The organism is Nocardia sp. CNY236, from assembly GCF_000482385.1.
GTDB lineage: Bacteria > Actinomycetota > Actinomycetes > Mycobacteriales > Mycobacteriaceae > Nocardia.
In genome coordinates this window covers 115,113-166,549 of record NZ_AXVD01000016.1, presented here as the reverse complement: position 1 = coordinate 166,549, position 51,437 = coordinate 115,113, and the positions used below count along the sequence as shown (strand labels likewise).

Below are 51,437 nucleotides of genomic sequence, written 5' to 3'. Positions count from 1 at the left end.
CCTTCGAAGACTTTGGTCGGTCTTTTGAAGGATCACGCGGTGACCGTCCTCTATCCGGCTACGACACGCTCAGACTTCGCTGGCGTCTGGTCGTACACCACTTTGCTGGACGCAACCCGGCGCCGCGCCATCGGCTTGTGCCCGACACCGCGCTCTACTCGCAGACTGAGCAGCCTGAGGCCCGCAAGCTGAAGTTGTTCGGAGATAACATCTTTCGCGTCGAACGGCCTATCATGATGATCATGATAGGTGGAAGTTCGCGTGAGAATGCCGGTTCGCAAGATCGCATGAGTCCACCGAACAACACCAAGGAGGATTGGCGCTGGATCCGATCGCGTGCAGTTGATGCGGTCAATGGCCTCATCGAATACGAGGAACCAACGCTCAACCTGGAGGATTTCGCGAACAAGCCGCTTCAGCTACCGTCTTCCGAGCTACTGAAGGTCGATCGGCCTCATCCGCTACCACCGTTCCAATGGTCCGGCCAGACCTTCTTCCTCGAGGAAGTGAAGGCAGCGCGCACCGGCACGCCGCGTCGGTGTCGCGTACACCTGAGGTTCACACCTACACAGCGGCAAGTCGTAGTCAAGGTCACGCAGAAGGCTCGCCAGGCCCTGCGAGGAGCGACGCGCGTGCGCGTCAAGTACTGCGACACCAGCCTGCTGGATCACCTGCGTGGACGGCTGTGCGAGATGAGACGCGGCCCCCGGCTTCCCGACCTGTGGTCAGCGCAGACGCTTTCACCCGCCCCCGATGTCGATGGCCTGAACACGGATCAAGCACAAGCGTTTCACGCCATGACAACCGAAGGCGGATGGCTCATCTGGGGACCTCGTAGTACGGGGAAAACCACCGTCATCGTCAAGGCGATCGAGGCGTCCATGGCTGCCGGTAGATCTGTGCTCATTGCCGCGCACACCCACAGCGCCGTAGACAAAGTCGTGAAGCAAATGGCCGACGTCGTCTCGGGTCCGGGCCAGATCGTACGGGTGGGCAGACCAGAAAAGATCGACCAGACTGTGCGCGAGCATGATTGGCTGCTACTCGACAAGGCTGCCGCTGTGCTCACCGACCGGGCAGCAGCCTTACAGGAGATCCTCGAGGAACAGGCGGCCAATAGCTCGGACCCCGCTCGCGGCGAGCTCGACTCGATCGTCGACCGCCTCAGAGACTGGGATATTCCATTGATCGAACAGGCCTACAAGGCACAGGGCGACGCGGATGAAGCCGTGAGGCTCGCCGCAGATTGGGAACCAACGGTCGAGAACATCGCCCGGCTACACCGGGAGATCGGCCAGTTGTCAGAGCAGTCCGACGCGGAGAAGACAGTCGCCAATACGCTGCCCAAACGGCAGCTTGACGTCGCCTCGGCAGCGAAGCAATACCATGAGCTCACCCAGCGCATCGCTACCATCGAATCAACTCTCGCCGAGCAGGACAATAACGGAGACGAAGAGATGGCCGCGATCGATGAGAACAGGGCCGAACTCGAGAGACTAAGAGGCAGTCTCGACTCAGTCAATGCCCATGCCGCGGAGAACAAACGACGTTTCGCCCTGGCTCGAAATGCATTTCGGCGACGCCAGGAGTGCAGGGAAACGATCGCTGAACTTCGACAAACTCTCCAAGAAGACGAACTATGGCTCGAGAAATTTCCCGAAAATATGGAGCTGTACAGGACCGCCGCCGAGGCTGTTCCGAACTACGAGGACGTCATCCGCAGCGCGAAGGCCGTCGGTGCGCTCGATCTGATCGATGAGATGAAGCGCCTCGAGAAGCGGGTCCACGAACTCGATGCCGAGTTAAAACAACTCCGCAACGAGCAGGGGCAGATCGAAGACGAGTGCATCGAAGCCAGGAAACACCTACTCAAATCTGCTCCCGTCATCGCCTCCACGTTGGCTACGCTGACGACCTCCAATGATCTGGCAAACCGGCGCTTCGACACCGTCATCGTCAATGACGCTGCGTCGACCTACGTCAGCCAGCTGGTTTACGCGGGTTCGAAGGCCGATCGCGGTTTCGCATTCGTTGGAGACTTCATGCAGAACTCCCCGATCACCGATATCGGCGATGGGGTCACCGAGGAAGAACAACAGCTGCGCCGCTGGCAACGTGACGATGTCTTCGCGCTGCTGGGAATCCGCGATCGCGCCAAGGCAGAAGCACATTCTCGCTGCGTTGTTCTTCGAACCCAGTACGGCTATCCGAAAATCATCGCCGACATCGTCAACGAATTCTGCTACGCCGGCCTACTCGAAACCTTGTGGAGCGGAAAAATCGACAGCCCGGTCATTACCTTCGTTGACACCTCGAAACACCCTGAACAGGGCCTTCACCGCGACGGCACATCCTGGTGGCATCCACTGGGGCTGAAGATAATGGACGGCCTGTGCCAAAACCGCGACCGGACCCAATCGATGGGGCTCGTTTGCCCCTACTCGGCGCACGCCGACCGGGCGAGCTCGCTATCGAAACTCAAGGGCTTCGATGTGCCCTGCGGCACATCGCACCGCCTTCAAGGCCGCCAGTTCGACACCGTGATCTTCGATCTGATGCAGGACAATGGACGGGAGCACTGGGCTGCCCAAGCCGCTCTGAACGGCGAGCGACGCCAAGTAGCCGCCGCCAAGCTACTCAACGCCGCGCTAACCCTCACGCGGGGTCGCCTATTCATCATCGGAGACTGGGAATTCTTGGGCCGGAGACAAACTCCCGGAATGCGCGCGATCAGAAACGCGCGCTATCGCCGAGAGTTTGAGGTTGTTGCAGCCGAAACGCTGATCGGTTGATCCAGCTCGCAACTCGCTCCATTGCACTAGCCTCGATCTTTCGCCGGGCCCGCATCCTGGCGTGATCGGGTTCGGATTGGGTTTTCGCTGCTGATCAGCGGGGTGTGGGCAACCGAGGGTAGCCCGGTCAGCGGGTTGGCTGCCGGGTTCCACGGGCCCGGGATGGTTGTCCTTTCGTCTGGTAGGGGTGGTTGTTGCTGGTCAGCCGGGTTGCAGGCGGTTGATCGCGGTGGTGAGCAGGCCTGCGTGTGGGGCGTGGTGCGGCAGGCGTAGCCAGGTGCGGCGGGCGTGGCGGATGATCCGGGCAGGGAGTGAGAATAGTTGCAGGCGTAGCGTTTTCGGTGACCATCTGCGGGCGTCGTGGTCATGTAGGGCGATGGTTTGCAGCCATGCGGTCAGGTCCAGGGCCAGTGCCACGAGGGCGAGCCAGATCCGGTTGGCGTCGTAGGCTTTGAAAGGCAGGTTACCGGCGCCTGTGTCCTTCGCCGATCGGATTCGGTCCTCGCAGCGGGCGCGGCGGCGGTGCCGTAGCTGCAGATCCGGCAGTTGGCCGCGGCGGGTGTTGGTGACGAACGCGGTCAACCGCAGGCCGTCGACGTCGGTGAACCGTAGCTGCGCTCCGGGGTGCGGGCGCTCTTTCCGCACGATGAGCCGCATCCCGTCCGGCCAGCCCGACAACTCGGCCAGATCGGTGATCTCGGCGACCCACGCGCCCTCGCGCACCTGGCCCTCGGCGTCGTAGGCGGGGGTCCACACCTTCTTCGGGACCAGGTTCACGGCATCGACGAGCGCGTCGGTGAGGGTGAAACCCAGCGAGTACCCCACCCTCCGGTTCGTGCAATAGGTGAGGAATTCGTGGGTGCCGCCGCCGGCGTCGGTGCGTACCAGCACCTTTCGGCCGACCCGGTACCCAGGCCGGAACGGCAACTGCTCGAGCGCGGCGGCGAGGACTTCCTTGTGGTCGGCAGCGGTATTGGCTGCGGCGTTGCCGGGCCGCAACAGCATCGCCGCCGGCTCGCCGGTGCCGCCGGAGCCGTGGTCGATGAACGCCAGCAGCGGGTGGAACCCGAATCCCTTCTTCCAGGTCGGGGCCGCGTGTTCGTTGTCCGAATGCGCATCGACCAGACTCGCGTCCACGTCGATGATCAGCGGATTCTCCGCATCGATGCCGTGATCGGGAGCGTGCTCACCGGCAGCGGCCCACGCCGCCGACCGCGCTACCGCGCGAGCAGAAGCGATCACCGCCAATGCCTTCGGCGCGTCAGCGGCCAACGCCGCAATCGTCCGCGATACCGTCGGATCCGAGGCCACCGACCCGAACACCGCCGGCTCGCACCGCAGCAGGGCAAGATCGGCTGCACAGTCCCCGCCGAGCGCGATCGCCACCGACAGATCCAGCACGATCTTGCCAGGATCATGAGTGGCCAGAGCCTTACGCCACAGCGACAACCCCGCCGACAACTCCCGATCCAACCCCACCATGACCGCGGTCCGCAGCAACGCCACCGCCCCCGCCTGCGACACCACACCCGAACCATCCCCGCCAACTTTCAGCGACGGATACCACGACATAGACTTGTCGGATAGCCCCGGCGCATTACTGCGCCGAGGCCCCCTCAGAACCGGACGTGCCCGCTTTCCGGGCATCTCGGCTCAAGCAAGCTCTCGAGGCGTTCGAGGTTGCAGAAATCTCGTGCTGCTGTTGGTTTTTCGTCGCAGGCACGAGGCGTGAGCGAGGCGGGGTTGCACTCCATCCGGTGTTTCGGCTCCCTGGTAGGCGATGTGTCGTGCTTTGATCGCCGTTCTCGTGGTGCGCAGCCATTGCTCCCACTGCGTCGGGGACTGCGGTGGCCGATCGGCAAGTAACAACAACTGGCCGCAGAGCTGGCAGCAGCCTTTCTGCTGTCGTAGCAGCCGCAGTGTCGCCCGGTCCAGTGGGGCCGGGCTGGTTCTGCGGCGCCGATCGGCCCAGTAGTCGGTCAGGGCGGGGTCGTCCGGAGACGATGTGCCCTTGACCAGCCGGTGCCGGATGATCTTCGTCCAGCAGAACCTGACGAGGTAGGCGCCGGTTTCCCGGTCGCCGAACACCCATCGGTCCTGCCGGGCGGTGTTGAAACGGCCGAAGTACCGGTCGACGACCCAATGCTTCGACTTCGTCGAGTGCCTGGCCAGTGCCCACCGATAGGTGAGCTGCCAGAGGTGGTGATCCAGGGACACGAACACGTCTTTGGAGACCACCGTCCGGTAGTAGGCTGCCCAGCCGCGAACGATCGGGTTGAGCGTTCGCAGCACCGCCAGAGGCGGAGCGCCGCGCGAAGCGCGGACTTCCCGGCGCAGCCGTTCCCGGATCCGCTTCACGGCTGCTTTGCTCGGTTTGATCAGTAGCTTGCCGCAGCGGTAGCGGCGCACGTTGAATCCGAGGAAATCGAATCCGGTCTCCGCGCGGACAATTCGTGTCTTGTCCTCGTTGAAGACCAGCCCCCTCGGCGCGAGCCACACGGCGAGCCGCTGTTTGACCTGTTCAGCCGCTTCGCGGCTGTGACACAAGGCCACCAGGTCGTCAGCGTATCTGACCAGAACCGGGCTATCGGGCGTGGTTTCTCCGGCATGCCGGCCGGAGAGGTGATAACGCACGCCCGCAGCCGTTTCCATCCCATGCAGGGCAACGTTCAACAAGACGGGGCTGATCAGCCCGCCCTGCGGCGTTCCCTGCTCGGTCGGGGTGAACCGTCCGCGTTCGACCACCCCGGCCTTCAGCCACTGCGCGACCATGCCCCGAGCGGGGAAGGTGCCCAGTTCAGCGAGAAGGTGGTCGTGATCGATGCGGTCGAACGCCGCCGCCAGGTCCGCGTCCAGGATCCACACCCGTTTCGGGTCGCGCCCATTGAGTGTGTTGTAGATTACCCCGATCGCATCATGACAGCCCCGGCCGGGGCGGAAACCATACGATCTCGCCTCGAACCGGGCCTCCCACTCGGGTTCCAGCGCGTTCACCGCCCGCGCCTGATGGCAGCGGTCGACGATCACCGGAATACCCAGCGGGCGGCGCTTTCGCCCCGAGCCGTTCTTCGGGATGAACAACCGCCGGACCGGACGGGCCTGCCATATCCTGTCGCGCTGCTGGATGAAACGCACCAGTTCGGCTTTACCCGCAGCGGTGAGCACGACCTGCCCATCCACCCCGGCCGTCCTGCGTCCGGCATTGATCTCCGTCACCCGCCGCACGCTGATCAGCGTGTTCGACAGGCTCCGGAGCATCAGCTTCTGCAGGTTCCTGACCGCAGCCAGGTCCCCATTCCTCGACGCCGTGAAGATGCGCTGACGCAGCCGACCTACGTTCTTGCCCGCGCGGTCGAAATCGGCACTGTCCCAATCCCGACCCACGAACAGACCGCCCTCCGGTCCGTTCACCCCGACCTCCGTCGCAGCGTCCAACTTGCCCATCGGTGCTGCCGTTGCTGTCATCGTCTCTCTCCACAAGCTCACCCGGCTCGCGTCGGCGTCCTTTCGGACCCGGGCACCAGGCCCGGTATCCGGCGGGTTGGCCGGGACCGCAGCGGAGAGGCCGCCGCTCGTGGTCCCGATTTCCCCTGGCCTTTCGCCCCACCGGCCTTCGCTTCTCGAGCCGTCCTGTCCCGCCGGAGATTTCAGCCTTCCTCACAGTCGGCCCACCGCCACCCCATCGGGGTGGCGGACTCCGTCGGGGTTTCCACGTTCCGCGCATGCAAGATGCGGCCGGGGAGGGCGCCCTCTGTGTCCCGGGGACGGCGGTGTCCTCCCGGACGGCGTGAATCATCCATCCGGCGCCTGCCGCCTTTCAGCGGCTCGCCCTTCACCTGGCTCGAACATCCCACCGGCCCAGGCCCTTTTTCACGAGACGTCATCGAGGGTTCACTGTCGTTCACCCGTCCGGCCTTCCCCTCGCTTGTTGCCGCCGGGTGGAACGGCAGCACTTGGGCTTCTCCCCGGAGCTTCGCACCCCGCCGTTACCAGCGACGCACGTCCGGGTGGGGACAGATCCTCGGACACTGACCCGGGACTACCCTGTCATCGGCACCAACACCGACCCCTCTCATAAGAGCATCCACTCAACACACGCGACCTCGTGTCGCACCTTCACCGAAAAGGTGCTCCTACAACCTCGAAATCCAACCTTCAGCAAGTCGGATTATCGCAGGTAGGAGCACCTTTTCGTTAACTCTGGCATGCAGTACCGGAATTAGCATGAACGGGCGAGGCTAGTGCCTCGTCCAAGTGGGTTGCTTCGGTAACCGGGTGTCGGGTTGATCGTGGGCATGTGGTCGGTGATGCTGCCAGTGGAGATGGTGTCGGTGGCTCGGAGACCGGAAGTGTTTGTGTGGGCGGTGTCCCCGGAGGAGGGGCGCCGGTTGCAGAAGATCACCAAGACGAGCAGGCAGCCGATCAGGGTGCGACGAGCCGTCGTGGTGATGGCTTCGGCGCAGCGGCAGCCGGTGCCCGCGATCGCACGGTTGATGCAGGTCAGCGAGGCGTATGTACGGCAGGTGATCCACGAGTTCAACGAGCGGGGGTTCGACGCGCTGGACCCGAAATGGAGTGCGGGCAGGCCGAGGAAGGTCGATCGGGCGACGGGTGAACGCATCGCCTGCATCGCCCGGTGTTGTCCGCGTGACCTGGGCTGGCCGTTCTCTGTGTGGAGCCTGTCGAAACTGCGAGAAGTGTTGCTCATCAACGGAATCGCTGAGATCAGCCGCGAAACTCTGCGCAAGATCCTCAAAGCTGAAGGCGTGTCGTGGCAGACCACGAAGACCTGGAAAGCCGGTAGCGACCCCGAGTTCACCGCGAAGATGAACCGCGTCCTGGACCTCTACGACCATCCACCCACCGATGGACGGGTGGTATGCGTGGACGAGTTCGGGCCGCTGAACGTGCAACCCCGCGCTGGTCGTGGCTGGTTCCCGCGACGAACCCCGAAACGGCTGCGGGCGACCTACCGGCGCACCCAGGGCGTGCGGCACCTACTCGGCGCTCTGGATCTGGCGACCGGCAAACTCCACTACCGGATCCGAGATCGTCAACGGTGGCAGGAGTTCCTGTCGCTGCTGAAGTCGCTGCGGGCGCGCTGGCGGGGACAGAAGCTCTACGCCATCGTCCCCGCACAAACGCGCCGAGGTCCGCGTATGGGCCGCGGACAACAACGTGGAACTGGTCTTGCTACCCACCTATTCATCGTGGTTGAACTGGATCGAGTCCGAATTCGCGGCTCTACGGTACTTCGCCTTGAACGGGACCGATCACCGCAGCCACGACGAACAGGACGCCGCGATCGGCACCTACATCCGCTGGTACAACCAGCACGCCCGACCCAAACGCGACTTCGCCGTCAACTCCAAGATCCGCCACCCCGATTACCTACCGAAGGTCGCTTGACGAGGCACTAGCCGGGCCGGAGTCCGTCACGTCCTGCTGCACTCCGACGACATCGCGCATCGGTGAAGTGAGCGTCTCAGTGCACCCGATGCCCGCGCGAGGACTGGATATGGTCGGGGACCTCTTCGGGGCGATCACCGGTCGTGACAGTTCCGCTCGGCTCCACCATCAAGATCGACGCACCGTCCGGCGCCATCGGCTTGTGCTCGACACCTCGCTTCACCACATACACCGACCCTTTGGGAACGACGACGTGCCGCTCGGGCGAATCGGGCGAGTCCCGCTCGGCGACTATCATTTCACCGTCGATCACCAGGAAGAACTCGTCGGTGTCGTCGTGCGCGTGCCAGATGTATTCGCCGTCGATTTTGGCGATGCGCACGTCGTAGTCGTTGATCGTCGCAACGATCCGCGGGCTGAAACACTTCGGTGAACGTGGCCAGAACGCTATCCAGACTGACGGATTCAGTGGTCATACCCGGTAAGCCTACTGCTCGGCCATCACCAGAACTCCTCGTCCGCTTCGGGCATCGCGCGGTCGACATACCGTTGAATGCTGTCGACCAGCCCCTGTCGGGTCACTGGGATCGCCACGAGTCGTTCGGATGTGTGAATCAGGTATCGACCGTCGTCGACGAAGTCGATCACCCTCAGGGTATGCCCACCTTCCTTCCAGCCGTCCAGGGCTGGCCCGGCATCCACCCGGATTTCGACGTAGGTGTCATATGGGCGTTCGAAGAAACGAGTCACTTCCGCCTGGGGGGTACGGCCGCGTGAGGCGGTCCAGGCGCGTTCGTCCGGCTCGAGATCGGCACGGTGGAAGTCGATTCCGGTCACCGAACCGAGTGCAGTGTCGGGGAGGATCGTGGTGATTCGTTTCACGACGGCGCTGGATGCGTGCGGGAAGAGCACGATGTCGCCACCTGATTCGGCTTCCGGGCCGGGCTTTTGGGCGGCAACCACGCCCCGGTCGTCGCCGATCCCGGCGCTGACCCTCACCATTCGCTCGCGCCCATCCCGCCGGTAGCCGAGCATCTCGACTCGCACCTGCGGCTGCGCGAGCGCATGCAACGCCCAGTACAAGCCGTCGTCGCCACCGACCTTGTCGACCACCGATTGCGCCGCACCGCTGCGTTCGCGGTCGAACTCCATCTGGGTTTCCACCTCGGTCCGAAAGATCAGTGGAAACGGCATCCGGTCGCGGCCCATTGCCTCCCAAGCGACGTAGAACTCGAGCGGTGACAGCTTCCAGGTGTCACCGCTCGACATTGTCGTCGCCGATCGCCGGAGGGACAGCCGGGATGTCCGGCCCGAGCAGCTGCTCTTGCACGCCGCGCAGATAGTCGGGCGAGTTGTGTTCATTCCCTTCGTCGTCACCCTTGCCCCGCTGACCGGGCGGCATCATTCCGCCAGGCATCCCGGCCATGCCGGGCCGCCCGCCGCCAGCGCCGCTGGCATTCGCCGTCGGCCCACCAGCTGGCATCCCTCCTGGAACGCCGCGCCCAGGCCCGCCGGGCGACGACCCCGAGCCACCGGAATACCCCGATCTCCCGGACGACCCTGGGCCACCGTAGATCCCGGAACCACCAGGCGATCCCGAACTACCAGGCGAACCGGAACCACCGAATCCTGTGCCACCAGAGGGGCCGGTACCACCCGATGTTCCTTGGCCACCAGATAAATTCGGACCGACAGCCGCCCCTGGCGCCGAGTTGTTGCTGGCGGCTGTCGTAGCCGGAGTTTCGGATGGTATCGCGTTCGGATTCCGGCCGGCAGAGTTGTCGCCCAACTGGTCTTGCGACGGAAGTAGTCCTGACGTGCCTGTTTGCTCAGAGGCAGGGCCAGACGATGGATCGGGAGAAGTAGCTGCCGGGTCCGTCCCCGACTGGTCGGAGCCAGGCACTGGCGGGGGCGACGAGGAATCGGATGGCTGGGTAGGGTCGCGAAAAGTGACAGGCGGTTGCGTCTTCGGCGGTTCGGAGCCGGGCACTGGTGGGGGCGACGAGGAATCGAATGGCTGAATAGGGTCGGGAATTCGCGGGACATTCGTATCCGCTTGTAGCGCAACCGGCGCGTACACGGTCCGCATGACCTCATTGGCGTGGTCCTGGGCTGCTTGGGCACGGCCGTGGTCAGCCAGCACGTTGAAAGCAAAAGGTGCGAATCCACCCAACAAGGAAATATTAGATAGAGGCCAGGGCAACGAACCTCCACGGTCGCCGGTTTCTCGCGGCACCTGATGATGCACTTGATTGAATCCCGTATAGGCTTCCTCTATTTTGTTCGCGACGATATTGGCGGCCTGTTCCACGTTATGCACATCACTGACATACCGTTGTACGCTTTCCATTGCGCGACTCGCGGCAGCTCCTTGCCAGCCCTGTCCAATCGCATTGTTAATCTCGTGCTGGAAATCTATAGCTCCGTCCAGAGCACCCTTGGCCAGATCCCGCCAACCAAGCACACTATCCCAAATCTTCCCTAGATCGATGGATTCAATGAATTCAATGATCTTAGAATGAGGCATCGAGACAAACTGCTCGAGGACAGGCGGCACGACCTGAGGTAGATAGTTACCGTGGAAGTTCTCTGTTAAACGCACATTCTGTTCATGCAGCCGCTTGCGCGCCTCCTCTCCGGCTCTCTGTGCATCCATTTGCTCTGGATTCGGCCCATAGCTATCGCTCCCGTACTTCGTACCCAACAACGTGCCTATTGGGCCTGCACCGCCCGCGGCAATCGCACGACCTAGACCTTCCACGAAGTCATCGAAACCCACTGCGCCCCCGTTAGCTAGTTTTGATTAGCAGAATATGACATGCAGCAACTATCCAGTCTAGAGATCGAAAATTTGATCGCCCGCACTTTCGATTGCCTGCCGAGCACGACCATCTGCCGCTTTGTATGCCTCGCCAGCTTTCTGAAACATATCGATCATCTGCATAATAATCTCGATATGCTGAGCGAGTGAGTCATCGATTGAACCCGAACCTCGCCCACCAGTCACCAACTCATAGAACTTCCCACCCAACTCTCTCGCGGAGTCAAGTATCCCGAATGAGTCAATGTACACTAGGAACGACGCGGTCAACCTCACACTGTTGAGACTGCTGGCGTATCGGTTACAAATATCGATACAGCGTTCGGCTACCCCATCCTCGATGAGCAGACGACCCGCACTTGCCTCACTAGCCAAAAACTGAAATTCCCGCGTAATATTTGTTGCTTCAGACACCATTGACCTTACATGTATCTAGTCGGCTAGTTCATTGCGGGAATAACGAGTTCAATGATTCAGTCGAGCTGACCGCCACAGCGCACAACTCGTCAGCGCCCTTGTCTCTATCCCTGGCGAGATCATCTATCCTCAATTGAACAACACCGCGTGGTGTATCAAACACGACAATGCAATTATCAGGGGGTGAATTCTCAACACCCTGATAGAATGTCATAGCTTTCCGTCCTGAGATATCAACGTCCGTGAAATCGCGAAAAGTGTGGTTTGCCATAAATTCTGAAATAGGGTAGTCGGTAGCAAAAACCGCAAGTCCATGCCAACCGGCAATCCATGCGCAACCTTTCCACCCCGCGCGCGGAACCCGGAATGGGTTGTCATTCTTGGTGGCCGGATCCGCACCTAAGGCCACGATTGCGTCGTCTGGCAACGTGCATGGATCGTAGAGGCCGGCGTCGGTAGCACTTTGCCCAGCGTTCGCTTGCGGTGACATCTCGTCTCGGGCACTCGCCTGACCTGGCACCTGTTTTCCACATCCGGCCAACACCAGCACAGCACAGAGCCCGACTGTCGCCGCTAGCATTCGCACTACAACCCCCTGACCTCAGAGAAGACCTCGTCACAGCATAGCAACTCATGTATAGAGTTGACCCACGCCCGACGCCCTCAGCCCTGACTCCTAGAGGCCTATTCGTGTGTGCCCCGTGAACTCGGTGGCTGTTCGGCTGCGGGGCATTCCGTTCCATCCCGAACGTGTCGAGCGTCCGCTTTTCGGTTTGAACGAGTAGCGGCTCAACCGTATCTCATTGGGACGGCCGATTCTGCAGGAGAGCTCAAGGGAGCCAGTGCGGTTCGAGGCTATGACGGGACTGACGAAATGCAATTGGCCGAGGTGTCGGGCGAGTGCGTGCGGTGCTGCCGGCCACGTCGAGCCGCCGTGGACTCTGGGACTATTCTGGTCGATCATGCTGCTAGTGGTCGGGATGCGGCGCAACCTGACCCGGGCGTCAGCCAGCATGATGCACCGAAGGTAGCGGCTGCTGAAACCGGTGACTGCCGAGGTCCTGGCCGCCAACTTCCCTGCCCCCGCACGGTAGTAACCGCGGCTACGGTACTGGTCTACGCCACGATCTGTCCGGCGCGGAGTTGGCGAGCCCACCCAAGGTTCTTCTCCAACAGGACCCGCTGCGCCAGGATCAACGTACAGGTACCCGCGACCGGGACCGGCAAGCTGCTGGCCGCGAACGGTCTCCGTCCCTCGGCACGCCCACTAGGACGCCGTCGCCTACGCCGCGTGAGGGCTCGCCAGCAGCTGACTGGCCCGTACGCTCACCGAACTGGGCATTCTCGGTGTCAACGGCATCGAATGACCCCGATCTGCAAACGTCTCGGCCGGCTGGTGGGTCGTAACGACAAGCGCGTCAAGCGGGCACTGTCCGGGCTGCGTGCTCCTGTGGAAACTGCTGTGGCACAGCTGAAGACCTGGCGCGTGGTTGGCGGCCAAGCGGCTGCCCCGCCCACCGATCGGTATTCACCACCACGTTGCAGACAACGTCAGCCCGCACGTCTTCAAGACCCTATGAAGTAGGTCTACCGGAGCAGGAGCCTACCCACATCGACCATTGTGTACTACCCCCACTCGAACAAGCCGAAGCGAGGATCAGGCAGCGACGAGGCTGAACTCGCCGTTGCGGACTCCAGCCACGAACGCATTCCACTCTGCCAAGGTGTAGCTGAGGGTCGTACCGTCTACAGCACGAATGATCGCGCTGCCGTCGTCAGTGCGCTCTACAGACAGGGACCCAGTATCGAAGTCGTCGGTCAAACCTGCTACTGCATGGACAAATACAGACCATGACCCGTATCGAACCTCGACAATCGGCTGTCTCGCCGGTTCGTTCGCGCGGATGCGCGAAAATTTGCTGTCTCGGATCTGCACCCTATCGCCGACAAAGCGCACTTCTACGCAGTTACCTCCGCCTCCATCACCGCTGAAACTACTCTTGCGCCAATCTGGACTCGAATTCTGCTGGGGAACCATCAGTACTCCTCGAAGTTGTCGCCGACAGCGACTCCGTACAGCATAGCCAGCGGACCGCTTGAGCTATCAAGCATACTTCCGCAGTTGAGCCAGGGACTCTTCAGAGGTGAGTGCCGCTGCGTACAGGCGTTCGAACGCTGTAGTGAATTTGCTGATACCGTCATTCTCCACGTATATGACGCCAGCCGGAGTCTCGATGCACGCAAGGTCGGGGTAGGGCTCCGGCATGATGAAGACCTTGAACGACCCGTCCGGCGCCGCGTGTGCGCCAATGCTTTCGGGGAGTACACGAATATCGATATTCGCACGTTCGGCTTGCGTCGCGAGGTGTGCTATCTGGTCTTTGGCCGTAGACGCACCACCGACTTGCCTGCGCAACACGGACTCATCGAGAACAGTCGTCAAACACACAGGTCTGGGTCTGAACAAAACTTGCTGACGGATTGCTCGGACTTCGAGCCAGCGGTCGATCTGCTCATCGGGTGCTCCGGGATCAACTGCACGGATTACGGCGTGGGCGTAGGTCGGCGTCTGCAGTAGCCCAGGCACGACGACCGCATTGAACGACTGTATCTCAGTTGCTCTGGCTTCGATCCAGGCGTAGTCGATGATCGAGGGGTCGACGTCTCGTGCATAGCCCTCCCACCAACCCTTTTGCCAGACCTCAAGACTCAGTTTGCGCAGTGATGCTCGCGCCTTCTCTTCTGAAACGCCGTAGAGAGTCAACAGTTCCTGTACATCGTCCTCGCGTGGAGGGTACAGCCCTGCTTCGAATCGACTCACGGTCGACGAGTCGCGCTTCAGATACGCCGCAGCTTCTTTCAAGGTCATACCCGCCTCGTCCCGGTATCTCTTGAGCTGCTGCCCCAACCACTGAGCACGGAGAGTCGGGGCTGGCTTGTCGGCCATACGTACACCTCCATGTCGATGTTGTGGGCGAATCCTACTCTCTCAAGTTCTGTGCAATTTTGCACGGAACCTCCGTCTAGACGTCTAATATCCAAATATTGCCCGCACATCTCAAATTTGATGGCAACACCGACATCTCGATCAACAGGGGGTCTCCATGACAGTGCAGGTGACCAGAGGTTCATTCATGTCCAGTGATCGCACGACGCACCACGCGAGATCGGTTGGGCAAGGCCGCTGGACCGTGAGCTTCCTACCGGGGAGAACGCTCACCACCGACCAAGCGGTGGCCGCACTACGCGCCGCCGAAGAAATCGACGGCGTCCAAAGGCTGGCTCGGGCAGTGGGTCTGACCGCTGCGGAGCTAGCCGGAATGGCCGCGGTGGAATGTTCCTGGGCGCCAGCGGAAGCCGGGCAACCGCGGAATCGGTTCGGGCTCCGCCGCACCAGCGGATCACAGTGAGGCGTGCCCGATGACACCACCACTGCCGTCCAAAGACCTGCTACTGGAAGCCTGCGCCGGAACGGTACACCTGCCGCACCCGGTGCTGGTTGCCGCACACGAACTGACCCTGCTCCACCACGCTCGGCGGGCGGCCGAACCGCCTCGCATCGATGACATCGATTGCGCGCGTGCTGGATGGGTGCGCGACATCGATCGGTGGGTCGCCACCACCATGCCGCCACCACTCGGTGCAGCTGCGATGCATTCGGAAACGATGGGCATGGTCGTCGACCGGCTGGTGCAGTTCTGTGTGCACGCCTTCGCCACCCTGCGCGTCGACACCCCGGCCTGCGAGCTGCATTTCGCCTGGAAGCGGTTGGCGGAGTTGAGTCTCGTTTACACCGACCTCGCCGCCGAGATCACTGCACGCACCCGCAGGCTGCCGGACCTCACCGCACCTCGACCCGACGAGCGTCGCGCCGACGGAGGCGGTGATCATGACCGATAGCCGCACTGGCTACCAGCCGACAGCGCCCAGCGGCCCAACCGAACACCTCGCTCTGGCAGCGCAGCCCACGGCGATTCCAGTCGCGGCAATGTTCGTGCGCGACGTCCTACGGAAATGGTGTCGGCCGGATCTGATAGCCGACGTCGAGCGGGCGACAGATGCGCTGACAACAGGGTTCGTCACCGCGATCGAAGCCCATCGGTCGGCGCATCCGACACGGATGACGGTGTGCATACGCGCAGTGGGTGGCCGGGTGGTGGTCGAACTCTACGACTCTCCGGAGAACGCTGCACTTGCCGAAGACGCCGGTCGATCGATCAGCGAAGGTCTCGAACGGATCGGCGTACGGCACGGCCGCTACCGCGCAGGCGGACACACCGTGTCGTGGTGCGAAATCGGACAGCCGCAACGCCGGTTCACCCCGGGTCGGCCTGCTGCGGCGTCGAATCACCAACACACACCCACCTCTACCGAAGCCCTGGGGGAGCTTTCGTGGAACAGTCCGCAAGGCCACGGTTGTGGCCGCACCAACGCGACGCCGTCGACAAGATCTGCGCCGAACTGGACGCCACCGGGAAGGGATGTAGACGAGCGACGATAGTTGCGGCCTGCGGAACGGGGAAGACGATCATCGGGGCCGAGTCGTCGCGGCGACTGGCCCGTGAAGGCCGAGTGTTGGTGCTCGTTCCGACAGTGGAATTGCTGACGCAGACCGCACACGCCTACGTCGTGTACTTGGGCGCCGCAAGCGGACTGGTCGCGGCAGTCTGTGGCGACGCCCGCGCCACCGACGCGGCGGCAACGCTCCGTAGCGAGGTGCACGGCCCGCACGCCCCGGTGACGACCGACCCGCACGACATCGCCCACGTGGTCCGGCGTCGCGGTCGCATCACGGTATTCGCGACCTACGCCAGCCTCGCGGTGATCATCGCAGCACATACCGAATACCGGCTGCCGGGATGGGATCTGATCGTGATCGACGAAGCGCATCGCACCGCCGGGCTCGCCGGGCGCTGGGCTCAGGTTCACGACGACCGGTTGCTACCGGCGCGCCGTCGGCTGTATTCGACCGCGACACCACGCGTTCCGACCACTGGCGGGGTCGACCTGATCAGCATGGACGACCCCACGGTGTTCGGGCGGCGGGTATTTCACCTGTCGTTCGCGGCGGCCATCGACGCCGATCTGCTCGCCGACTACCGGGTCGCGGTGGTGACGGTCACCGATGGAGAGGTCGCGAAACTGACCGCGTCGCAGCAGATCGTGACAGTCGACGGGCATGCGGTCTCGGCGCGGATGCTGGGAATGCAGATCGCGTTGGCGAAAGCGATCCGCGACTATCGACTGCGGCGGGTGATCACCTATCACGGGCGAGTGCTGTCGGCGCGCCGATTCGCCGCCGGACTGCGGCGTGCAATCGACATGCTTCCGACAGACCACCGGCCATACCGGCCGGTCCACGCGCACTGGGTGAGCGGAGATATGCCGCCTGACCGCCGCCGGCACGCCTTGGCCGCGTTGCGCGAACCCGGCGAATCGACGGTCGTACTCGCCAATGCCCGTGTGCTCGCCGAAGGCGTGGACGTGCCCGCCTTGGACGCGGTGATGTTCGCCGACCCGAGAGACTCCGCCACCGACGTGGTGCAAGCAGTCGGGCGTGCCGTGCGCCGCGGCCCCGACAGCACCAAGGTCGCCACGATCATCGTGCCGATCTTCCTCACCGAGGACGAGAATCCGACAGCGGCCCTGGAAGGTTCGGAGTTCGACACCGTGTGGCGGGTCGTGCGAGCGCTGCGCGCCCATGACGAACGCATCGCCGACTACCTCGCAGCACGACGACGCAGCACCAACCGCCGTGACCGAACGTCACCTGATCACGAGCCGGCTCCCCCGTGGCTGCACATCGACGGCGCCCCGGCGCGGGTCGGCGACGAATTCCACCGCTCGATCCTGCTGCGCACCGTGGACACCACCGCCGTGTCCTGGTGGGACAGCTATGACGCGCTGGTCGCCTACCACACCGAACACGGCACCGCTGAAGTCCCGCACAACCACGTCACGCTCGACGGGCATGCGCTGGGCGCCTGGTTGGCCAACCAACGGCGACGTCACCGTGACGGCAACCTCACCGACGCCGAGACGGCCGCCCTGCACGCCCTTGGCATCGACCCGGCCGACCGCCGTCGCCGCGACCCCGGGCACGACACCCAGTGGGCCGAAAACATCTCCGCTGCACGGGCTTTTCATGCCGAGCACGGTCACCTCGACATTCCCGAAACCTACCGAACCCCCGACGGTCGCCGCCTCGGCACATGGTTGCGACACTGCCGCGGCCACCACCACGCCGGGACGCTGCGTCCCGACCGCATCGCACAACTGGAGGCGCTCGACATCGATTGGCGCCCGCTACACACCCAATGGCTGCGTGCCATCGACGCGCTGCGCGAATTCCGCGCCCAGCACGGCCACATCGACGTGCCGCAACGGCATGTCACCAGCGATGGCCTGCGGCTCGGAACCTGGCTGAACAGCAACCGACGCCACCGGCGACTCGGCCACCTGAGCCCCGAACGCATCGCACAACTCGACGACCTCGGGGTGGCCTGGGACCCGAGCGCGACCGCCTGGCACACCGGCCTGCGCCGGTTCGCCGAATATCGCCGCGAGCACGGCACCGGCCGCGTCCCGCTGCGTTACGTGACCGCCGACGGCTACAAACTCGGTAATTGGATCGCCACCCAACGCCGCAACTATCATGCCGGAACGCTCAGCTCTGATCGTGTCTCGACACTCGAGGCGCTCGGGATGGACTGGAACCCATGCGAAACCCTCTGGACCACAGGTATCGATCTGCTCATCACCTACCGAAACGAGCACGGAACGGTGGCGGTCCCGTCGAAGTACATCACCGCCAACGGCTTCCATCTCGGCAGCTGGCTGACCACCCGTCGCAAGCAATACCGCGCCGGCGCCCTGCACCCGGATCGAGCCGCCCAGCTGCGCGCACTCGGTGTAGACCTCGGGCCACCTCCGCCTGGACAATCGCACACCCGCTAGGAGCTACATCACAGGCACACAGTTGAACTCGGCCAGCCCGGTATTCGGTTCGGCCGGGTGGCGTGATGTCGGCTCCAAACGCCCGCTCAGATCACTCGAGTATTCGCCCGCCTTGCCGGCCGTCGTCCGGAAGATTCGCTGCAGCAGCGTACGGTGCACAACAGAAGCAGTGACACCGGCCACGACTGGGCTCACAACAGCGTCCGGGGATCGCCCGAGCCGAACACCTTGCCCCCTGCCGATTGCGGGTTCAGCAGGTGGCCGCAACCCGGCTATCATCGTGATCCAGATCAATGATGCCGAACCTTGGGGGGGATCGTGGCGCTGCTTCGAGCCGATATCGACGGGCTGACCGCCCTGTGCAACACGTTGGAAGATGTCGCCGAGCAGGTCGATGACATCGACGTGCGTACCGCGGCCAAGGATGTCGCGGCCGTATTGCCGGGAACACCACTCGGCGGGGCGTGCGAACTGGCTACCGAATACACCGAGGGCGCGTGGCTGCGGGTCTCCCAGCGGATCGGCCACGTGTCGACCGCTGTTCGACAGGCGGCTGCCGACTTGTCCGCGACGGACGAGGGCTTCGCCGCAGACCTCGACGCCTTCGACTTCCACATTCAAGGGGGCCGAAAGTGAGCGATGAATGGGATCTCACCCGAACCAACGTCACTGCGTGGAAAACGGAGCAATTGGTCGGCCTGGCCGACACCATCACCAAGGGCAATGGCACGTTCGACTACCAGATCGGTCGGATGACGCAGCAATTCGCCGATATCGGCCCTAGTTGGTCCGGTCGTGCGCACGATGCCGCCTACGATCGCGTCACCGAAGATCGGCGGCAGGCGCTGAAGGTCAAATACGAGACCGACGATCTCGCGGCGGTGCTGACGCAGGCCGCCGACCGACTGTTCTGGGAGCGCGACAACCTGTTGAAGAAAGTCGCCGAGGTCGAGGCCCCGCGCTCGCTCGGCATCGACGTCCCAGTCACCGTCGAGAACAACTGGCAGATCAGTCTCCGGTGGACCGGAGACGAGACCCAAGAGCAGCGCAACAACGCGGAGGAGAATGCCAAGGGCCACCAGAACCTGATCAACACGGCGTGGAACGCGCTGCGCAACGCCGCGCACGAGGTCGATCGACTCATCCGTGCTGCCGCCCAGCAGATCCGCGACGCAGGCAGCTACTTCGGTGACGGAGTAGACGCGCCTGCGATTCCCGGCACCGCCGATTCACAGAAGGAACCGACCGCTCGGGATGGCATCGAGGACGGCCAAGCTATCGCCGACGGTACCGCGACCGATGACGAGATTCAGCGAATCACCGACCACCTCGCCCAAGCCGGCCTGACACCAGAGCAGCTCGAGGCGATGGGCCGCGGCGAGGAAGTCACCGTCCCGCAATCCACCCTCAGCTATCTGCGCACCTTCTACGAGAACGCTGGCAAGGACGGCCTGCTCACGCTCTCGACTTCACTGCAAGCCAACGGTTCCCCCGAAGCATTGGGCTTGCAACGAAGTATCGCCGCCGGGATGATGACCGTCTCGAACGAGCAGATCGTGTCGAAGAACGCGATGGGTGACGTCCAAGGACGCGGCAGCTGGGACCATCTCCCCGCGGAAATCAAAGAGTTGGTCGGCACGCGGCCCTACAGCAGTACTGGCGGCGGGGACGCCAACAGTCCCGACATGCCCGAAGGTTACATCGGTCCTGGCGCGACAGTCGGCTACAACAACGACATGTCGGCCTTCGCCTCCCTACTCAACAGCGCCGACCAGGGGTACCAGCCCGGCGACAAGTTCGCTGTCGAACTGTCACGACAGGCTGCATACCTGGCGTGGCTCAACGATCCCAGCTCGGGCACAGCCTACGAAGCAGGCGGCATGCCTGATCGAATCGGCGACGAGGCCGTCCAGAACCTGCTCGGAGCAGGTACCCGCAACCATGACGCGAAATGGGCGCTGATCACCGGAAACGGCTCACCCGAACTACTCGGCGAGGGATACCACCGCGACCAGATCATGGTCCCACTCCTGCGGCACGACTGGGATGATGACGGCGAGGCACTCGAAGGCATGTTCAACTGGATCGACGACAATGCTCACGTCGCTCCCGGCCAAACTCCCTCGATCGCCAATATCCATGCAGGAGAAGCCGCGTTCGGGGTTTCCCAGCTGCTGTCCACCACCCAATCCGGATTCGACGGCAACCCCCTCCACGCCAACTGGCTCGACATGCCCGGTCACGAGAATCAGTCACTCGGGCAGGTCAATCCGGAACTGGTGAAAGCCATGGCCGAAGGGCTCTCACCGTATACCGGCAAGCTGGTCGAGATGCCGGACTACATCTCGGGCACCGAAGGTTTCGGTGACCTCGGCGGCCCTATCGAAGCGGTCCGTGTCATGACTGTCCTCAACGGAGACGCCACCGCCTCCGCCATCATCAATGGCGCTGCCCTGAGCGAATCACAACGCCTCGACCAGCAGTTCGCGGCGCAAGAGATCCTCGGAGAAGGCAATCGGCGCAGCATCTACTACGGCAACCGGCTGCACTGGCTCGTCGGCGAAGCCTTGAACACGGAATTCGATGAACGCCATGACGACGCCCAAACCACCGCCGACGACCGGAAGGCCCGCTTCAACACCGCCTACACCGCAGCACAGATCGCCGTGGGCGGTTTCGGCCCGGCACAGGCCGGAGTGGCCGCAATCGCCGAATTGACGCGTAGCTCGGTCAACGATGCCATCGGGTTCGACCCGGAAACCGTGAGCCCGTACGCGCCGATGACCTTCGACGGAGGAACCTACGATCACGCCAAGTTCGGTACCGAGGAATACCGCAAGTACGTCATGCTTCAGCACTTGACCAATCAGGGAATCATCGATTTCGATTCCCTCCCGGCAGAATTGAAGAACGAGGGCGGGACCAGGTTCAAACCCTACTTCGAACTCGGGGCCGACAACCACGGCTCCCGATTCGATGTCAGTGTCGCCCTCGAAGGCATCGAAGACCGGCTTGTCGGTGCGGGCGTCGACGAGAGAAGGCTCAACGACTACCTCGCGAGCTACGATTCCGAAACAATCCGCCTGAACCAAGTTATAAACTCCCCAGGGACTATCGGGAACAGTTGGCCACACCTATGACACGACACCGGATTGCTCAGCTCGCGGCGATGATGCTTGCCGTGCTGTCGGTGGCAGGTTGCAGCCAGACCACCTCGTCCGCGCCTGATCCGACGACCACTGTGGCGCCCCCGCCCGCGTACTACATTCCGCCTGATCAGGTCCGCGATGCCTCCGCGGTCTGGTCGGCCGATCCACCGATCGACCTGCTGTCCTCGGAAGCCGCGCTGGTCCGCGCGGCGTTGGAGTCCGATCTCATCGGTGCTGCCGCCGGAATAGACCGAACTTATCCCGGTTTCGAGGAAGCGCTCGACCGAAGCCAACGTTTCCGCTACAATCACGACAGCAGTCGCGGGCCGACCAAGGGAACACTGCGGGGGCACATCCAAACCATCACCCCTACAGCCACGGGATTCACGGCATTCTTCTGCATCCAGTACAACAACCTCGCGAGACTGGTAGAAAGCGGCGACTACGTGCGCTCGCACACGCTCGCGGTCGGGGCGGACATCGAATTCAGCCGCGACGACCCCGATCCCCGTCCCTCAACGGCTACCACGACACCGCAGACCAACACACCGGACGCCTCGTCCAACGGCTCCTGGCACGCACCGACCTACGACGTGTTCGCCGGATGGCGAGTGGAGTACCCCTCCACCGGCACACTCGAGGAAAACCGCGCCCGCTGCCAACCGTGGTCACTCACGATCGACCCGACCGCAACCGAACTGCGCGGTGAGTCCATCCGCAGCACAGAGCCGCCGCCCACCCTGCCCGCATTCCCCGGCTGGACCACTCGACCCCGATAACACCGCCGAAACAGGTCTCTCCAGCATCCGGGAATCGAAACCGATTGGCCTCGATCCACACTCGAACTCGTCCCTGTCGAGCACCTTCGGCACCCGACCTGATGGCCTCGCCGTAGTATTCCGGGCCGACTCCGAGCTCCCAACAACAGGAGCACGGAGTTCGGTTGCGGAACCAGCATTTCGGAAACCGATCGAGCGCCTCTACGCACACTTCCCGCCTCGGGCGGCTACCCGAGCACCGGGAAGTTGGCCCGAATGATCCCGTGCGGGTCCACGGCGCGTTTGATCTCACGCAGCCGGGTCAGCGTCGCGGAATCGAATGCGGCCGATGCGTTTTCTTCCGGCGCGAGGAACGTGTACGGCTTCTGGCCACTGATCTGGCCACCGAGCGCGTCGACTATCGCACCCAACCGCGCGCGCACCCCATCGACCAGGTGCGGCAGTCCGAGCCCGAAAAGATAGAGCATATACGGCTCCGCGATCGGGCCGCGTGCACCGCCGCCCACGCGCGGCTCGCTCAAAGCCCCACCGAGGTGACGGATCTGCACGTCGAGCAGTGGGGCGATCGGCTCGTCGATCAAAGTTTCGACCACGGCGTCGCCGAGGCCGGTCAGCTGTTCAGCCCGGAAGAACCCCGGGCTCGGATCGGTGGGTTCGTCGGCGACGGCGCCGACATCGACGGGCTTGCGCAGCATGCGGTTGTCCAGAATCGGATCACCGATGACATCGAACCGCGCGAGCAGCTCTCGGCCGCGATCCGCATCGCCCAGGTAGACCGCATCGAGGGCGACCATGGGCGGCGCGTCCGGGAAGTGGAAGCGCTGGAACCAGACACTCAGCTCCTCCGGCGCCGTCGCGGTGACCTCCTGGAAGAGCTCGAAGGCCGCCCGAGTCCGGTTCGCCGGCCACAGCATACGGCCGCCGTAGATCTCCGGCGCGGGAAACAGATCGAATTCCAGTGCGGTGACCACCGCGAAGTCACCGCTGCCACCACGCAACGCCCAGAACAGGTCCGGATCGCTCTCGGCGGTGACCCGACGTTGCGTGCCCTCCGCATCGACGATCTCGAACGCGCGCACCGCATCCGAGGCCCAGCCGTGTCTGCGGCCGAACCAGCTCAACCCGCCGCCCAGGGTGTAGCCGGTCGCGCCGACCACTGGGCTGGAGCCCGCAAGACCGGTCAGGCCGTGCTCACTGGTGGCGGCCAGCACCCGCCGCCAATTGGCGCCGGCGCCTACCCGCGCCACCCGCTCGGTGGGGGCGACCTCGACATTGTCCAGCTGTGCGGTGCGCAGCAGAATCGCCTTCGCGGTGTTGCCCGAAGCGCCGTGTCCGGTCGGCTGGGTGGCCACCGGAATTCCGGCGCGGCTTGCGTACCGCACGACGGTCGCGACGTCGTCCGCGGTGGCGGCATGCGCTACGGCAGCCACCGGCTGATCGACTGTCGTTATCCACGGCCGGGCCGCGTCCTCGAACCCGTCGTCACCGGGTAGCTGCACCCGGCCTGGCAATGCAGCACGCAGCTCATCGAAGGTCATCGCACTCTCCTGACTCTTGCATTCGTATCGAAGTGAGCGCAGACACCGAATCCGAAGCCCGGCCGTTGGGCGGGCAGTGGATCGTGCCGCGACTACCTCATTGACGAAAGATAGTCAGCAAGGGTGACATCGAGCAGAACACCGCAGGTCGGAGCAGGTCAGCTCGACTCGGTGCGGTCCGCGGCGGCGGACTGGTCGGCGCGACGGATGATGCCGTGGTCGGTCCCGTCGTCGGCCTCTTGGTCCGGTTCGGGGTGATCGCGTTCGAAATTGGCGGGCAGGCGCTTGATGTGCCGGTTCATCGACCAGATCAGCACCGAAGTACCCACCAACAGAACCAGAATGATGAGGAACCCCAGTGGTGACGCCTTGCCGAACTCCGGCCCGGTGGGCGTGCCGGAGGATTGCGCGAGCAGGACCAGCGTCACGACCGTTCGTCCTCGATACCGGCGAACAAATCGGTTTCCGGCAGCTCGGTGCGGACCCGGGTCCGGGCCAGTTCGAACTCCTCGGTGGGCCACAGCCGCTGCTGCATCTCCAGCGGAATGGCGAAGAACGCGCCGTTCGGGTCGATTTGCGTTGCATGCGCGCGCAGAGCATCATCGCGCTGCGGGAAGTACTTGCCGCAGTCGATCTGCGTGGTGACCCGGGCGAAGACATCGCCGCGCGCGGCGGTGTATTGGCGCATGCGCTCCACCCACTCCTGCAGCGGGAACGGTTCACCGATGCGCTCGTACTCCGCGGCGAACACTTCCAGGCGCTGCTTGCTGAATCCGTGGTCGTAGTACAGCTTCAGCGGCGTCCACGGCTGGCCCGCGGCGGGGAAGCGCTCCGGGTCGCCCGCTGCCTCGAAGGCGGCTACCGATACCTCATGGCAGCGGATGTGATCGGGATGCGGGTACCCGCCGGTCTCGTCGTAGGTGGTCACGACATGTGGCTTGAACTCGCGGATCACCCGAACCAGCGCCTCGGTCGACTCCTCCAGCGGAACCAACGCGAAGGACCCCTCCGGCAGCGGCGGCAGGGGGTCGCCCTCGGGCAGACCCGAGTCGACGAAGCCGAGCCAGTGCTGGCGCACCCCCAGTGCGCGCGCCGCGGCGGCCATCTCCTCGCGGCGAATGTCGTCGATCCGTTCCAGGACTCCGGGGGTGTCCATGGCCGGATTCAAGATGCTGCCCCGCTCCCCTCCGGTCAGCGTGACCACGAGGACTTCGTGTCCCTCGTCGGCGTAGCGCGCCGTGGTCGCAGCGCCCTTGCTGGATTCGTCATCGGGGTGGGCATGTACCGCCATGAGGCGAAGGCCACTCACGTATCGTTCTCCGTCGCTCTCGGTCGCGGGTATCGGGACTTCGTTACCTATAGTTCCATCCGACCCATTTTTGTTCCGAACATACCCCCTAGGAGCGATCCCATGAGCGAGCCTGCGCCGGAGGCTGCCGACGCCACGAGGGCCTCGGACCCGGCGTCGAGCAATGCTCTCACCGACCGGTACGGGACGCCGCCGCGGCGGCGACGCTGGATCGCCCTGGTCCTCGGCGGACTCGTGGTGCTCGCCGGCGTCGGAATCGCCTACCTCGGCTTTCAGAAATTCGGCCCACAGGACATCGAGGCCAAACAACTCAGCTACACCCTGGTCGACGAGTCGACCATCGATATTCGCTTCAAGGTCACTCGCGCCGACCCTTCCCGCCCCGTGGTCTGCTTCATCCGCGCGATGTCTCGTGACGCCACCGAGGTCGGCCGGCGCGAGGTGCTCATTGCCCCTTCCAGCAGCGGAACGGTGGAGTTGACCACCACTGTTCGCGCGTCGGAACGGCCGGCGGCGGGCAGCGTCTACGGGTGTAGTGACCAGGTTCCCAGCTACCTGCGAGCAGACTGAGTTTCCCGGTTCCGCGCGCAGCATGCGTCCTTCGCGGGGAATTTGCCTGAAACTTGCCCGCGAAATCAACTCCGACCTGCATTTTTACGAATCATGCTAAAATGGCTGGATACACGGTTCCGGGGCCCGGAGCCGTGTTTGCTGCATTGGCGGCCAGCGCTGACGGTTGGGGCTTGCGAGCTTGCCCGCAACCAGGGCCTGTCGGGGTTCGACGAACTTCCCAGGATCGCTCTAGCCGTCGAACGGTGTGTGCCCGCTCCCGGGTGCGTACACACTGGTGCTCAGGGAATCCCGGCCCGCCGGGAACAACTACGAGGGAGTGATCGAGATGACTGAGACGCAAGTGACCTGGCTGACCCCGGAGTCGCACGACAGGCTCAAGAGCGAACTCGACGCGCTCATCGCCAATCGTCCGGTCATCGCCGCCGAAATCAACGAACGCCGCGAAGAAGGCGACCTCAAGGAGAACGGTGGGTACCACGCCGCACGCGAGGAGCAGGGGCAGCAGGAAGCGCGCATCCGCCAACTGCAGGAACTGTTGAACAACGCCAAGGTCGGCGTCGCGCCGACCAAATCCGGCGTCGCGCTTCCCGGGTCGGTCGTCAAGGTCTACTACGACGGTGATGAGACGGACACCGAAACATTTCTGATCGCCACCCGCGAAGAGGGCCTGCGGGACTCCAAGCTGGAAACCTACTCGCCGAACTCCCCGCTCGGCGGCGCGCTGATCGACGCCAAGGTGGGCGAGACCCGCGAATACACCTTGCCCAATGGCAACACCATGAAGGTCACTCTGCTCAGCGCCGAGCCCTACCACAGCTGAGCCCCTCGGCCGGCGAGCCCTGCCCGGCCGAGGCCCGCATGGACGCAAGCGGCCGCGCCCGATATCCGGGTACGGCCGCTTTCTCATGCACGTGAATCTAACTCAATGCCTGTTCGAGGTCTGCAAGCAGGTCGCCGACATCCTCGATTCCGACCGACAAACGCACCAGATCCGCAGGTACCTCCAGCCGCGATCCTTCCGTGGACGCATGGGTCATCGCCGCGGGATGTTCGATCAGCGACTCGACGCCACCCAAGGATTCGGCCAGCGTGAACACTTCGGTTCGCGCACAGAACTTGCGCGCCGCCTCGACATCGCCGTGCAGGCGCACCGAGACCATGCCGCCGAATCGCCGCATCTGGGTTTCGGCCACGGCCCGGCCGGGATGCTCCGGCAGTCCGGGGTAGATCACCTGCGAGACCGCCGGCTGTCGAGACAGGAATTCCACCAGGGTCTCGGCATTGTCGCAGTGGCGATCCATGCGCACGCCGAGCGTCTTGATCCCCCGCAGGGTGAGGAAGGCGTCGAACGGGCCGGGAACCGCGCCCGCGCCGTTCTGCAGGAACGCGAATGCCGCGTCGAGTTCCGGATCGTTGGTGATCAATGCGCCACCGATCACATCGGAGTGACCGCCGAGATACTTCGTGGTGGAGTGCACGACGATATCGGCGCCCAGCTCCAACGGCTGCTGCAGGTACGGGGTGGCGAAGGTGTTGTCCACCACGAGCTTCGCGCCCGCGGCATGGGCGACCTCGGCCAAGGCGGGAATGTCGCCGATGTTCAGCAGCGGGTTGGTCGGGGTTTCGATCCACACCAGCTTGGTGTTCGGTCGAATGGCCGCGCGGATCTCGTCCACACTGGACACCGCGGCGGGTGAGTGGTCGATGCCCCAGTGGCGGAACACCTTGTCGATCAGTCGGAAGGTGCCCCCGTAGGCGTCGTCGGGAATCACGATGTGGTCGCCCGGCCGTAGGGTGGCCCGCAGCGCACAGTCGGTCGCAGCCATGCCCGAGGCGAAAGCTCGACCGTGGCGGCCCGATTCCAGGGCCGCGAGGTTCGCCTCCAGCGCAGCCCGGGTCGGGTTGCCGGTGCGCGCGTACTCGAAACCGCCGCGCAACCCGCCCACGCCGTCCTGAGCGAACGTCGAACTGGCGTAGATGGGCACATTCACCGCGCCGGTGTGTGGATCAGGATCGAACCCGGCATGCACGGCCCGTGTGGAGAATCCCAGCTCGCTCATGCGTTCAGCCTAATCGGGCAGATTTCGAGGTAGCCTTCCGGTGGTCGCCATGAGCTGCGCGAGGGCGCGTTCTCCGCATGATCTCCACCGAAACGTTCCGATCGGGTCGGTGTCACTACTGCTCGGACCGGAGGCGCCGCCGATTAGGCTGATTCCATGGTCACCCTCGACGAACTGTTCGCCACCGATGCGTTGCTCTCCGCCGACGAGCGTGAGATCCGCGACACCGTCGCGGCTTTCGCCACCCAGCGGCTGCGCCCGCACGTCGCGGACTGGTTCGAGGCGGGCACGTTCCCGGCTCGCGACATCGCCCCCGAGCTGGGCGCCCTGGGCCTGCTCGGCATGCATCTGGACGGCTACGGCTGCGCCGGAATGTCGGCAACCACCTACGGCCTGGCCTGCCAGGAGCTGGAAGCAGTCGACTCCGGGATCCGCAGCATGATCTCGGTGCAGGGGTCGCTGGCCATGACCGCGATCCACATGTTCGGCTCCGAACAGCAGAAACAGCAGTGGCTGCCCGAACTCGCCGCCGGCCGCATGATCGGTTGCTTCGGATTGACCGAATCCGATTTCGGCTCCAATCCCGGCGGGATGCGCACCATCGCGAAGCGCGACGGAACCGACTGGGTGCTGACCGGCTCGAAGATGTGGATCACCAATGGGTCGGTGGCCGACGTCGCAGTGGTGTGGGCGCAGACCGAAGAAAGCGGCAAGCGGGTGATCCGCGGCTTTCTCGTTCCCTCGGACACCCCGGGATTCACCACTCAGCAAATGAATCGCAAACTATCGCTGCGGGCGTCGATCACCGCCGAACTGACCTTCGACGGCGTCCGGCTACCCGCCGACGCGGTCCTGCCACAGTCGCGGGGACTGTCCTCGCCGCTCGCCTGCTTGTCCGAAGCGCGCTTCGGCATCGTCTTCGGTGCACTGGGCGCGGCCCGCGATTGCCTGGCGAGCACCATCGACTACGCCACGACCCGGGAGGTGTTCGCCAAGCCACTGGCCGCCTACCAGCTCACCCAGGCCAAACTGGCCGACATGGCGGTGGAGTTCGGCAAAGGGCAGCTGCTCGCGCTGCACCTCGGACGGTTGAAAGACCGCGGCGAGATCACTCCCGAACAGGTGAGTGCGGGCAAGTTGAACAGCACTCGCGAGGCCATCGCCATCGCCCGCCAGTGCCGCACCATTCTGGGGGCCAATGGCATCACCCTGGACTATCCGGTCATGCGCCATGCCAACAACTTGGAGTCGGTGCTCACCTACGAAGGCACCGCAGAGGTGCACCAGCTGGTACTGGGCCGCGCCCTGACCGATGCGAACGCCTTTCGCTGACGCCTGAGCGCAGCACGGTTGTCGACCTAGCGGCGGCCGCTGCGGTCGGGCAGGTTCGGACGCGCGCCGGCATCTGCACAGCCCCCCTCGACCGGCAGCGTGTCCGGGTGCGCGCGGGGCTTGCCGCGCGCGGCCTGCTGATCCAGCCACATTCGCTCCCACGTACCCGGCTGGTCGGGGCAGATCTCGGTACGCACCGCGGCCATCTCCTCCGCCACGCGACCGAGCATGCTGCCGACCGCATCGCGCGCCGCGTGCGCGACCATGGCGGCGACCACCACGAGCAGGATCGCCGCGAACGGTTCGGGCAAGCGGTCGACGATGCCGGTGATCGTGTCGCTGACCGGATTGGGGCCGAAGACGCCGACTCCCAGATGGAGCGCGACCAGCACCGTCGTGGCGTACATCAGTTTCGCCAGCAGGTCGGATGCGGCGTATCGACTGCGAGACAGCAGCCACTGCAACTCGCCTCGTGCGAGGCGTCGATCGAAGCCGACTCGCCGCAGCACGGCGCCGGTGGTCGTGGCCATTGCCTTCGCCGCCAGCCAGCCGATGAGCAGGATCAGCAGGAAACCGGCAAGCTTGGGCACGAACGCGGCGAGTGAACTCGCCACGTCCACCGACCCGTGGTGCACAGCAACAGCCGAACCGGAGGTGCGCATAGCAGTCCCTTCGCTATCCGAAGACAGAGATGGCTGTTCACAACTGCGTTCCGCCCGGTTATACCTGCGCAACCTCCCCCGGACCTACGATTTGCGGATAAATCGCCCGATATCGCCCCCGTGTCGGGCGCGCCTCGTCGAGACGCGCCGACGGCCCACGGACTACCGCATGCTGCCCGTACCGAGGAAACCGAGCAGATCGTGGCGAGTGATCACACCGACCGGCTTGCCGTCCTCGACGACCATGAGCGCATCCGAATCCGAGAGCACTTTCGTCGCAGCCGAAAGCGGTTCACCCGAACCGATCAGCGGAAGGGAGGCACTCATGTGCTGGGCCACCGAATCCGTCAACTGCGCCCGGCCTTCGAAGACCGCCGACAACAGGTCGCGCTCGGACACGCTGCCGGCGACCTCGCCTGCCATCACCGGCGGCTCCGCACCGACCACGGGCATCTGGGACACGCCGTATTCGCGCAAGATTTCGATCGCGTCGCGCAGCGTCTCCTGCGGATGGGTGTGCACCAGATCGGGCAACTCGCCGGACTTGCCCCGCAACACATCACCGACCAGCGGTTCCGCCGCGCCATCCAACCGTTCGCGCAGGAATCCGTACGAGCTCATCCACTGATCGTTGAAGATCTTCGACAGATAGCCGCGTCCGCCGTCGGGCAGTAGCACCACGACCACCGCGTCCGGATCACGCCGCGCCACCTCGATGGCCGCGACCACCGCCATGCCGCACGAGCCGCCGACCAACAGACCTTCTTCCCGAGCCAGCCGGCGCGTCATATTGAACGAGTCCGCATCCGACACCGCGATGATCTCGTCCGGAACGGCGGGGTCGTAGGCCGACGGCCAGAAGTCTTCACCGACGCCTTCGACCAGATACGGACGCCCCGTGCCGCCGGAATACACCGAACCCTCCGGGTCCGCGCCGATGATCTGCACCGTCCCGCCAGAAACCTCTTTGAGATACCGGCCGGTGCCGGTGATGGTTCCGCCGGTTCCGACGCCGGCGACGAAATGGGTGATCCTGCCGTCGGTATCGCGCCAGATCTCCGGGCCCGTGGTCTCGTAGTGACTGTCCGGGCCGGCGGGGTTGGAGTACTGGTCGGGCTTCCACGCGCCCTCGATCTCGTGGACCAAGCGGTCGGAGACGCTGTAGTAACTGTCCGGGTGCTCCGGCGGCACCGCCGTCGGGCAGACCACGACCTCGGCGCCGTAGGCGCGCAATACGTTGCGCTTGTCCTCGCTCACTTTGTCCGGACACACGAACACACACCGGTACCCGCGCTGCTGAGCAACCAACGCCAAGCCGACGCCGGTATTGCCGGAGGTGGGCTCGACGATGGTGCCACCGGGGCGCAGCTGCCCGGACTTCTCGGCGGCGTCGATCATCTTCACCGCGATCCGGTCCTTGGCGCTGCCACCGGGGTTGAGATACTCGATCTTGGCTGCGACCAGTCCTTCCTGCGGGCCGACGACCGAATTCAACCGGACCAGCGGCGTGTTGCCGATGAGATCCACGACATGATCCGCGATGTGCATGGCCCCATCGTTGCAGACGCGCCAACCATCGGTTCGCGCGCCAGGCACAACCGGGCGCGGATGCCGGCAAACCGTCCCGACTCCGTTTAAGATCGCTGCCATGACGCAGCCGAATACTGCCCGCGCCGCAACGATTCTGGTCGGATCGGCGGTAGCTCTAGCGGTCGGATCCGGTGTGCACGCGAATGCGGCGTCCACCGAATTCCCACAGGTGCCCACCATGGCACACGGGGGCTTGTGTGGGACCAGCATCCGCACCTGGGCCGACACCAGTCCCGAATGGCCGGGCCGGGCGATCCTCAATGTCCGCGCTCTGCCCGTTGTCGGTGTCGGACCCGGCGAATACCCCTTGGCTCCGCTGTGCGAGGTACGCACGACGGTCGCCTGGCGCAACGTCGCCACCGGAGCAACCGGCCGCTACGACAACACCGTGGTCACCGGCATCTACGGCAGCATCCAATACGCCTTGTTCCAGGACACCGGACCCGGGTTGGTCGAGGTCACCGTGAGCACCGACGCACCGAGCGTCCCCGCTCGCGGCTCCTTCGTCGTACCGAGCTGACAGCGACCCGCACCGTGTCCAGAGTCGACTGCTGTCCCCGCACGGTCACACGAGTCGTGTTTCGGGACAACCCGGGCTCCGTCAACCCCTCGATGCGACGTAGATTCGAGACAGGCCCGCGATAACACGCGGGTCGGTCACGATCTTCTCGACAAAGGAGTCCTCATGCCCGAGGCCGTCATCGTCTCGACCGCACGCTCCCCGATCGGCCGGGCCCGCAAGGGCTCGCTGGTCGACGTCCGGCCCGATGATTTGACCGCGCAGATTGTGCGGGCAGCGCTGGACAAAGTGCCCGCATTGGACCCGGCCCAGGTCGACGACCTGATTCTGGGCTGCGGTTCGCCCGGCGGCGAGCAGGGATTCAACATCGCCCGCATCGTCGCGGTGCAGCTGGGCTACGACTCCCTGCCCGGCACCACCGTGCACCGGTATTGCGCTTCGTCGCTGCAGTCCACCCGCATGGCGTTTCATGCGATCAAAGCAGGAGAGGGCGACGTGTTCATCTCCGCCGGCGTGGAAACGGTCTCGCGCTACGTGAACGGTTCGGCCGACAGCTGGCCCGATACGCAGAATCCGCTGTTCGCCACGGCGCAGGAACGCACTGTGAAGACCGCGCAAGGCGGCGCGGGCGCCTGGCACGATCCCCGCCAGGACGGCGCGCTCCCCGATGCCTATATCGCGATGGGACAGACCGCCGAGAACGTCGCCACCTTCACCGGTATCACCCGGGAGGAACAGGATCGTTGGGGCGTTCGGTCGCAGAACCGCGCCGAAGAGGCGATCGCGAACGGCTTCTTCGAGCGCGAGATCACCCCGGTGACCCTGCCGGACGGTACCGTGGTCAGCGCGGACGACGGCCCGCGCAGCGGGGTCACCTACGAGGCGGTGTCCGAGCTCAAGCCGGTGTTCCGCCCGGACGGTACCATCACCGCCGGCAACTGCTGCCCGCTCAACGATGGTGCGGCGGCGCTGGTCGTGATGAGCGACACCAAGGCCAAAGAACTGGGCCTGACCCCCTTGGCGCGCATCGTGTCCACGGGTGTGTCCGCGCTGTCGCCGGAAATCATGGGCCTCGGGCCGATCGAGGCCTCCACGCGGGCGCTGGCGCGGGCGGGCAAGACCATCGACGACATCGACTTGGTCGAGATCAACGAAGCGTTCGCGGTGCAGGTGCTCGGATCGGCGCGTGAGCTGAAGATCGACGAAGACAAGCTGAACGTCTCCGGCGGCGCGATCGCCCTGGGTCATCCCTTCGGTATGACCGGCGCCCGGATCACCACCACGCTGCTGAACAATCTGCAGACCCACGACAAGCAGTTCGGTCTGGAGACCATGTGCGTCGGCGGCGGCCAAGGTATGGCGATGGTCATCGAACGCCTGAGCTGAGACGCGCCGGGGCGGTCGCCGGAGAATCCGGCGACCGCCCCGCGTTGTGCGACCGGTCGGCTATAGCTCGGTCGGTGTGCACATAGCTGCTCAGTCGTTTTGCAAGTAGCTCAACAACCGCAAGATCTCGATGTACAGCCAGACCAGGGTGATGGTGAGACCCAGCGCGACACCCCATGCCGCCCGCTCGGGAGCCTGCGCCCGAATCAGCTGATCGGCAGCATCGAAATCGAGCAGGAAGCTGAACGCGGCGATGGCGATGACCACCAGGCTGAAGATGATCGCCAGCGGACCGCCGTCACGCAGGCCGAACCCACCGGAGGTGAACAGGCCGGCCACCAGGTTGCCCAGCATCAGTACCACGACGCCGATCATGGCGCCGACAATGATCCTGGTGAACCGCGGTGTCACGCGAATCGCGCCGGTCTTGTAGACGACCAACATGCCTGCGAAGACGCCGAACGTACCGAGTACCGCTTGACCGATCAGCCCGCTGCCGCCGACCCCGCCGAACTCGACACTGGTGAACATGAACGACAAAGCGCCCAGGAACACGCCCTCGGCAGCCGCGTAGGACAACACCAGCACCGGGTTGTCCATCTTGCGCCCGAAGGTCGCGACCAACACCAGCACCAGGCCGATCAGGCCGCCGCCGATCACGAACAACGGGGCGAGGGAGGTGTTGGCGTTGGTGAGGCCGTAGGAGATGATCGCGGACAGAGAGAGCACCCCGAGGGTGATGCCGGTCTTGGTCACCACATCGTCGATGGTCATCGCCCGGGTGGTGGGCGCTGTCCGGTATGGTTGGTATTCCGGGTGTTCCCCGTACTGGTTGCCGAACTGCCCTGGGGCGGCGGCGCCGGATCCGAAGTTGGCGTAGCCACCGCCCTCCTGCCTGGGCAGGTTCCTGAAAACCGGGTTGCTCGTGGTACGCAAAGCACGCCTCCTGTCGTTTCGAGTCCCGTGGATGCTACCCGCCACCGAACCGTATGGTCAGCATGCGTTGGGGACCGTTATGTCTAATTCAACGCACGGTGGTCTGCCGTTGGTTCCCGATTCCGGCCATCGTGGCGCGAGACGCGTCACTGCTACCGATCACGTCACTGCCACCGATCACGCAGACCGCACACCGACCGGGTCACCGTGAACTTCCGGTTGCGACCCATCACCTCGGTGCGGCCGACCATTCGTTCGACCAGTGCTCGATAACCGAGATGGGAGTTGTACACCGTCCACAGCTCTCCGCCGGGGCGCAGTACCCGTCCGGCCGCGGCGAACATCTTGATCGCCGATCCGGTGTGCACTGCCGCGCCGACATGGAACGGCGGATTGCACAGCACCAGGTCGGCGCTGTTGTCCGCAGCACAGGACATGGCGTCGTCGCGCACGACCGTCACCCGGCCGGCCACCCCGTTCGCCTCGGCGGTGGCCCGAGCCGACGCAACCGCAGCGGCCGACTGATCGGTGGCAACCACCCGAATACTCCGGCGGCGCGTGGCCAGTGCAACAGCGAGAATCCCGGTGCCGCAGCCGAGGTCGATCGCGTCGCGGGCGTCCGGCTTCATCTGGGGCGAGAACTCGAGCAGGAATCGAGTGCCGATATCCAAGCGCGCGCCGGAGAATGCCGCACCGTGCGCGACGACCTCGAGCCCCAGGTCCGCGAGCCGGTCGCGCACCGGGAAGACCGGGTCGCCCGCCGGCTTGGATCCGAACACCAGCAGCGCACGCGACTTCTGCCGGCCGCGGCTGGCACGCACTTCGGAAAACGATTGCGCCAAAACGTCGTTCATCGACTTGGTCAGGTACTTGTCCCGCGCACCGGCATACACCACGACATCGGGATGGGCGTAACGAGCTACGGCGTCGGCGATCTCGGCCAAGCCGGCCAGGGCGCGCGGCAGGCGCAGCAACACCACTCGCGCGCCGTCGAGCGCCGCACTGCCGAGCGGATGGGTCGCGTAGCGGTCTGACGAGCCGACCGCGCGGGCATTGTTGGCGAGAGCCACCTCACCGGTGAGCAGATCTTGATGTACCCGGACCTCACGTAGATCGTGTCCCGCGATCGCGCCGAGAGTCAGTGCGCCGTAGTGGTCGCCGATGACGACGACTGTGCCAGGTTCCGCCGTGGCCAAAGCCTCTGCCGCGACATCGAGGATCAGCCGGTCGGCGGCATCCACGGCGTAGAGGTTGGGCGCCTCCACATCCGGATGCCGCCGCAGCTGGCGCAATACATCGTCGACATCTCCCACACGTCAAGTGTGCTCGATCGTTGCCGATTGCCGACGTCCACCCCGCCATTCGAGCCCGCCGCGACCGACCGGTCATGACGTCGCCATTGTGAAGCTCACCGGCACACACTGTTTCGTCCACTGCCGAAGAACGACGGTGCGTCCGAGGCGGCACGATATGTCTCGGACGCACCACCGGAGGCGATGTGCACCCTGGCCGACCACGGGCGAATCGCGACGATCCGCAGTTGCGCCCTGTGCCGCCATCGACTCAGTAGCATATGTCTATGCGCAAATGGATGGTGCTGACCGTCGCGGTCGCGGCAACACTGCTCGTGGGCTGCGGTGACAGCGAGTCCACACCCGAACCCACGGGCGCATCGGTCACCGCGTCCTCGGCCATACCCGCCATGCCGCAAGACGCATCGCCCAAGCAGGCCACTGCCTCCAACGACGCCGCGCTCACCGTCACCGACATCGAGCTCGGACACCAGCCCGGTCTCGATCGCGTGGTCTATTACCTCGGCGGGGTCGGAAAGCCCGGCTGGATCGTCCGATACACCGACCACGCTGCACAAGACGGCAGCGGCATGTCGATCGACGTGTCCGGCCGGTCGATCCTCGAGGTGCGAATCCTCGGCTCGGCCTACCCCTTCGACAGCGGTGTAGCTCCCTATGCCGGACCGGACCCGGTCATCGATCCCTCGGTGCCCGGTGTCGCCGGCGTCTATCGGACAACGATCTTCGAAGGCACCACCCAATCGTTCATCGGCGCCCAGGAAGACCGACCCGCCTTCACTGTGGACACGCTGTCGAATCCGACCCGACTCGTCGTGCACATCGCACAGAACTAGCACGACCGCGAGCACCCGGCCCCACACCATTGCGGTGCGGTGCGCTACGCAGTTCCGGCGCGATCCGATCGCACGCCGAGCACCCACCCCACGGACGACCCGGTCGGTTGTGGTGAAGGGGTCGCGCACTCGACACAAGTGTGGATATCGTCTGCGTGTCGAAAGGAGTTGCGCATGTCCCGCGTCGCCGTCGTCACAGGTGCCTCGTCCGGAATCGGGAAGGCCACCGCCGCCGCGCTCGCCGGCCGGGGGTATCGAGTGATCGGAACCAGTCGCAAACCCGACAGCATCGGCCCCGACGCCACGGTGACGGGGATCGAGTATCGCGCGCTCGATCTGACCGACGCGGTATCGATCGACACATTCCTCGCCGAGCTCGGGCCGGTCGATGTCCTGGTCAACAATGCCGGTGAAAGCCAGGCCGGCCCGCTGGCCGAACTGCCCGGCGATGCGGTCGAGCGGCTGTTTCGACTGAACGTGCTCGGTCCGATCACCCTGACCAAGGCGGTAGTGCCCGGAATGCGCGAACGCGGATACGGACGTGTGGTGATGGTCGGGTCGATGCTGGCGAGCTTCCCGATGCCCTACCGCTCGTCGTATGTCGCGAGCAAGGCGGCGCTGCGCGGTTTCGCGACCGCCGCACGGTTCGAGGAATCACCGTTCGGCGTATGGCTCACCACTGTCGAGCCCGGCCAGGTCGACTCCGGCCTTCGGGAGCGACGCACGAAATACATCGCCGAGGGTTCCTGCCACGCTGCCGACTTCAGCACGTTCATGACCGAACTCGACGCGAAACAGGCGAAAGGCATTGCGCCCGATACCGTCGCCTCCTGCATTGTCGACGCGATCGAAGCCGATCGCCCGCGCCCGCTCTACGCCGTCGGCAGCAACGCGCCAGTGATGTTCGCCGTGCGGCGGCTGCTGCCGCGCACCATCGTGGAGCGCCTGATTGCCCGGGCCTACGGCATGTCTCGGTGAGGTATCCGTCGGAATCATCGCGGTCGCAAGATGCTCGAGCAGCCTCTGCGCGAGTTCACCGGTGACCTGGATAGAACCAAAAGGTCGCTGCAGACCGAATTCACAGTGAACAACAAGAAAGAACAGACTGTCCCCAGCCAGCCGTAGTCGACTGGACCTGAACCGCCAACACTTCCACTACAGCCTGTATCACACGCCCAGACCATAGCGGCGACCGGCGAGGCGCGGTGACAGGTCGAGCAAGGTAGCGCTGGGGCGCAAGAACGTTGCGCCCTATAGTGTGCGCGTGACCTTGCTGGCTTGGATCGAACGATTCAATAGAAGGCATCCATGGAGTCACAACGACTTCTACGGAAGCTGGGTTGTCGATCAAGTCGCGGAGAGCGGGGCGCCCAGTGTCCTCGACATCGGTTGCGGCACTGGCAATCTGATCGAACGACTGAGGGGCTCCGGCCGATCGGTGACCGGGTTCGAGCCCGACCCGGCCACCGCGCGCCTCGCGATGGCACGTTTCGCCGCCGACCACGCCGTGACCATCGAGAAGATCGGCTACGAACAGCGCGATCCCGCGCGCCGCTGGGCGGCGATCACCCTGGTCGCCAGCCTGCATCATCTGCCACTGGCCGCCACCTTGCAGGAGCTACGCTCGTCCTTGCTGCCCGGCGGCCGGATGGTGGTGATCGGCTGCTACCGCAGTGACGGCGGAATCGACCATGCCATCGCCGCGATGGTCGTGCCGATGAATCTGCTCATAGGGCTGATAAAACATCCCCGGTCCGCGGACCGCCTGCCCGACGAAATGACCGCTCCAACAGCCGATCCAGGCGAGACGCTACAGGAGATTCGCGCTGCCGTGGCCGAGCACCTACCTGGTGCGCGGATCCGCCGTCGCCTGTTCTGGCGCTATTCGCTGGTGTACGACAAGCCTGTCCACGATCGGCCGTCCGGCTCGAACAGCTAGCGCCGAGAACTCGCTCCTTATAGCCCGCAGATGGGCATCCGCTGGCTCGGAAACACTGCATCTTCGCGGATCTACCTGGGGGTATGTTGTGCCCCCAGTCGGACTCGAACCGACACTGGGCGGATTTTAAGTCCGCTGCCTCTGCCAATTGGGCTATGGGGGCGCCCGGAACAGCCTAGCGACTCGTACGGCTGTACCGGAATTCAGACACTCTCTGCGGTGTCGAATCGTCGATCGCGGCTCGTGGAGCCGGCGGTGGCGAGCAGGTCACCGGCGAGGCGGCATCGGGATACGGGCGAGGTCGGTGGCGATATGGATCTCGCCGGAGAAGTACTTTGCCGCCTCGGTCGCATGCTCCTCGAGGCTGCGGTACCGCTGGGAGAAATGAGTGAGCACCAGAACGCGGACACCTGCTCGTGCGGCCACGCGGGCGGCCTGGCCGGCGGTGAGGTGGCCGTATGCTGCGGCGAGGTGTTCCTCGGCATCCAGATACGTGGCCTCGATGACCAGCATGTCGACATCGGCGGCGAGTTCGTGCACGCCGGGACACAGACGGGTGTCCATCACGAATGCGAAGCTCTGCCCGCGGCGCGGCTCGCTCACCTCGTCCAGGGTGATCGTTCGGCCGGCGAGCTCGACCCTTCCGCGCCGTTGCAGTTCACCGATGGTCGGGCCGCGCAGCCCGACTGCGTGCAGCCGATCCGCCAGGAGGCGACGACCCGACGGCTCGCGCAGCCGGTAGCCGAAGGCGTCGATCGGATGCGAGAGCGGGACGGCAGTCACCTCGAAAGACGCCCCGGGCAGCGCCACGGCGCCGGGGCCGACAACCGGATGCGCCCGCAACTCGGCGCAGTGAAAGTACGAGGTCGCGTCGACCAACCGGTCGTAGTACACCGCGCCCGATGCCGGGAACCACACATCGACCGGATGCGGCACCCGGTCGGTATTGATGCGCTGCACCACCCCAGCCAGCCCGAGGCTGTGGTCGCCATGGAAATGCGTGATGGCGATCCTGGTGAGCCCCGAGGCGGCGACGCCGGCATGGGTCATCTGCCGCTGAGTCCCCTCCCCGGGGTCGAACAGGATCGCTTCGTCGTCCCATCGGAGCACGTAGCCATTGTGGTTTCGCTGTTTCGTCGGAACCTGACCAGCGGTCCCCAGAACGATCAACTCACGCGACGACACCGCGTCAGGCTATCGGTCGATGCGCGCTGCACCGCAATAGGGCCTGGTCAAGCGACCGGGGCTTTCCGGAGCTGAGAGTTGCGCCGTGAGTAGCTGAAATAGAACACGACGCCCAAGGCCATCCACACCAGGAACCGCAACCAGGTCTCCACCGACAAGTTCAGCATCAACCACAGGCACGCCAGCACCGCGAGAATCGGAACCCACGGAACCAACGGGACGCGGAAGCCGCGCGGCAGGTCGGGGCGCTTGCGGCGCAGGGCCAACACACCGACCGAGACCAGCACGAATGCGAACAATGTCCCGATATTGACCATGCTCTCCAACGAACCCAAGTCGACGAACCCCGCCAACAGCGCGCTCGCCACGCCCACGAGCACAGTGCCACGCACCGGGGTGCCGTTCTTGCCCGTGCGCGCGAGGCTGCGCGGCACCAAGCCGTCACGGGCCATCGCGAACAACACCCGGGTCTGACCGAGGTACACCACCATCACCACCGTGGTCAGCCCAGCGAGGGCGCCGATCGCAATGATGGTCTTCACCCAGGTCGCGCCATGGATCGCGAACGCTGTCGCCAGGGTGGCCTCGCCGCCGGACAACTCCTGGTAGGGCACCATGCCGGTGAGTACGAGCGTGACCGCAACATACAAAACGGTGACGATGAGCAGTGAACCGAAGATGCCGCGCGGCACCGCCCGTTGCGGATTCTTGGTCTCCTCGGCGGCGGTGGCGACGATGTCGAAACCGATGAAGGCGAAGAACACCAGGCTGGCCGCAGCCAGCAGACCGTACGCACCGAACGTGCTGTTCCCGGCGCCGGTCAGAACGGAGAACAACGACTGGCTCAAACCCTCGCCCCGCTCACCGGCCTCCGACGGCGGGATGTAGGGCGAAAGGTTCGCAGGCTTGAAATAGGTGAGCCCCACCACGATCACCAGCACGATGATGCCCAGCTTGATGGCCACCGCCACTGCCGACACCCGCGAGGACACCTTGGTGCCCCTCGCGAGCAGCACGCCGAGTACCGCGATGAGTAGAACCGCTCCCCAGTCGAAGGTGACCGAGCCGATCTGTACGACCGGCGAGTCGATGCCGGGCACTTGGCCGAGGTACAGCGACCACCCCTTTGCCACCACCGCGACCGCGAGGCCGAGCTCCAGAACCAGGTCCCAGCCGATGATCCACGCGGCGAACTCGCCGAAGGTGGCGTAGGCGTAGGTGTAGGCGCTACCGGCCACCGGAACGGTCGAGGCGAACTCGGCGTAGCACAGCGCGGTCAGCCCGCAGGCGATCGCGGCGAAAACGAAAGCAAGTGAGACGGAAGGACCAGCGACATCGCCCGCCGTCCGCGCAGTGAGGGTGAAGATGCCAGCCCCGACCACCACGGCGACACCGAAGATGGTCAGGTCCCAGGCGGTCAGGTCCTTGCGCAGCTTGGTGTCCGGTTCGTCGGTATCGCGGATCGACTGTTCCACGGTCTTCGTGCGCACCAAGTCGCCCCAGCGAAATGGGGCGACGCCCAATGTTTTGGTGCGTGACCGGGGATCCGTCATGCGTACTCCTTCACCAGTGCCGATATGCGTCCTCCCCCACCCGGCGACGCACCGAGGCACCAGCGCTGCAGATCACCTGTCTGTAGCGCACGCGCGACGACGATCACCCCCGTTACCCGTCGGTACCGGTTCGGTACCGACCTGGGTGAAACTGTGTCCCGAAGTATAGGACCGGGTGAAAATACCCAACATCGGGTATCGCTATCACCTGGAAATGGTCGACCATCTCATGGCCTGTTTCGACGCCCAGCAGCACCAGGGCGGCGGTGCTCCCGGATCGTTCCGAGGCACCGCGCGCCACGTGGCGTGCGGTGTACCACCCCGGCGAGCGGGCACCGAGCGAACGACCGACGGATCGTTGCCAGCGGCCTGCACGTGGAAAGCGTTGTACTGATGGCTCACGTCGCAATCACCGTGCCGGCCTCACCGGAGCAGATCTTCGCCGTACTGGCCGACGGTTGGCTGTTCTCGACCTGGGTCGTCGGCGCGACCCATGTCCGAGACGTCGACGACAGCTGGCCCGCGGTCGGCTCTCGGCTGCACTTTCAGGTGGGTGTATGGCCGTTCACGATGGACGACACCGCCGAGGTGGTCATGGCCAAACCACCGCGCCGACTCGAGTGGGAAGCCAGGGTCCGTCCTGTGGGCTCGGCGTTGATCCGCGTCGGGCTCTGGGAGATGGACTCGGGCAAGACCCATGTCCATATCTACGAGCATGCGGTGCACGGGGTCGGAGCCGTGATCCCCACCAGGGTCCAAGAACTGCTCCTGGTGCCCTACAACAAGGAGGCGCTGTCGCGGCTCGCCGACATCGCAGTGGGCAGAGCGCGCGCCCCGGTGGACCACGGCCGCGACGGCGGCACGCACGTCTGACCTGGCCGCCGGTCAGACGATGGACTGGGCGATGCCGTCGAGTATGTCGTGCTCGCTGACGATCAGTTCGGAGATTCCCGCGCGGCGGGACAGTTCCTCGGCGAGCACCTCGGTGATGACCGCACCACCGCCGATGACGTCGACCCGCCCCGGGTGAATGGGTCCCAAGGCAGCGCGCTGGTCGTGATCCATGGCGACCAGACGGCCACAGACCTCGTGCACCCGGTCGTAGCCGAGCCGGGTGAGATGCACCTGTTCGGCATCGTATTCGGGCAGATCCAACGCCACTGCCGCGAGCGTGGTCATCGTGCCGGCCACACCGACCCAGGTGTGCGCCCCGTCCACCGGGACACGCGCGAACGCCTCCCGCAACCGCTCGGTGGCGAAGGCGCGCGCGGCAACGACCTGATCGGCAGTCGGCGGATTGCCGGTGAGGCAGCGCTCGGTGATTCGAACACAGCCGATATCGGCGGAGAACGCCGCCCGTACTCCCGCGCTGTCGCCGAACACCAGTTCCGTCGACCCACCCCCCAGATCCACCACGACGAACGGACCTGCCGCGCTGGACAGTTCACCGATCGCACCGGCGAACGACAGTCGCGCTTCCTCGTCGCCGGTGATCACCTCGGCCTCGGCGCCGGGCACCACGGCATCGAGTTCGGCGCGCGCCATGGCGAAGAAATCGTCTCGATTGGCTGCATCTCGGGTGGCAGAGGTGGCCACCATGCGAACCCGACCGACTCCGGCCGCACGCATCGAACCCACGTAGTCGGCCAAGGCGACGCGGGTGCGTTCGATCGCCTCCGGGGCCAGCGCACCGGTCGCGTCGACGCCCTGCCCCAGACGGACGATGCGCATCTCACGATGCACGTCGCTCAGACCGCCATCCGCCGATACCTCGGCGATCAGCAGGCGAAGGGAGTTGGTGCCGCAATCCACGGCGGCTACCCGGTCACTCATCGTTGCGCTCCAGTCTTTCGGGGCCGGTCTGCTGATAGGTCGGCCAATCGGCCGGGATCGCACTGCCCCGCAGGCCGTGTTCGGCCGCCAATGCCACTGCCTCGTCGCCGAGCGGGTTCACCCCCGGCCCTTTGGCCAGTGCGTGTGCGATCAGGACATGCAAGCATTTGACTCGCTCCGGCATGCCGCCGCCACTGAAATCCGTTCCGAGTGACTCTATTTCGTCGCGCTCGGCCAGATAGCTCTCGTGCGCGGCGCGATAGGCGGCGGCCAGCTGCGGGTCCGTATCGAGCCGTTCGGTCATCGCCCGCATCACGCCGGCCGATTCCTGTCGGCTCGCTTCCGCGGTGAGCCGCGGATCGGTGAGATAGTAGAGCGTCGGGAAGGGGGTGCCATCCGGCAACCGGGGCGCGGTCTTGACCACTGCCGGAACGCCATCCGGGCTGCGATAGGCGATGGCGAGCACGCCGCGCGGCGCACGGCCCAACTGCTCGGTGATGATCGCGAGATCGTGATCCGTCGGTGCGGTCACCTGGGTCCTTCCGGTGGAGACGGCGCCGGTTCGGCGGTCGAGCGCGGCTCGGATATATCGCGCCACAATTCGGTGTACCAGGGATCGGGTTCCCTGACCTTGGTAGGCGCCGGAGACGGTGGGGGCGCTTCGATGCCGGGCACCTGCACGATGTAGGGCGTCTCGCCCGGCATCACCAGACGAAGTCGGTCTCGCGCTTCGGCGCGGATATACGCCGGATCTTGTTGCTGGACACGGCGATCGCGCAACCGGGCCAGGTCGGCTTCCAGCTCCTGCCGATGCTGCTCCAGCCGCGCCGCCTCGGCGCGTTGCGACAGATACGTGCGCATCGGCACGGCCAGAGTCAGTGCGAGAGCGCACACCACCATCGCGAAGATCACCGCCTTACCGGTGGACAGTCCGAGCACGGTGCGCTCACGCACCGTGGCGCGCGGTTCGGACCGGCGCGCCCCCGGCTGTCTGTCCGCGGCCTCCGATCGCCGTCGGGCGCGCGTGCCGGCCGCATCGGCCGGACGTGACCTGGCGGCACGCGATTGGCGGCGGTCTTCTCGTCCAGCCGGACTGGTGCCCCGCGCACGTCGCTCGGTCATGTCATGCCTCTACGGTATCCAGCTCGCGGTGCTCCCCGGGCACGTCATGCTCTCACCAGTGACCGCCTCCAGGGCCGCGCTGCGGTGTCAGTCTTCGAACACGAAGCGGGGAAATGCGACCTCGCCAGCGTAACGCGCCGAGTCGCCCAACGCGTCCTCGATGCGCAACAGCTGGTTGTACTTGGCGACGCGCTCACTGCGCGCGGGCGCCCCGGTCTTGATCTGACCGGCGCCGACCGCCACGGCCAGGTCCGCGATCGTGGTGTCCTCGGTCTCACCGGAGCGATGCGACATCATGGTCTTGTAACCGTTGCGGTGGGCCAGCTCCACCGCGTCCAAGGTCTCGGTGAGCGTACCGATCTGGTTGACCTTCACCAACAGCGCATTCGCGGCGCCCTTGGCGATACCCTCTTCCAACCGCTCCGGATTGGTGACGAACAAGTCGTCGCCGACGAGCTGGATTCGATCCCCGATCTGGTCGGTCAAAGCCACCCAGCCGTCCCAGTCGTCCTCCGACAGCGGGTCCTCGATGGATACCAGCGGGTAGTCGGCCAGCAAATCGGAGTAGAACTGCGTCATCTGCTCCGCCGACCGCACACTGCCCTCGAAGGTGTATCCGCTGTTGGAGGTGTAGAACTCCGTGGCCGCGACATCGAGCGCGAGGGTCACGTCGCGACCCAGCTTCAGGCCGGTCTTGGCGACGGCCGAGGCGATCAGGTCCAGCGCGTCGCGGGTACCGGCGACATCGGGCGCGAAACCACCCTCGTCGCCGAGTCCGGTGGCCAGGCCCTTGGCTTTCAGTACCGCCTTGAGCGCGTGGTACACCTCCGCGCCCCAGCGCAGCGATTCCTTGAACGTCGGCGCGCCGATCGGGGCGACCATGAACTCCTGGACGTCGACGCCGGTATCGGCGTGTGCACCGCCGTTGAGAATGTTCATCATCGGGACCGGCAGGACGTGTGCGTTCGGTCCACCCAGGTAACGGAACAGCTCCAGGCCCGAGGACTCGGCTGCCGCACGCGCCACGGCCAGCGAAACCCCGAGCAACGCGTTGGCGCCGAGGCGGGACTTGTCCGCAGTGGCATCCAAGTCCAACAACACCTGGTCGACGCCGCGCTGCTCGACCGCATCCAGACCGATGACCGCGGGCGCGATTTCGTCCAACACGCCCTCGACGGCCTTGCGGACCCCCTTGCCGCCATAGCGTTCGCCACCGTCGCGCAGTTCGACCGCCTCGTGCTCACCGGTGGACGCACCGGAGGGCACCGCGGCCCGAGTCAGGGTGCCGTCGTCGAGAGCGACCTCGACCTCGACCGTGGGGTTGCCGCGCGAGTCCAGGATCTCGCGAGCTCCGACCTGTTCGATGATGGCCACGAAAACGACACTCCTTCGACTGCTGACATGGTTAGGCCCACGGGATGGCCATGCGGTGCGAGCCTATCGCCCCTGCGGGGTGACCGGTAACCGGCACACCGGGAGCGACGGATCACATCCTGTGTCCAATGCTGTAGATCGCAGCCCGGTCGCGCACCGTGAGCAGGTATCCGTGCGACTGGTTGTAGGCCAGCAGCGCCCGCTGCCAGCCGCGTTCCGAGGTGAGGTCGCCGCCTCTGGCGCACAGGTAGCGCGCCGCGGTCAGGGCGGCGTCGTCGATGTTCTGCGGGTCGATCACCTCGTCGCCATTGGCGTCGACACCCCACCGCTCCCAGGTTTCCGGGATGAACTGCAGCGGGCCGACGGCGCGGTCGTAGACCGCGTCACCATCGAGCGCGCCGCTGTCGGTGTCCTCGATCAGCGCCACCCCGGCAGAGCCGTCGAGAGGGATGCCGATGATCGGCGGACTGACCGAACCGTCGGCGGCGATCGCCGCCCCGCGGTGTCTCCCGTGCTGGCTCTCCACGCTGGCGATGCCGGCAAGCGTGGTCCATGCGATACCACAGTCGGGCCGGGCCCTGGCCATGACGGCCGCCGCGTAGCCGTATGCCTCCAAGGCGATCGGCGGGATGTCCATCGCGTCGGCCTGGTCCGCCGCCCAGCCACGCAGTTGGACCGCGGTACGGCCCGGAGCGTCCAGGTCGATCACCGGGACCGGGACACCCGGCCCCGGCGGAATGCCCTCCGGGATTGGGGGACGGTCGATCCCGCAACCGACGAGCCCGACGACGATCACAGCGGCCACCGAGGCGGCGGTCTTCTTCAACACCTCCTCCATGATCCAGATGGCCGCACCGCAAGCCGGCCCCATGCCCCTACGGATCGGTGAATCACCGAGTCGCGCGAAACCGGGAAGGCGGGCCGATACCGGCTAGCCTTAGCGACCGGAGTACCGGCCGAAACAGATCTCTCCGCTGTGCATTCGGCCCCGCAATCCACCTATTTTTAGGTAAGGCTTTCTTAAGTTCATCGGGACCGCTACTTTGCAACTCGAATCGTCACCTCTGCTTCTCGAACCGATGCGAAGGAGGGATTTCTTGGTGAAAAGTGTTCTTTCCCAACGTATGTCGATTCGCACGGCTGATCTCGAACGGCGCGAGCTACCCGAGGACGCGGCTCGTGCGGTGTGCGAACTCGCCCGTGAGATAGTCACAGCCGTATGCACCACACGCGCCGATCGAACCGAGGCTGCCCGCACACTCGCAGACCCGACGCTGGTCGCGCACATCGACGCCCGGCTCACCGAACTCCCCGCAGAGGTGAGCCATGTACTCCGACCCCCCGCCACCGCAGCGGGCGCGGCAATTATCGGACGGATTCCCTTGGTGGACAGTGAATTCGGGACTACTCCGCCGACCTGGCAGGCTGCTGCGCGATGGTGCGGCGATCCGGACGCCAGCCCGTGCTCGTTCGAATTCGACCTCGTCATGCTGCTTCTCGCCCGCTGCGCAGGTGAGCCGTTCGGCTGGCAGGGCCAACAGGACGGGAGATTGGTCAACAACATCGTCCCCACGTGCGGCCATGAACACGAACAGTCCGGGGCCAGCAGCACCACACTGTTGAGCCCGCACACCGAGGATGCGTTCCATCCCCGGCGAGCGAACCTATTGATGCTGGGCTGCCTGCGCAATCCGGACGCGGTCGGCACCACGGTGTCATCGGTGCGCCGCGTGCAACTGTCCGCCGAGCACCGAGAGATACTCAGCACGCCGACCCTGCCTATCCTGCCGGACGTTTCCTACGGCACCGGATACGAAAGAGGTTCGGCTATCCCGGTTCCCATCCTCTGGAGCGCCTCCGACCCCGATCAGCAGACCATCCGCTACGACCCCGCCTACACCCCGCTCGAAGACGCCGACCCCGCATTCCGCTCGGCCTATGGACGACTCGCCGCAGAGCTCGAACGCGTCTGCACGACAGCCGCACTCGCTCCGGGTGAACTACTACTGATGGACAACGACGTCGCAGTTCATGGGCGCGCCGCCTTCACTGCCCGCTACGACGGCACCGATCGCTGGCTCAAACGCGTGAACATTCGACGTCCCGAACGCCGCCGCCGCGCCGGGGAAGCCGCCGAGAATGGCTATGGGCAACGAGTCGTCGCCCCGTTTCGAGCGGTGGACGCCCCACCGCTCGGGCGCTCTCGAACGCGGGATGTGGTACCCAATGATCGAGGATCCGTTGAACACTCGTGACCGAAGCACGCCCTTGCGGGTGTTGAGTCGCCGCGACTTGGCCGATGTCCCGATAGCGCCGGCTGCCGTCGTGCGCGCCGTAGAAGATGCGTATCTGGCTTTCGCAGCGGGTGATTCGGACAACCCACGCAAGTCGAGCGTCGCGAATCCGGACGGTTGGTCGGTCGCCTATGCCATGCTCGGCCGAGACGGCCGCCGACGGGTGGTGGCGATGAAGACCTCCTACAAGTTCGACCCGGGTCACGACCGCAGCACCACGCGCTACTACACGACCATTTCGCTCTACGACGACACCACGGGCGCACCGATCGCGCTCATGGATTGCGCCCGGGTCGGTGCGCTGCGCACCCCGGCGGTATCGGCACTGCTGGTACGCGAGACCGTCCGCCGTGGTGCGGAGAGCGTGCTGCTGATCGGTACCGGAACCCAGGGCCGCCACGCCCTTCCACACCTGCTCGCCGCCAACCCGCAATTACACACGCTGATGGTCTACGGCACCCATCCCGAGGGGCTACGCGCAGTGCACCATCAACTCGCCGAGCACTACCCGCACGCCCTGCTCGAGACGGTGGCGGATCCACGCGAGGCATCGGCAGCCGCGGACGTCGTGCTGGCCACCGCCGGGCCGGGCACCGAGGTCGCGCTCGAATCGGAGGATCTCGCACCGGGCTCGGTCGCGGTGCTCGTCGGCTATGGGCTCGCCCCCTCCACGCTGACCGGCGCCGACCGCGTGATCGCGACCAGCGCCGAACAGATGGCGCTGACCGGAACCGATATGGCCGGCCCGGACGGCACACTCCCCCCGGTGGACGCGGAACTGCCCCAGATACTCCACCGGCGCACGACGGGCCGACGCTCGGACGACGAACGCATCTTCGTCTACAACAGCGGGTTGGTGCTCACCGACATCGCCGTCGCGCATGCGCTGGCCGAACAAGCAATCGCAGAAGGCCGCGGCACGGAGGTGCCGCTGTGGGACTGACGCACGGAGGTGCCGCTGTGGGACTGACGCACGGAGGTGCTGTGTGGGACTGACGGACGGGAGTATCGCTGCGGAGCTCGAGCACGAGGGCGCCGAGCGGATCGGCGCACCCGGCGCGATCGCACCAGCCACTGCCGCGGCGGGTGGCGGCGTCCCCGGCGACGCGATGTGCACCGTCGACGACTCGATCAGCGCGGCCCCCATGCCGGCACGACTGGACCCGTGGGAGCGGCGCCTGCTCGAGGATCCAACGCTGCTCGGCGAGCTCGCCTTCGCGATCGGCGGGCCCTTTCATGTGATGTATCCGCCCCGCGTGGCCGACAATATCGACGCGTTCCGCGCCGCTTTCACACACGCGGGTGTCCGCGGCACGATCTATTACGGCAAGAAGTCGAACAAGGCCGCGTGCGTCGCACGCACGTGCGCGCAGCGCGGCGCGGGCATCGATGTGGCCAGTGTAGGCGAGCTGACCGCCGCGATGGCCCAAGGCGTGCGTGGGGAGGAACTCATGGTCACCGGCCCGGCCAAGGCGGACGACCTGCTCTGGCTCGCCGCCCGACACGGCGCCCTGATCACAGTGGACGACATCGGCGAACTCGACCGGCTCGCGGCGCTTGCCGGCCCGGCGCCGGCGCGCACGATGATCCGCGTTCTGCCCGCCGCCTCAGCGAGTCGATTCGGTATGACCGATGCCGAAATCTCTGCCGCACTGGATATCTGCGGCAGCAGCGACGCACTTCGACTGGAGGGTTTCAGCTTTCACCTGTCCGGATACGACGCTGAAGCGCGTGCCGAACTCGCGGGTGAGCTGATCGCCCGCTGCCTATACGCCCGCGCCCTCGGTCATGCGGCCACCCTCGTCTCGATCGGTGGCGGGTTCGGCGTCGACTACGTCCCGGGCCAGGCCGCCGCGCAGTTCGCTGAACGCGCCTGCCGCCGCTGGTTCCACTCGGGCAAGTCCTTCGACTCCTATTACCCCTATCATTTCCCGAAGCCCGGGCCGGCGATGCTTGCCGATATCCTCGACCACCAGGATCTGGCTCGGAGGTTACGCGACAACGGTATCCAACTCGCGATCGAACCGGGCCGCGCGCTGCTCGCGCACGCGGGATGCACCGCCTTCCGGGTGCAAGGCAGCAAGACCAGATACGCCCACGACCGGCCCTACCAGGTGCTGACCGTCGACGGCAGCAGTTTGAGCCTGTCGGAGCAGTGGTTCGACAGCGAGTACCTGCCCGATCCCTTGCTGTGGCCGCAGCGTCCCGGCGCACCGACACCCACCAGTATCGGCGCGGCCACCTGTCTGGATTCCGACATGCTCAGCTGGCGGCGAGTGCCGCTGCCTCGCCCGGCCGAGGTCGGCGATCTGCTGATCTACCCGAACACCGCTGGCTACCAAATGGATTCGAACGAGTCCGCCTTCCACGAACTGCCGATTCCGCCGAAAATCGCGCTCTACGATGCGCCCGACGGACGCTTCCGCTGGACACGCGACAGTAGCCGACCGTGATTCGTCCCTCGCTTCCCTCGACACGACACAATCGCTCCCCTCGACCCGACACAGGAGTACTCCATGCCGCTCGTCACGCGAGTGACGGATCTGATCGGCCGCACGCCGCTGTTCGAGCTCGCGGCCACCCAGACAGGAACTCGCCTGCTGCTGAAACTCGAGCAGTTCAACCCCACCGGCGCAGCCAAGATCAGGATGGCGCGGCACATGATACTCGACGCCGAGCACCGTGGATTGCTGAGAAGTGGCGGGCATATCATCGAATCCACGTCCGGGAATACCGGGCTGGGCCTCGCGGTGGTGGCTGCCGAACGTGGATACCGCTTCACCGCGGTGGTCGACCACCACGCCAGTAAGGACAAGCTGCGCGCAATGCGAGCAATGGGCGCGGACCTGGTGTTCGTCGCCGACGAAGGGAATGACGACTTGGCCACCTCGGCCCGCGAGGATCTGGCCGAGGCAATGGCTGCCGAACGGGAGAACGCGTACTTCACCGAACAGCACAACAACACCGCCAACGCAATGGGGTACTACGCGATGGCCGAGGAGTTGCTCGAGGATGTGGATCGGGTCGACATCCTGCTGTCGGCGGTGGGTACCGGCGGGTCGTTGTTCGGTGCCGCGACGCGGCTGCGCGAACTCGGCTGCGTCCCCTACGTGGTCGGAGTCGAACCGGTCGGTTCGATCGCTTTCGGCGGATCGGGCGGACCGTACTGGCAGTCCGGCACCGGAACCCCGCCCGGCGCCACGATCGGCGCCGCTGTGGACTATTCCCTGCTCGACGAAGGAGTGAAGGTCTCCGACACCGCGGCCTTCGCCACCGCACGGGCCGTGGCGACCGAGGTGGGATTGATGCTCGGCGGCTCCGCGGGCGGCTCGGTGCACGCTGCGCTCACGCGGTTGGCGCAGTTCCCACCCGGATCGACCGTGGTCACCATTGTGTGCGACGGCGGTGAAAAATACCTGGACACAGTGTTCGACAACAGCTGGATGCGCGACCGTGGCCTGCTCGACGCCGACGCGGAGCAGGAGGTTGTGCAGTTGCTGCGACGCTACCGACCCGCCCCCCGACACGGGTTCGTGGAGGCGCGATGAGCCCGGTAGCGGAGACGGTCCGGTGAAGCCGCGCAGCTTCACCGGCGACGGCTGGCGGCTGACCACGCTGGCCACGCCGATCGCGGTGACTCAGCTGGCGCAAGTCGCCATGTCCACGACCAATATCGCGCTGATGGGCACCCTCGGCGTGCGGCAGGTCGCAGCCGGCGGCTTGGCGATCGTGCTGTTCAATCAGATCCGCACCATGTGCGT

The 51,437-nt window shown here is 65.1% G+C and carries 47 protein-coding genes, 1 tRNA gene and 1 pseudogene (1 of these 49 only partly in view); 24 read left to right on the top strand and 25 right to left on the bottom strand.

Going from position 1 to position 51,437, the window contains the following annotated elements:
• A partial coding sequence (locus tag K940_RS0111900) for an AAA domain-containing protein (protein ID WP_155980819.1) occupies positions 1-2,792 on the top strand: 2,792 nt, incomplete at its 5' end.
• Between the two features lie 201 nt (positions 2,793-2,993).
• Here K940_RS0111900 and K940_RS0111895 read toward each other — a convergent pair.
• A complete protein-coding gene (locus K940_RS0111895) occupies positions 2,994-4,364 on the bottom strand; it encodes an IS1380 family transposase (protein WP_036528311.1) in 1,371 nt (456 codons plus the stop codon).
• Between the two features lie 81 nt (positions 4,365-4,445).
• On the bottom strand, positions 4,446-6,257 hold the full coding sequence (gene ltrA / locus K940_RS0111890; protein ID WP_028477736.1) for a group II intron reverse transcriptase/maturase: 1,812 nt from the start codon (positions 6,255-6,257) through the stop codon (positions 4,446-4,448).
• Positions 6,258-7,087: 830 nt separating this feature from the next.
• On the opposite strand from ltrA, the pseudogene K940_RS33560 reads away from it, so the two are divergent.
• Positions 7,088-7,858, top strand: a pseudogene (locus K940_RS33560) (IS630 family transposase); the annotation flags it as partial.
• A gap of 112 nt (positions 7,859-7,970) precedes the next feature.
• Positions 7,971-8,201, top strand: a complete 231-nt coding sequence (locus K940_RS33555; RefSeq protein ID WP_231390344.1) for a hypothetical protein — start codon at positions 7,971-7,973, stop codon at positions 8,199-8,201.
• 76 nt (positions 8,202-8,277) lie between these two features.
• On the opposite strand, the gene K940_RS27935 is transcribed toward K940_RS33555, so the two are convergent.
• The 7 genes from K940_RS27935 to K940_RS0111845 all read right to left on the bottom strand — a co-directional run bounded on the left by K940_RS27935 (position 8,278) and on the right by K940_RS0111845 (position 14,386).
• Entirely contained in the window at positions 8,278-8,583 is a 306-nt protein-coding gene (locus K940_RS27935) for a cupin domain-containing protein (RefSeq protein WP_231390338.1), read from the bottom strand.
• A 119-nt stretch (positions 8,584-8,702) separates the two neighbouring features.
• Entirely contained in the window at positions 8,703-9,470 is a 768-nt protein-coding gene (locus tag K940_RS0111875) for an ESX secretion-associated protein EspG (RefSeq protein ID WP_028477735.1), read from the bottom strand.
• On the bottom strand, positions 9,457-9,684 hold the full coding sequence (locus tag K940_RS32970; protein ID WP_196812171.1) for a hypothetical protein: 228 nt from the start codon (positions 9,682-9,684) through the stop codon (positions 9,457-9,459). Before K940_RS32970 ends, K940_RS0111875 begins: the two co-directional genes overlap by 14 nt.
• Before the next feature lie 1,353 nt (positions 9,685-11,037).
• Positions 11,038-11,439 (bottom strand): hypothetical protein, encoded by a 402-nt coding sequence (locus tag K940_RS32270; RefSeq protein WP_155980818.1) that lies wholly within the window; start codon positions 11,437-11,439, stop codon positions 11,038-11,040.
• Between the two features lie 28 nt (positions 11,440-11,467).
• The gene (locus K940_RS31560; RefSeq protein WP_081706303.1) at positions 11,468-12,019 is read right to left on the bottom strand and encodes a DUF3558 domain-containing protein; all 552 of its coding nucleotides are present in this window, start codon (positions 12,017-12,019) and stop codon (positions 11,468-11,470) included.
• 1,077 nt (positions 12,020-13,096) lie between these two features.
• Complete coding sequence (locus tag K940_RS27920; protein ID WP_036528307.1) at positions 13,097-13,477, bottom strand: DUF397 domain-containing protein; 381 nt, start codon at positions 13,475-13,477, stop codon at positions 13,097-13,099.
• Positions 13,478-13,543: 66 nt separating this feature from the next.
• Positions 13,544-14,386 (bottom strand): helix-turn-helix transcriptional regulator, encoded by an 843-nt coding sequence (locus K940_RS0111845; protein WP_028477732.1) that lies wholly within the window; start codon positions 14,384-14,386, stop codon positions 13,544-13,546.
• Positions 14,387-14,573: 187 nt separating this feature from the next.
• On the opposite strand from K940_RS0111845, the gene K940_RS27915 reads away from it, so the two are divergent.
• The 7 genes from K940_RS27915 to K940_RS0111805 all read left to right on the top strand — a co-directional run bounded on the left by K940_RS27915 (position 14,574) and on the right by K940_RS0111805 (position 22,324).
• Positions 14,574-14,849: a hypothetical protein gene (locus K940_RS27915; protein ID WP_231390337.1), complete on the top strand. Its 276-nt coding sequence runs from the start codon at positions 14,574-14,576 to the stop codon at positions 14,847-14,849.
• A 10-nt stretch (positions 14,850-14,859) separates the two neighbouring features.
• Positions 14,860-15,339, top strand: coding sequence for a DUF4254 domain-containing protein (locus tag K940_RS27910; protein WP_051407102.1), 480 nt, complete (start codon positions 14,860-14,862; stop codon positions 15,337-15,339).
• Complete coding sequence (locus K940_RS32965) at positions 15,329-15,940, top strand: hypothetical protein (RefSeq protein WP_196812169.1); 612 nt, start codon at positions 15,329-15,331, stop codon at positions 15,938-15,940. The genes K940_RS27910 and K940_RS32965 overlap by 11 nt, the downstream gene beginning before the upstream one ends.
• On the top strand, positions 15,832-18,396 hold the full coding sequence (locus tag K940_RS0111825) for a DEAD/DEAH box helicase (RefSeq protein WP_028477730.1): 2,565 nt from the start codon (positions 15,832-15,834) through the stop codon (positions 18,394-18,396). Before K940_RS32965 ends, K940_RS0111825 begins: the two co-directional genes overlap by 109 nt.
• Before the next feature lie 318 nt (positions 18,397-18,714).
• A complete protein-coding gene (locus K940_RS0111815) occupies positions 18,715-19,032 on the top strand; it encodes a hypothetical protein (protein ID WP_028477728.1) in 318 nt (105 codons plus the stop codon).
• The gene (locus tag K940_RS0111810; RefSeq protein ID WP_028477727.1) at positions 19,029-21,536 is read left to right on the top strand and encodes a WXG100 family type VII secretion target; all 2,508 of its coding nucleotides are present in this window, start codon (positions 19,029-19,031) and stop codon (positions 21,534-21,536) included. The genes K940_RS0111815 and K940_RS0111810 overlap by 4 nt, the downstream gene beginning before the upstream one ends.
• Positions 21,533-22,324 (top strand): hypothetical protein, encoded by a 792-nt coding sequence (locus K940_RS0111805; protein ID WP_028477726.1) that lies wholly within the window; start codon positions 21,533-21,535, stop codon positions 22,322-22,324. The genes K940_RS0111810 and K940_RS0111805 overlap by 4 nt, the downstream gene beginning before the upstream one ends.
• 227 nt (positions 22,325-22,551) lie before the next feature.
• Here the strand turns inward: K940_RS0111805 and K940_RS0111800 are convergent, their stop codons facing one another.
• From K940_RS0111800 to mca, 3 genes are all read right to left on the bottom strand, one after another.
• Positions 22,552-23,862, bottom strand: coding sequence for an FAD-binding oxidoreductase (locus tag K940_RS0111800; RefSeq protein ID WP_028477725.1), 1,311 nt, complete (start codon positions 23,860-23,862; stop codon positions 22,552-22,554).
• A 158-nt stretch (positions 23,863-24,020) separates the two neighbouring features.
• Entirely contained in the window at positions 24,021-24,290 is a 270-nt protein-coding gene (locus K940_RS27905) for a hypothetical protein (protein ID WP_036528305.1), read from the bottom strand.
• Positions 24,287-25,153 (bottom strand): mycothiol conjugate amidase Mca, encoded by an 867-nt coding sequence (gene mca, locus K940_RS0111790; protein ID WP_028477724.1) that lies wholly within the window; start codon positions 25,151-25,153, stop codon positions 24,287-24,289. The genes K940_RS27905 and mca overlap by 4 nt, the downstream gene beginning before the upstream one ends.
• A gap of 120 nt (positions 25,154-25,273) precedes the next feature.
• Between mca and K940_RS0111785 the strand changes: the two genes are divergently transcribed.
• Positions 25,274-25,741: a DUF4307 domain-containing protein gene (locus K940_RS0111785; protein ID WP_028477723.1), complete on the top strand. Its 468-nt coding sequence runs from the start codon at positions 25,274-25,276 to the stop codon at positions 25,739-25,741.
• A gap of 328 nt (positions 25,742-26,069) precedes the next feature.
• Entirely contained in the window at positions 26,070-26,564 is a 495-nt protein-coding gene (gene greA, locus K940_RS0111780; RefSeq protein ID WP_028477722.1) for a transcription elongation factor GreA, read from the top strand.
• Between the two features lie 97 nt (positions 26,565-26,661).
• On the opposite strand, the gene K940_RS0111775 is transcribed toward greA, so the two are convergent.
• A complete protein-coding gene (locus tag K940_RS0111775; RefSeq protein WP_028477721.1) occupies positions 26,662-27,804 on the bottom strand; it encodes a cystathionine gamma-synthase in 1,143 nt (380 codons plus the stop codon).
• Between the two features lie 156 nt (positions 27,805-27,960).
• Between K940_RS0111775 and K940_RS0111770 the strand changes: the two genes are divergently transcribed.
• Positions 27,961-29,136 carry an acyl-CoA dehydrogenase family protein gene (locus tag K940_RS0111770; RefSeq protein ID WP_028477720.1) on the top strand — a complete coding sequence of 392 codons (1,176 nt, stop codon included), beginning with the start codon at positions 27,961-27,963 and terminating at the stop codon, positions 29,134-29,136.
• 26 nt (positions 29,137-29,162) lie between these two features.
• Here the strand turns inward: K940_RS0111770 and K940_RS27900 are convergent, their stop codons facing one another.
• Positions 29,163-29,798, bottom strand: a complete 636-nt coding sequence (locus tag K940_RS27900) for a hypothetical protein (protein ID WP_051407101.1) — start codon at positions 29,796-29,798, stop codon at positions 29,163-29,165.
• Between the two features lie 162 nt (positions 29,799-29,960).
• Positions 29,961-31,346: a cystathionine beta-synthase gene (locus K940_RS0111760; RefSeq protein WP_028477719.1), complete on the bottom strand. Its 1,386-nt coding sequence runs from the start codon at positions 31,344-31,346 to the stop codon at positions 29,961-29,963.
• A 100-nt stretch (positions 31,347-31,446) separates the two neighbouring features.
• Between K940_RS0111760 and K940_RS0111755 the strand changes: the two genes are divergently transcribed.
• Both K940_RS0111755 and K940_RS0111750 read left to right on the top strand, forming a co-directional pair.
• On the top strand, positions 31,447-31,908 hold the full coding sequence (locus tag K940_RS0111755) for a hypothetical protein (RefSeq protein WP_028477718.1): 462 nt from the start codon (positions 31,447-31,449) through the stop codon (positions 31,906-31,908).
• Between the two features lie 165 nt (positions 31,909-32,073).
• The gene (locus K940_RS0111750) at positions 32,074-33,294 is read left to right on the top strand and encodes an acetyl-CoA C-acetyltransferase (protein WP_028477717.1); all 1,221 of its coding nucleotides are present in this window, start codon (positions 32,074-32,076) and stop codon (positions 33,292-33,294) included.
• Positions 33,295-33,384: 90 nt separating this feature from the next.
• On the opposite strand, the gene K940_RS0111745 is transcribed toward K940_RS0111750, so the two are convergent.
• Together K940_RS0111745 and K940_RS0111735 are read right to left on the bottom strand one after the other, a co-directional pair.
• A complete protein-coding gene (locus K940_RS0111745; RefSeq protein ID WP_028477716.1) occupies positions 33,385-34,230 on the bottom strand; it encodes a Bax inhibitor-1/YccA family protein in 846 nt (281 codons plus the stop codon).
• A 164-nt stretch (positions 34,231-34,394) separates the two neighbouring features.
• The gene (locus K940_RS0111735; RefSeq protein ID WP_028477715.1) at positions 34,395-35,543 is read right to left on the bottom strand and encodes a class I SAM-dependent methyltransferase; all 1,149 of its coding nucleotides are present in this window, start codon (positions 35,541-35,543) and stop codon (positions 34,395-34,397) included.
• Positions 35,544-35,809: 266 nt separating this feature from the next.
• On the opposite strand from K940_RS0111735, the gene K940_RS0111725 reads away from it, so the two are divergent.
• The 3 genes from K940_RS0111725 (at position 35,810) to K940_RS0111710 (ending at position 38,315) form a co-directional block, all read left to right on the top strand.
• Positions 35,810-36,376, top strand: coding sequence for a hypothetical protein (locus K940_RS0111725; RefSeq protein WP_028477714.1), 567 nt, complete (start codon positions 35,810-35,812; stop codon positions 36,374-36,376).
• A 174-nt stretch (positions 36,377-36,550) separates the two neighbouring features.
• Positions 36,551-37,354 carry an SDR family oxidoreductase gene (locus K940_RS0111720; protein WP_028477713.1) on the top strand — a complete coding sequence of 268 codons (804 nt, stop codon included), beginning with the start codon at positions 36,551-36,553 and terminating at the stop codon, positions 37,352-37,354.
• A gap of 286 nt (positions 37,355-37,640) precedes the next feature.
• Positions 37,641-38,315, top strand: a complete 675-nt coding sequence (locus K940_RS0111710; protein ID WP_028477712.1) for a bifunctional 2-polyprenyl-6-hydroxyphenol methylase/3-demethylubiquinol 3-O-methyltransferase UbiG — start codon at positions 37,641-37,643, stop codon at positions 38,313-38,315.
• An 89-nt stretch (positions 38,316-38,404) separates the two neighbouring features.
• Here the strand turns inward: K940_RS0111710 and K940_RS0111705 are convergent.
• The 3 genes from K940_RS0111705 to K940_RS0111695 form a co-directional block, all read right to left on the bottom strand.
• Positions 38,405-38,478: transfer RNA gene (locus K940_RS0111705), tRNA-Leu, on the bottom strand.
• 104 nt (positions 38,479-38,582) lie between these two features.
• Entirely contained in the window at positions 38,583-39,500 is a 918-nt protein-coding gene (locus K940_RS0111700) for a ribonuclease Z (protein WP_028477711.1), read from the bottom strand.
• 47 nt (positions 39,501-39,547) lie between these two features.
• Entirely contained in the window at positions 39,548-41,053 is a 1,506-nt protein-coding gene (locus K940_RS0111695) for an amino acid permease (protein WP_051407100.1), read from the bottom strand.
• Positions 41,054-41,446: 393 nt separating this feature from the next.
• On the opposite strand from K940_RS0111695, the gene K940_RS0111685 reads away from it, so the two are divergent.
• Complete coding sequence (locus K940_RS0111685) at positions 41,447-41,926, top strand: SRPBCC family protein (protein WP_028477708.1); 480 nt, start codon at positions 41,447-41,449, stop codon at positions 41,924-41,926.
• 12 nt (positions 41,927-41,938) lie between these two features.
• Here K940_RS0111685 and K940_RS0111680 read toward each other — a convergent pair whose 3' ends face one another.
• From K940_RS0111680 to K940_RS0111660, 5 genes are all read right to left on the bottom strand, one after another.
• Entirely contained in the window at positions 41,939-42,886 is a 948-nt protein-coding gene (locus K940_RS0111680; protein WP_028477707.1) for a Ppx/GppA phosphatase family protein, read from the bottom strand.
• Positions 42,879-43,418 carry a DUF501 domain-containing protein gene (locus K940_RS0111675; RefSeq protein ID WP_028477706.1) on the bottom strand — a complete coding sequence of 180 codons (540 nt, stop codon included), beginning with the start codon at positions 43,416-43,418 and terminating at the stop codon, positions 42,879-42,881. The genes K940_RS0111680 and K940_RS0111675 overlap by 8 nt, the downstream gene beginning before the upstream one ends.
• Entirely contained in the window at positions 43,415-44,008 is a 594-nt protein-coding gene (locus tag K940_RS0111670) for a septum formation initiator family protein (protein ID WP_028477705.1), read from the bottom strand. Before K940_RS0111670 ends, K940_RS0111675 begins: the two co-directional genes overlap by 4 nt.
• Before the next feature lie 87 nt (positions 44,009-44,095).
• Positions 44,096-45,382, bottom strand: a complete 1,287-nt coding sequence (gene eno, locus K940_RS0111665; protein WP_028477704.1) for a phosphopyruvate hydratase — start codon at positions 45,380-45,382, stop codon at positions 44,096-44,098.
• Positions 45,383-45,494: 112 nt separating this feature from the next.
• Positions 45,495-46,220 carry a lytic transglycosylase domain-containing protein gene (locus K940_RS0111660; protein ID WP_036528345.1) on the bottom strand — a complete coding sequence of 242 codons (726 nt, stop codon included), beginning with the start codon at positions 46,218-46,220 and terminating at the stop codon, positions 45,495-45,497.
• A gap of 262 nt (positions 46,221-46,482) precedes the next feature.
• On the opposite strand from K940_RS0111660, the gene K940_RS0111655 reads away from it, so the two are divergent.
• From K940_RS0111655 to K940_RS27895, 5 genes are all read left to right on the top strand, one after another.
• The gene (locus K940_RS0111655; RefSeq protein WP_028477702.1) at positions 46,483-47,637 is read left to right on the top strand and encodes a TauD/TfdA family dioxygenase; all 1,155 of its coding nucleotides are present in this window, start codon (positions 46,483-46,485) and stop codon (positions 47,635-47,637) included.
• Positions 47,609-48,619, top strand: coding sequence for an ornithine cyclodeaminase (locus K940_RS0111650; RefSeq protein ID WP_028477701.1), 1,011 nt, complete (start codon positions 47,609-47,611; stop codon positions 48,617-48,619). Before K940_RS0111655 ends, K940_RS0111650 begins: the two co-directional genes overlap by 29 nt.
• 43 nt (positions 48,620-48,662) lie before the next feature.
• Complete coding sequence (locus tag K940_RS0111645) at positions 48,663-50,129, top strand: alanine racemase (protein WP_369797500.1); 1,467 nt, start codon at positions 48,663-48,665, stop codon at positions 50,127-50,129.
• 63 nt (positions 50,130-50,192) lie between these two features.
• Entirely contained in the window at positions 50,193-51,224 is a 1,032-nt protein-coding gene (locus tag K940_RS0111640) for a PLP-dependent cysteine synthase family protein (RefSeq protein WP_028477699.1), read from the top strand.
• A 22-nt stretch (positions 51,225-51,246) separates the two neighbouring features.
• On the top strand, positions 51,247-51,437 hold the beginning of the coding sequence (locus K940_RS27895) for an MATE family efflux transporter (protein ID WP_051407099.1). It continues 1,231 nt past the right edge of the window; the window shows 191 of its 1,422 coding nt (coding positions 1-191); the start codon lies at positions 51,247-51,249; its stop codon lies off the right edge, out of view.

Bases quoted from the DNA above. Each gene is read 5' to 3' on its own strand.
- K940_RS0111895 (WP_036528311.1), bottom strand. From the start codon at position 4,364: ATGTCGTGGTATCCGTCGCTGAAAGTTGGCGGGGATGGTTCGGGTGTG.
- ltrA (WP_028477736.1), bottom strand. From the start codon at position 6,257: ATGACAGCAACGGCAGCACCGATGGGCAAGTTGGACGCTGCGACGGAG.
- K940_RS0111875 (WP_028477735.1), bottom strand. From the start codon at position 9,470: ATGTCGAGCGGTGACACCTGGAAGCTGTCACCGCTCGAGTTCTACGTC.
- K940_RS32970 (WP_196812171.1), bottom strand. From the start codon at position 9,684: ATGCCAGCTGGTGGGCCGACGGCGAATGCCAGCGGCGCTGGCGGCGGG.
- K940_RS32270 (WP_155980818.1), bottom strand. From the start codon at position 11,439: ATGGTGTCTGAAGCAACAAATATTACGCGGGAATTTCAGTTTTTGGCT.
- K940_RS31560 (WP_081706303.1), bottom strand. From the start codon at position 12,019: ATGCTAGCGGCGACAGTCGGGCTCTGTGCTGTGCTGGTGTTGGCCGGA.
- K940_RS27920 (WP_036528307.1), bottom strand. From the start codon at position 13,477: ATGGTTCCCCAGCAGAATTCGAGTCCAGATTGGCGCAAGAGTAGTTTC.
- K940_RS0111845 (WP_028477732.1), bottom strand. From the start codon at position 14,386: ATGGCCGACAAGCCAGCCCCGACTCTCCGTGCTCAGTGGTTGGGGCAG.
- K940_RS27915 (WP_231390337.1), top strand. From the start codon at position 14,574: ATGTCCAGTGATCGCACGACGCACCACGCGAGATCGGTTGGGCAAGGC.
- K940_RS27910 (WP_051407102.1), top strand. From the start codon at position 14,860: ATGACACCACCACTGCCGTCCAAAGACCTGCTACTGGAAGCCTGCGCC.
- K940_RS32965 (WP_196812169.1), top strand. From the start codon at position 15,329: ATGACCGATAGCCGCACTGGCTACCAGCCGACAGCGCCCAGCGGCCCA.
- K940_RS0111805 (WP_028477726.1), top strand. From the start codon at position 21,533: ATGACACGACACCGGATTGCTCAGCTCGCGGCGATGATGCTTGCCGTG.
- K940_RS0111800 (WP_028477725.1), bottom strand. From the start codon at position 23,862: ATGACCTTCGATGAGCTGCGTGCTGCATTGCCAGGCCGGGTGCAGCTA.
- mca (WP_028477724.1), bottom strand. From the start codon at position 25,153: ATGGCGGTACATGCCCACCCCGATGACGAATCCAGCAAGGGCGCTGCG.
- K940_RS0111785 (WP_028477723.1), top strand. From the start codon at position 25,274: ATGAGCGAGCCTGCGCCGGAGGCTGCCGACGCCACGAGGGCCTCGGAC.
- greA (WP_028477722.1), top strand. From the start codon at position 26,070: ATGACTGAGACGCAAGTGACCTGGCTGACCCCGGAGTCGCACGACAGG.
- K940_RS0111775 (WP_028477721.1), bottom strand. From the start codon at position 27,804: ATGAGCGAGCTGGGATTCTCCACACGGGCCGTGCATGCCGGGTTCGAT.
- K940_RS0111770 (WP_028477720.1), top strand. From the start codon at position 27,961: ATGGTCACCCTCGACGAACTGTTCGCCACCGATGCGTTGCTCTCCGCC.
- K940_RS27900 (WP_051407101.1), bottom strand. From the start codon at position 29,798: ATGCGCACCTCCGGTTCGGCTGTTGCTGTGCACCACGGGTCGGTGGAC.
- K940_RS0111760 (WP_028477719.1), bottom strand. From the start codon at position 31,346: ATGCACATCGCGGATCATGTCGTGGATCTCATCGGCAACACGCCGCTG.
- K940_RS0111755 (WP_028477718.1), top strand. From the start codon at position 31,447: ATGACGCAGCCGAATACTGCCCGCGCCGCAACGATTCTGGTCGGATCG.
- K940_RS0111750 (WP_028477717.1), top strand. From the start codon at position 32,074: ATGCCCGAGGCCGTCATCGTCTCGACCGCACGCTCCCCGATCGGCCGG.
- K940_RS0111725 (WP_028477714.1), top strand. From the start codon at position 35,810: ATGCGCAAATGGATGGTGCTGACCGTCGCGGTCGCGGCAACACTGCTC.
- K940_RS0111720 (WP_028477713.1), top strand. From the start codon at position 36,551: ATGTCCCGCGTCGCCGTCGTCACAGGTGCCTCGTCCGGAATCGGGAAG.
- K940_RS0111695 (WP_051407100.1), bottom strand. From the start codon at position 41,053: ATGACGGATCCCCGGTCACGCACCAAAACATTGGGCGTCGCCCCATTT.
- K940_RS0111685 (WP_028477708.1), top strand. From the start codon at position 41,447: ATGGCTCACGTCGCAATCACCGTGCCGGCCTCACCGGAGCAGATCTTC.
- K940_RS0111680 (WP_028477707.1), bottom strand. From the start codon at position 42,886: ATGAGTGACCGGGTAGCCGCCGTGGATTGCGGCACCAACTCCCTTCGC.
- K940_RS0111670 (WP_028477705.1), bottom strand. From the start codon at position 44,008: ATGACCGAGCGACGTGCGCGGGGCACCAGTCCGGCTGGACGAGAAGAC.
- K940_RS0111660 (WP_036528345.1), bottom strand. From the start codon at position 46,220: ATGGAGGAGGTGTTGAAGAAGACCGCCGCCTCGGTGGCCGCTGTGATC.
- K940_RS0111650 (WP_028477701.1), top strand. From the start codon at position 47,609: ATGATCGAGGATCCGTTGAACACTCGTGACCGAAGCACGCCCTTGCGG.
- K940_RS0111640 (WP_028477699.1), top strand. From the start codon at position 50,193: ATGCCGCTCGTCACGCGAGTGACGGATCTGATCGGCCGCACGCCGCTG.